The 55,037-nt window shown below is 57.0% G+C and carries 61 protein-coding genes (2 of these 61 only partly in view); 30 read left to right on the forward strand and 31 right to left on the reverse strand.

The features are described 5' to 3' along the window. From Q0816_RS11595 to Q0816_RS11610, 4 genes are all read right to left on the reverse strand, one after another. On the reverse strand, nucleotides 1–623 hold the 5' portion of the coding sequence (locus Q0816_RS11595; RefSeq protein ID WP_298850557.1) for an acyl-homoserine-lactone synthase. Its footprint begins 16 nt before the window's first position; the window shows 623 of its 639 coding nt (coding positions 1–623); the start codon lies at nucleotides 621–623; the stop codon falls past the left edge of the window. Between the two features lie 83 nt (nucleotides 624–706). After that, entirely contained in the window at nucleotides 707–1,426 is a 720-nt protein-coding gene (locus Q0816_RS11600; RefSeq protein ID WP_298850559.1) for an autoinducer binding domain-containing protein, read from the reverse strand. A gap of 368 nt (nucleotides 1,427–1,794) precedes the next feature. Then, nucleotides 1,795–3,078, reverse strand: coding sequence for a crotonyl-CoA carboxylase/reductase (ccrA, locus tag Q0816_RS11605; RefSeq protein WP_298850561.1), 1,284 nt, complete (start codon nucleotides 3,076–3,078; stop codon nucleotides 1,795–1,797). A gap of 135 nt (nucleotides 3,079–3,213) precedes the next feature. Continuing rightward, nucleotides 3,214–4,578, reverse strand: coding sequence for a 1-acyl-sn-glycerol-3-phosphate acyltransferase (locus Q0816_RS11610; protein WP_298850563.1), 1,365 nt, complete (start codon nucleotides 4,576–4,578; stop codon nucleotides 3,214–3,216). Nucleotides 4,579–4,629: 51 nt separating this feature from the next. Here Q0816_RS11610 and Q0816_RS11615 point away from each other — a divergent pair, with 51 nt between their 5' ends. The 3 genes from Q0816_RS11615 to deoD all read left to right on the forward strand — a co-directional run bounded on the left by Q0816_RS11615 (nucleotide 4,630) and on the right by deoD (nucleotide 7,861). Next, nucleotides 4,630–6,690 (forward strand): protein meaA, encoded by a 2,061-nt coding sequence (locus Q0816_RS11615; RefSeq protein WP_298850566.1) that lies wholly within the window; start codon nucleotides 4,630–4,632, stop codon nucleotides 6,688–6,690. A 124-nt stretch (nucleotides 6,691–6,814) separates the two neighbouring features. Then, complete coding sequence (locus tag Q0816_RS11620; protein WP_298850568.1) at nucleotides 6,815–7,132, forward strand: H-NS histone family protein; 318 nt, start codon at nucleotides 6,815–6,817, stop codon at nucleotides 7,130–7,132. A gap of 18 nt (nucleotides 7,133–7,150) precedes the next feature. Then, on the forward strand, nucleotides 7,151–7,861 hold the full coding sequence (deoD, locus tag Q0816_RS11625) for a purine-nucleoside phosphorylase (protein ID WP_298850570.1): 711 nt from the start codon (nucleotides 7,151–7,153) through the stop codon (nucleotides 7,859–7,861). A gap of 33 nt (nucleotides 7,862–7,894) precedes the next feature. On the opposite strand, the gene Q0816_RS11630 is transcribed toward deoD, so the two are convergent. The 12 genes from Q0816_RS11630 to Q0816_RS11685 all read right to left on the reverse strand — a co-directional run bounded on the left by Q0816_RS11630 (nucleotide 7,895) and on the right by Q0816_RS11685 (nucleotide 17,038). Then, a complete protein-coding gene (locus Q0816_RS11630) occupies nucleotides 7,895–8,758 on the reverse strand; it encodes a DUF1989 domain-containing protein (protein ID WP_298850572.1) in 864 nt (287 codons plus the stop codon). 290 nt (nucleotides 8,759–9,048) lie between these two features. Then, nucleotides 9,049–9,189: a hypothetical protein gene (locus Q0816_RS11635; protein ID WP_172677882.1), complete on the reverse strand. Its 141-nt coding sequence runs from the start codon at nucleotides 9,187–9,189 to the stop codon at nucleotides 9,049–9,051. A 121-nt stretch (nucleotides 9,190–9,310) separates the two neighbouring features. Next, nucleotides 9,311–10,090, reverse strand: a complete 780-nt coding sequence (locus Q0816_RS11640) for a succinate dehydrogenase iron-sulfur subunit (protein ID WP_152456842.1) — start codon at nucleotides 10,088–10,090, stop codon at nucleotides 9,311–9,313. Nucleotides 10,091–10,121: 31 nt separating this feature from the next. Next, nucleotides 10,122–10,748, reverse strand: coding sequence for a sulfotransferase (locus Q0816_RS11645; RefSeq protein WP_298850583.1), 627 nt, complete (start codon nucleotides 10,746–10,748; stop codon nucleotides 10,122–10,124). Nucleotides 10,749–10,844: 96 nt separating this feature from the next. Next, on the reverse strand, nucleotides 10,845–12,650 hold the full coding sequence (gene sdhA / locus Q0816_RS11650) for a succinate dehydrogenase flavoprotein subunit (RefSeq protein ID WP_298850584.1): 1,806 nt from the start codon (nucleotides 12,648–12,650) through the stop codon (nucleotides 10,845–10,847). Nucleotides 12,651–12,668: 18 nt separating this feature from the next. Continuing rightward, the gene (sdhD, locus tag Q0816_RS11655; RefSeq protein ID WP_298850588.1) at nucleotides 12,669–13,040 is read right to left on the reverse strand and encodes a succinate dehydrogenase, hydrophobic membrane anchor protein; all 372 of its coding nucleotides are present in this window, start codon (nucleotides 13,038–13,040) and stop codon (nucleotides 12,669–12,671) included. 13 nt (nucleotides 13,041–13,053) lie between these two features. Beyond that, nucleotides 13,054–13,440: a succinate dehydrogenase, cytochrome b556 subunit gene (gene sdhC / locus Q0816_RS11660; RefSeq protein WP_298850590.1), complete on the reverse strand. Its 387-nt coding sequence runs from the start codon at nucleotides 13,438–13,440 to the stop codon at nucleotides 13,054–13,056. Nucleotides 13,441–13,655: 215 nt separating this feature from the next. Next, nucleotides 13,656–14,318 (reverse strand): DUF1194 domain-containing protein, encoded by a 663-nt coding sequence (locus Q0816_RS11665; RefSeq protein WP_298850592.1) that lies wholly within the window; start codon nucleotides 14,316–14,318, stop codon nucleotides 13,656–13,658. Between the two features lie 54 nt (nucleotides 14,319–14,372). Beyond that, a complete protein-coding gene (locus Q0816_RS11670; protein WP_298850594.1) occupies nucleotides 14,373–15,401 on the reverse strand; it encodes a hypothetical protein in 1,029 nt (342 codons plus the stop codon). Further along, entirely contained in the window at nucleotides 15,401–15,607 is a 207-nt protein-coding gene (locus Q0816_RS11675) for a DUF1737 domain-containing protein (RefSeq protein ID WP_298850596.1), read from the reverse strand. The genes Q0816_RS11670 and Q0816_RS11675 overlap by 1 nt, the downstream gene beginning before the upstream one ends. A gap of 12 nt (nucleotides 15,608–15,619) precedes the next feature. Further along, nucleotides 15,620–16,174, reverse strand: coding sequence for an NnrU family protein (locus Q0816_RS11680; protein WP_298850597.1), 555 nt, complete (start codon nucleotides 16,172–16,174; stop codon nucleotides 15,620–15,622). 6 nt (nucleotides 16,175–16,180) lie between these two features. Then, on the reverse strand, nucleotides 16,181–17,038 hold the full coding sequence (locus Q0816_RS11685) for a CoA ester lyase (protein WP_298850599.1): 858 nt from the start codon (nucleotides 17,036–17,038) through the stop codon (nucleotides 16,181–16,183). A 170-nt stretch (nucleotides 17,039–17,208) separates the two neighbouring features. Here Q0816_RS11685 and Q0816_RS11690 point away from each other — a divergent pair, with 170 nt between their 5' ends. Further along, nucleotides 17,209–17,514: a hypothetical protein gene (locus Q0816_RS11690; RefSeq protein ID WP_298850601.1), complete on the forward strand. Its 306-nt coding sequence runs from the start codon at nucleotides 17,209–17,211 to the stop codon at nucleotides 17,512–17,514. On the opposite strand, the gene Q0816_RS11695 is transcribed toward Q0816_RS11690, so the two are convergent. Then, a complete protein-coding gene (locus Q0816_RS11695; RefSeq protein ID WP_298850603.1) occupies nucleotides 17,515–18,270 on the reverse strand; it encodes a sulfite exporter TauE/SafE family protein in 756 nt (251 codons plus the stop codon). A gap of 161 nt (nucleotides 18,271–18,431) precedes the next feature. Between Q0816_RS11695 and mdh the strand changes: the two genes are divergently transcribed. The 12 genes from mdh to lpdA all read left to right on the forward strand — a co-directional run bounded on the left by mdh (nucleotide 18,432) and on the right by lpdA (nucleotide 31,144). Further along, entirely contained in the window at nucleotides 18,432–19,394 is a 963-nt protein-coding gene (gene mdh / locus Q0816_RS11700) for a malate dehydrogenase (protein ID WP_298850605.1), read from the forward strand. 310 nt (nucleotides 19,395–19,704) lie between these two features. Next, complete coding sequence (sucC, locus tag Q0816_RS11705) at nucleotides 19,705–20,898, forward strand: ADP-forming succinate--CoA ligase subunit beta (RefSeq protein WP_298850607.1); 1,194 nt, start codon at nucleotides 19,705–19,707, stop codon at nucleotides 20,896–20,898. A gap of 42 nt (nucleotides 20,899–20,940) precedes the next feature. After that, nucleotides 20,941–21,225, forward strand: a complete 285-nt coding sequence (locus tag Q0816_RS11710; protein ID WP_298850610.1) for a hypothetical protein — start codon at nucleotides 20,941–20,943, stop codon at nucleotides 21,223–21,225. A 123-nt stretch (nucleotides 21,226–21,348) separates the two neighbouring features. After that, nucleotides 21,349–22,176 (forward strand): glycosyltransferase family 25 protein, encoded by an 828-nt coding sequence (locus Q0816_RS11715; protein ID WP_298850612.1) that lies wholly within the window; start codon nucleotides 21,349–21,351, stop codon nucleotides 22,174–22,176. Nucleotides 22,177–22,189: 13 nt separating this feature from the next. After that, nucleotides 22,190–23,071: a succinate--CoA ligase subunit alpha gene (sucD, locus tag Q0816_RS11720; RefSeq protein ID WP_298850614.1), complete on the forward strand. Its 882-nt coding sequence runs from the start codon at nucleotides 22,190–22,192 to the stop codon at nucleotides 23,069–23,071. A 105-nt stretch (nucleotides 23,072–23,176) separates the two neighbouring features. Beyond that, on the forward strand, nucleotides 23,177–23,764 hold the full coding sequence (locus Q0816_RS11725; RefSeq protein WP_298850616.1) for a hypothetical protein: 588 nt from the start codon (nucleotides 23,177–23,179) through the stop codon (nucleotides 23,762–23,764). Beyond that, the gene (locus Q0816_RS11730; protein ID WP_298850618.1) at nucleotides 23,761–24,300 is read left to right on the forward strand and encodes a DUF805 domain-containing protein; all 540 of its coding nucleotides are present in this window, start codon (nucleotides 23,761–23,763) and stop codon (nucleotides 24,298–24,300) included. Before Q0816_RS11725 ends, Q0816_RS11730 begins: the two co-directional genes overlap by 4 nt. Further along, entirely contained in the window at nucleotides 24,297–27,254 is a 2,958-nt protein-coding gene (locus Q0816_RS11735) for a 2-oxoglutarate dehydrogenase E1 component (protein ID WP_298850620.1), read from the forward strand. The genes Q0816_RS11730 and Q0816_RS11735 overlap by 4 nt, the downstream gene beginning before the upstream one ends. A 3-nt stretch (nucleotides 27,255–27,257) precedes the next feature. Beyond that, nucleotides 27,258–28,763 carry a 2-oxoglutarate dehydrogenase complex dihydrolipoyllysine-residue succinyltransferase gene (gene odhB, locus Q0816_RS11740; RefSeq protein WP_298850622.1) on the forward strand — a complete coding sequence of 502 codons (1,506 nt, stop codon included), beginning with the start codon at nucleotides 27,258–27,260 and terminating at the stop codon, nucleotides 28,761–28,763. A gap of 2 nt (nucleotides 28,764–28,765) precedes the next feature. Then, complete coding sequence (locus tag Q0816_RS11745; RefSeq protein ID WP_298850624.1) at nucleotides 28,766–29,035, forward strand: hypothetical protein; 270 nt, start codon at nucleotides 28,766–28,768, stop codon at nucleotides 29,033–29,035. 132 nt (nucleotides 29,036–29,167) lie between these two features. Further along, on the forward strand, nucleotides 29,168–29,725 hold the full coding sequence (locus tag Q0816_RS11750; RefSeq protein WP_298850626.1) for a hypothetical protein: 558 nt from the start codon (nucleotides 29,168–29,170) through the stop codon (nucleotides 29,723–29,725). 30 nt (nucleotides 29,726–29,755) lie between these two features. Continuing rightward, the gene (lpdA, locus tag Q0816_RS11755; RefSeq protein WP_298850628.1) at nucleotides 29,756–31,144 is read left to right on the forward strand and encodes a dihydrolipoyl dehydrogenase; all 1,389 of its coding nucleotides are present in this window, start codon (nucleotides 29,756–29,758) and stop codon (nucleotides 31,142–31,144) included. Between the two features lie 21 nt (nucleotides 31,145–31,165). Here the strand turns inward: lpdA and Q0816_RS11760 are convergent, their stop codons facing one another. Continuing rightward, nucleotides 31,166–31,744, reverse strand: coding sequence for a TetR/AcrR family transcriptional regulator (locus Q0816_RS11760; RefSeq protein WP_298850630.1), 579 nt, complete (start codon nucleotides 31,742–31,744; stop codon nucleotides 31,166–31,168). A gap of 101 nt (nucleotides 31,745–31,845) precedes the next feature. Here Q0816_RS11760 and Q0816_RS11765 point away from each other — a divergent pair, with 101 nt between their 5' ends. Continuing rightward, the gene (locus Q0816_RS11765) at nucleotides 31,846–32,439 is read left to right on the forward strand and encodes an NAD(P)H-dependent oxidoreductase (RefSeq protein WP_298850632.1); all 594 of its coding nucleotides are present in this window, start codon (nucleotides 31,846–31,848) and stop codon (nucleotides 32,437–32,439) included. A 21-nt stretch (nucleotides 32,440–32,460) separates the two neighbouring features. On the opposite strand, the gene Q0816_RS11770 is transcribed toward Q0816_RS11765, so the two are convergent. From Q0816_RS11770 to Q0816_RS11785, 4 genes are read right to left on the reverse strand one after another with little or no spacing between them, the layout of a single operon-like run. Continuing rightward, entirely contained in the window at nucleotides 32,461–33,066 is a 606-nt protein-coding gene (locus Q0816_RS11770) for a pyridoxamine 5'-phosphate oxidase family protein (RefSeq protein ID WP_298850633.1), read from the reverse strand. Then, nucleotides 33,053–33,793 carry a 1-acyl-sn-glycerol-3-phosphate acyltransferase gene (locus Q0816_RS11775; protein ID WP_298850635.1) on the reverse strand — a complete coding sequence of 247 codons (741 nt, stop codon included), beginning with the start codon at nucleotides 33,791–33,793 and terminating at the stop codon, nucleotides 33,053–33,055. The genes Q0816_RS11770 and Q0816_RS11775 overlap by 14 nt, the downstream gene beginning before the upstream one ends. Next, a complete protein-coding gene (locus Q0816_RS11780) occupies nucleotides 33,793–34,692 on the reverse strand; it encodes an FtsX-like permease family protein (protein ID WP_298850637.1) in 900 nt (299 codons plus the stop codon). The genes Q0816_RS11775 and Q0816_RS11780 overlap by 1 nt, the downstream gene beginning before the upstream one ends. Continuing rightward, nucleotides 34,689–35,366: a cell division ATP-binding protein FtsE gene (locus Q0816_RS11785; RefSeq protein ID WP_298850908.1), complete on the reverse strand. Its 678-nt coding sequence runs from the start codon at nucleotides 35,364–35,366 to the stop codon at nucleotides 34,689–34,691. Before Q0816_RS11785 ends, Q0816_RS11780 begins: the two co-directional genes overlap by 4 nt. 182 nt (nucleotides 35,367–35,548) lie before the next feature. Between Q0816_RS11785 and Q0816_RS11790 the strand changes: the two genes are divergently transcribed. After that, nucleotides 35,549–36,289 carry a zinc-ribbon domain-containing protein gene (locus tag Q0816_RS11790; protein WP_298850639.1) on the forward strand — a complete coding sequence of 247 codons (741 nt, stop codon included), beginning with the start codon at nucleotides 35,549–35,551 and terminating at the stop codon, nucleotides 36,287–36,289. Nucleotides 36,290–36,292: 3 nt separating this feature from the next. Here the strand turns inward: Q0816_RS11790 and Q0816_RS11795 are convergent, their stop codons facing one another. From Q0816_RS11795 to argH, 4 genes are all read right to left on the reverse strand, one after another. Further along, complete coding sequence (locus Q0816_RS11795; protein WP_367180489.1) at nucleotides 36,293–38,836, reverse strand: TIGR02302 family protein; 2,544 nt, start codon at nucleotides 38,834–38,836, stop codon at nucleotides 36,293–36,295. 36 nt (nucleotides 38,837–38,872) lie between these two features. Further along, a complete protein-coding gene (lysA, locus tag Q0816_RS11800) occupies nucleotides 38,873–40,138 on the reverse strand; it encodes a diaminopimelate decarboxylase (protein ID WP_298850641.1) in 1,266 nt (421 codons plus the stop codon). A 305-nt stretch (nucleotides 40,139–40,443) separates the two neighbouring features. Further along, on the reverse strand, nucleotides 40,444–40,641 hold the full coding sequence (locus Q0816_RS11805) for an argininosuccinate lyase (protein WP_298850642.1): 198 nt from the start codon (nucleotides 40,639–40,641) through the stop codon (nucleotides 40,444–40,446). Beyond that, nucleotides 40,641–42,029, reverse strand: coding sequence for an argininosuccinate lyase (gene argH, locus Q0816_RS11810; RefSeq protein WP_298850643.1), 1,389 nt, complete (start codon nucleotides 42,027–42,029; stop codon nucleotides 40,641–40,643). The genes Q0816_RS11805 and argH overlap by 1 nt, the downstream gene beginning before the upstream one ends. 21 nt (nucleotides 42,030–42,050) lie before the next feature. On the opposite strand from argH, the gene Q0816_RS11815 reads away from it, so the two are divergent. The 11 genes from Q0816_RS11815 to Q0816_RS11865 all read left to right on the forward strand — a co-directional run bounded on the left by Q0816_RS11815 (nucleotide 42,051) and on the right by Q0816_RS11865 (nucleotide 50,479). After that, a complete protein-coding gene (locus Q0816_RS11815) occupies nucleotides 42,051–42,617 on the forward strand; it encodes a TlpA disulfide reductase family protein (RefSeq protein WP_298850644.1) in 567 nt (188 codons plus the stop codon). A gap of 64 nt (nucleotides 42,618–42,681) precedes the next feature. Beyond that, the gene (locus tag Q0816_RS11820; protein WP_298850646.1) at nucleotides 42,682–43,044 is read left to right on the forward strand and encodes a hypothetical protein; all 363 of its coding nucleotides are present in this window, start codon (nucleotides 42,682–42,684) and stop codon (nucleotides 43,042–43,044) included. A gap of 87 nt (nucleotides 43,045–43,131) precedes the next feature. After that, the gene (locus Q0816_RS11825) at nucleotides 43,132–43,461 is read left to right on the forward strand and encodes a hypothetical protein (RefSeq protein ID WP_298850648.1); all 330 of its coding nucleotides are present in this window, start codon (nucleotides 43,132–43,134) and stop codon (nucleotides 43,459–43,461) included. A 59-nt stretch (nucleotides 43,462–43,520) separates the two neighbouring features. Beyond that, nucleotides 43,521–43,907: a hypothetical protein gene (locus Q0816_RS11830; protein ID WP_298850650.1), complete on the forward strand. Its 387-nt coding sequence runs from the start codon at nucleotides 43,521–43,523 to the stop codon at nucleotides 43,905–43,907. Then, entirely contained in the window at nucleotides 43,904–44,875 is a 972-nt protein-coding gene (locus tag Q0816_RS11835; protein WP_298850651.1) for a sterol desaturase family protein, read from the forward strand. The genes Q0816_RS11830 and Q0816_RS11835 overlap by 4 nt, the downstream gene beginning before the upstream one ends. Before the next feature lie 93 nt (nucleotides 44,876–44,968). After that, the gene (locus tag Q0816_RS11840; protein ID WP_298850652.1) at nucleotides 44,969–45,157 is read left to right on the forward strand and encodes a hypothetical protein; all 189 of its coding nucleotides are present in this window, start codon (nucleotides 44,969–44,971) and stop codon (nucleotides 45,155–45,157) included. Nucleotides 45,158–45,260: 103 nt separating this feature from the next. Beyond that, entirely contained in the window at nucleotides 45,261–46,094 is an 834-nt protein-coding gene (locus tag Q0816_RS11845) for an EAL domain-containing protein (protein ID WP_298850654.1), read from the forward strand. Nucleotides 46,095–46,284: 190 nt separating this feature from the next. After that, nucleotides 46,285–47,460 carry an acetyl-CoA C-acetyltransferase gene (locus Q0816_RS11850; protein WP_298850656.1) on the forward strand — a complete coding sequence of 392 codons (1,176 nt, stop codon included), beginning with the start codon at nucleotides 46,285–46,287 and terminating at the stop codon, nucleotides 47,458–47,460. Nucleotides 47,461–47,647: 187 nt separating this feature from the next. Then, nucleotides 47,648–48,370, forward strand: coding sequence for an acetoacetyl-CoA reductase (gene phbB / locus Q0816_RS11855; RefSeq protein WP_298850658.1), 723 nt, complete (start codon nucleotides 47,648–47,650; stop codon nucleotides 48,368–48,370). Between the two features lie 298 nt (nucleotides 48,371–48,668). After that, nucleotides 48,669–49,616, forward strand: a complete 948-nt coding sequence (locus tag Q0816_RS11860; RefSeq protein WP_298850660.1) for a transcriptional regulator GcvA — start codon at nucleotides 48,669–48,671, stop codon at nucleotides 49,614–49,616. Further along, nucleotides 49,613–50,479: an EamA family transporter gene (locus tag Q0816_RS11865; RefSeq protein ID WP_298850662.1), complete on the forward strand. Its 867-nt coding sequence runs from the start codon at nucleotides 49,613–49,615 to the stop codon at nucleotides 50,477–50,479. Before Q0816_RS11860 ends, Q0816_RS11865 begins: the two co-directional genes overlap by 4 nt. Here the strand turns inward: Q0816_RS11865 and Q0816_RS11870 are convergent. From Q0816_RS11870 to Q0816_RS11880, 3 genes are all read right to left on the reverse strand, one after another. Further along, nucleotides 50,476–50,640 (reverse strand): DUF465 domain-containing protein, encoded by a 165-nt coding sequence (locus tag Q0816_RS11870; RefSeq protein WP_170346328.1) that lies wholly within the window; start codon nucleotides 50,638–50,640, stop codon nucleotides 50,476–50,478. The genes Q0816_RS11865 and Q0816_RS11870 overlap by 4 nt on opposite strands. Before the next feature lie 131 nt (nucleotides 50,641–50,771). Beyond that, nucleotides 50,772–51,536, reverse strand: a complete 765-nt coding sequence (locus Q0816_RS11875; protein WP_298850670.1) for a methyltransferase — start codon at nucleotides 51,534–51,536, stop codon at nucleotides 50,772–50,774. After that, nucleotides 51,533–51,748, reverse strand: a complete 216-nt coding sequence (locus Q0816_RS11880; RefSeq protein WP_120632374.1) for a DUF2007 domain-containing protein — start codon at nucleotides 51,746–51,748, stop codon at nucleotides 51,533–51,535. Before Q0816_RS11880 ends, Q0816_RS11875 begins: the two co-directional genes overlap by 4 nt. 56 nt (nucleotides 51,749–51,804) lie before the next feature. Here Q0816_RS11880 and Q0816_RS11885 point away from each other — a divergent pair, with 56 nt between their 5' ends. After that, nucleotides 51,805–52,803 carry a polyprenyl synthetase family protein gene (locus tag Q0816_RS11885; RefSeq protein ID WP_298850677.1) on the forward strand — a complete coding sequence of 333 codons (999 nt, stop codon included), beginning with the start codon at nucleotides 51,805–51,807 and terminating at the stop codon, nucleotides 52,801–52,803. On the opposite strand, the gene Q0816_RS11890 is transcribed toward Q0816_RS11885, so the two are convergent. Beyond that, nucleotides 52,796–53,617, reverse strand: coding sequence for a 4-(cytidine 5'-diphospho)-2-C-methyl-D-erythritol kinase (locus Q0816_RS11890; RefSeq protein WP_298850679.1), 822 nt, complete (start codon nucleotides 53,615–53,617; stop codon nucleotides 52,796–52,798). The genes Q0816_RS11885 and Q0816_RS11890 overlap by 8 nt on opposite strands. After that, a protein-coding gene (locus Q0816_RS11895) for a tetratricopeptide repeat protein (protein WP_298850912.1) crosses the window boundary here: on the reverse strand, nucleotides 53,607–55,037 show its 3' portion. It continues 240 nt past the right edge of the window; only the last 1,431 of its 1,671 coding nucleotides appear in the window; its start codon lies off the right edge, out of view — the gene reads right to left on this strand; the stop codon is at nucleotides 53,607–53,609. The genes Q0816_RS11890 and Q0816_RS11895 overlap by 11 nt, the downstream gene beginning before the upstream one ends.

Consider the following 55,037-nt stretch of genomic DNA (forward strand, 5'->3'; position numbering starts at 1 on the left):
AACCGGTGCTGCGTCTTAGGCCCAAATGCGGTTTTGAACCACATCCGCGATAGCTCGCGCGGGATGCCCGCGCGCTTGGCCACACGGTTGCAATCGTCTGCGGAATAGGGCCACAACCCGATTGATATCTGATCACGCCCGCTGCCTTGGGTCCCCAGAACTTTGGGGGACGATCCAATCAGGCGATAAATCCTGATCATGCGCGCATCGAACACGCCTGCAATATGGGTCAAGCCAAAACCCTCCATCATTTCGCCACCGCTCAGCATGATAGCGCCAGCGGTATGCGGGCTGGCTGTGCGGGACAGGCAGAACCGGGTCACCTCCCAGATCAGCGGGCTGCAAATCTGCTTGCCGCCATTCAGGTGGCCAAATACTTCATTGATCATCACCCGGCCGGTTGTAGGCAAAACCCGCATCGACCCGCCATGACTGCCATCCGGCTCTTCCCATATGACATAAAGTGGGTTGAGATCATCGTATTCGTCCCGTTCTTCCCCCTTTTCGTCGACGTGGACATCCCACCCCAATCGGGATTTGAACTGATCCGCACGATCCTTGAACATCCCCTCTGCCAGAGTCGGAAATCTATGTAACTCATCGGCATATAAATAACGCAACATGACTTGTTCCCCTTGTCGTCCTGTGCAGGAACGAAGGGGGTACAGAGTTGTGGTTAATATTGCGTGTGGAGGCCGCTCGACCTTTAAACGACTATTAATCCTCGGCTAAGCGCCGTTGCGATTGCGTGGGTCGTATTATGGGCACCCAGTTTGGACCGGGCGCTTTCAATGTACACGCGTAGCGTATGTTCGGAAATTGACAGCGAATGCGCCACTTGGGCACGACTGTAACCCAGCGCCAAAAGTGTGATCGCGTCTATTTCCCTTGGAGAAAGGTTGCGCGTGGAGTCCGGTTGACGGTCTTTTTCAAATTCCAGTGCCTTACGATTGATGTAGTGCGCAACGAGAATCAATTCGCGCCCATAGGTCGCGATAAAGCCCTGCCAGGTTTGATCGTCACAATTGTGATTAACCGTAAACAGGGCGAACTGGCCGTTCGGGCCCCGGATTGGGATAGAATACCCCTGATTGCCGACACCATGGCTCTGCGCATCCAGAAGAAAGGACTTGGCCACTTTGCTCGACCAATCCAGCGACTTCCAGTCAACAGGATGAAATCGTTGGAAACATCCCAGAATGACAGGATCTATACGGTGATAGTTTTTTTCCCTGTATCGCTCATCCCAAGTGTCTGAGTAGGTTGTATAGCCGTATTGATCTCCGGCGCCATCAACCCAGTGATACGTCAGGTGCTCGACCCTCAGAATGTTCCGCAAACGCTCGGCGACGCTGCTGAGTTCTTCAAGCGTGTTGGTGTTTTCCAAATCCTGCAGGATTTGACCCAAGTCGAGTTTTGTTCCCATCCGCGGGCGCCCGTGCCTCATTCTTCATGGACGCAATTTCGGCCGCAGCGATCAGTCTTGTGTCATCAAGCTGTTCCGCGAGCGCGCTCAACCCGTTCGCAACGGCGAAAGCATTGAGGTCCGACAATACGTCCAATATCCACTCATTTTGCGCCATCAGGGTCTCTCTGAAACAGTTAACGAAGGGTTAACACAACCATAACATGTATGATCTTTTTCGGCCTATTCACCGGTTTCTACTCCCCAAAAATAGCGATGGGCAAAAACGCAAACATTTGAAAGATCATCAGAGGCCCAAAAAACGCAAAACACCCGCGAGCCGGAAACGCGATTCGCGGGTGTTTTTTGTCTACAACCTTTACGGGCTATCAACCTGCGTCCAGGACTTCCTCAAGGGTACGCAGACCGGTGCGCGGTGCCTGTACGAGAACGGACATGTTGCCCGGTTTGTGCTCGTTGCGTAGCATTTTCATGTGCGCCTCAGGCAGGTCGTTCCAGGTGAACACCTCGGACATGCAAGGGTCCAGGCGACGCTCGACCATCAGCTTGTTCGCGGCGGCCGCCTGTTTCAGGTGGGCAAAATGCGAACCCTGCAGGCGCTTCTGGTGCATCCACATGTAGCGTACGTCAAACGTGCAGTTGAAACCCGAGGTTCCGGCGCAAATCACCACCATGCCGCCTTTTTTCACCACAAAGGTCGACACCGGGAAAGTGCTTTCGCCCGGATGCTCGAACACCATATCGACATTGTTGCCTTTGCCGGTGATGTCCCAGATCGCCTTGCCGAACTTGCGAGCTTCTTTGAACCATTCGGCATATTCTGGTGTATTGACGGTGGGCAGTTGACCCCAGCAGTTGAAGTCCCGACGATTCAGCACTCCCTTGGCGCCCAGGCCCATAACGAAGTCACGCTTGCTTTCATCCGAGATCACGCCGATCGCATTCGCGCCTGCGGTATTGATCAACTGGATTGCGTAAGAGCCCAATCCACCCGACGCACCCCAAACCAAGACATTCTGGCCAGGCTTCAGATCATGTGGCTCATGACCAAACAGCATCCGGTATGCGGTCGCCAGCGTCAGTGTATAGCACGCCGCCTCTTCCCAGGTCAGGTGCTTGGGGCGCGGCATCAGCTGTTGCGCCTGCACGCGGGTGAACTGACTGAATGAGCCGTCCGGGGTTTCATAACCCCAGATTCTTTGGCTGGTCGAATACATCGGATCACCGCCGTTGCATTCCTCGTCGTCGCCATCGTCCTGGTTGCAGTGGATGACAACCTCATCACCGACTTTCCAGCGCTTTACCTTGTCACCAACGGCCCAAACGATACCTGACGCATCCGAACCAGCAATATGATAGGGTGCCTTATGGCCGTCAAACGGGCTGATCGGCTGACCCAAAGCGGCCCAGACGCCGTTGTAGTTGACGCCGGCAGCCATAACCAGAACCAGCACTTCGTTGCTGTCCAAAGCCGGGATATCAACGACTTCCTGCTTCATGGCTGTGTTCGGTTCACCATGGCGTTCCTTACGGATAGCCCAGGCGTACATTTGCTTTGGGACATATCCCATGGGCGGGATTTCACCCATTTCATAGAGATCTTTTTCGGGTGCCTCGTACGACGCGATACCGCTGTCGGTGTCCAGAGCCATGCTGGCCTCCTTTTTTCAATACCTTTGCCGCGACGCAGAATCGCGCGCTTCACAAATGAAATATTGGGCGTCGCGAAATATTGCAACCGTTTTTGGCATCAGTTTGTAATTTTATGACCCAGCAGATGCAGAAAACTATTGTGCAGATGCAGAATTGTCTCTGCCCGAGCCAACTCGGGCGGACGCTGCATAATACTCCAGAAGATCGCCGCGCTGACCTGAAACAGCAAGCATATCCCCCTGACGGCTCAGAATTCGGCGTTCGACCAGTTGATCCAAAGCATTTGATATTGCCCGCGAATTGTCCTTGGTTTGCGGGTCATCGCGCTCCATCATCTGTTGAACATGTGACAGTACATCTTTTTCAGACATCGGCCCGTTGTCGCGCACCAGCAAGCAAGCTGCAGGTGCCGGCACCAGCGGAATAGCGTGCTGGATGCGCTGCATCAGGGCCCGCGCCAAATCGGTCATCATGTCTTCTCGGCCCTCGGCCCGAAAGTCCTTCAGCGAAATCGGCTTCCCATACCGCACCGAAGCTAAACCAAATCGCTTGTATCGGCCGATCAAACGGCGCCAAAGCTGCTTGAGTATCCAGCGTGTGATCACACCGATCCGAGCCCGGAATCGTCGTTCCGTGCCAAGTGCTGCGCGGGTCAGGATGGTGTCTTCCAGCACGCGATCATAGTTCAATGCGACCGGGACAAACACCACGTCGCGCCCCTGAAGCGACGTTCCGTCCATAATGTACTTGAGCAAACCAAGCTTCGGGCGGGCAAGTGCTCCAGTCAGGCTCAACCCGCCCTCGGGGAACATGGCTTGCGTCACACCAGCTTCGGTTGCGTGGCGCACGTAGCTGGACAGGACCTGTCGATAAAGCTCGCTGCCGGATCTGCGTCGGATAAAATATGCCCCCATGGCGCGGATCAGACGGCTTAACGGCCAGACACGCGCCCACTCTCCAACCGCATATGACAGAGCCGACTGCTGCGCGGCCAGATAGGTGACCAGCACATAATCCATGTTGCTCCGATGGTTCATGACAAAAACAACCGTTGCATCAGGATCGATATTCTTGACGGCCTCTTCGTCTTCGTAACTAAGCCGCACCTCGTAGAATGTATTGCTCAGAAGTCGAGCCAGTCGGATTGCAAAGCTGAAATAGGCAAATGCTGAAAAGGAAGGCACGATCTCACGGGCGTAGCGGCGCGCCTTCTCAGAGGCGACGGCCTCGGGCATTCCGGATTCGCGGGCGTGCTGCTGCACCGCCTGCCCCACCTGCGGATCATAAATCAGCCGCTGTATCATATCGTGTCGACGCGCCAGCTTGAAGGGCTGGATCGGGCGTTGAAGTCGCTTGTTCAGACGAGAAACCGCGCGCTCCAACCGTCGACGGAAAAACCAGCGGACAGACGGGAACAGGAAATGCGATGCAAAAGTGACCATGGCAAAGACCACGATCAGCACGAAAAGCCAAATCGGAAGTTCCACGGTTTGCGTCATGGCCGCACATTGCCATCAATCGCAACCGCTCACAATCTGAACAATTGAAGGATGCCGCAACGCAGCGAATTGACATGTCCCGAAAATTGCGCTTTAGAACCTCAGGACGAAATTTTATTGCCCATCGGAACACGAGGCCCCCACATGACGCAGACGCAGAAAGATCGCCCCTGGCTCATCCGAACCTATGCTGGTCATTCAACCGCCAAGGCCTCGAACGCACTCTACCGTGGCAACCTCGCCAAGGGCCAAACCGGCCTGTCGGTTGCCTTCGATCTGCCTACGCAAACCGGATATGACAGCGACCACACGCTGGCGCGCGGCGAAGTCGGCAAGGTGGGTGTACCGGTCTGCCATCTGGGTGACATGCGAGTTTTGTTCGAGCAGATTCCACTGGAACAGATGAATACGTCGATGACGATCAATGCGACAGCGCCTTGGTTGCTTGCGCTTTATATCGCAGTGGCCGAGGAACAGGGCGCGGATGTTTCGAAACTGCAGGGCACGGTTCAGAACGACCTGATCAAAGAGTATCTGAGCCGCGGTACATATGTTTGCCCACCGAAACCGTCACTGAAGATGATCGCGGACGTGGCCGAGTATTGCTATACCAACGTTCCCAAATGGAACCCGATGAATGTCTGTTCCTATCACCTGCAAGAAGCCGGCGCGACGCCTGAACAGGAACTGGCTTATGCTCTGGCCACGGCCATCGCTGTTCTGGACGAGTTGCGCCCGCGTGTTCCGGCCGAGGATTTCCCCGCGCTATGTGGCCGAATTTCGTTCTTTGTGAATGCGGGCATCCGTTTTGTCACCGAAATGTGCAAAATGCGAGCCTTTGTCGATCTTTGGGATGAGATCCTGCAACAACGTTATGGCGTCGAGAACCCGAAGTTCCGTCGATTCCGTTATGGCGTACAGGTGAACTCGTTGGGTCTGACTGAGCAGCAGCCAGAAAACAACGTCTACCGCATCCTGATCGAGATGTTGGCCGTAACCCTGTCGAAAAACGCACGTGCGCGCGCCGTTCAATTGCCTGCCTGGAACGAGGCGCTTGGCCTGCCGCGTCCCTGGGATCAGCAATGGTCGATGCGGATGCAGCAAATTCTGGCCTATGAAACCGATCTGCTGGAATTCGATGACTTGTTCGATGGCAACCCGGCCGTCGATGCCAAGGTCGAAGAGCTGAAAGAAGGTGCGCGAGCTGAGTTGGCAAATCTGGATTCTATGGGCGGCGCTGTCGCATCAATTGAATATATGAAATCCCGGCTTGTGGATTCCAACGCCGAGCGCCTGAACAGGATCGAACGCAACGAAACTGTTGTTGTTGGTGTAAACAAATGGATGGACGGAGAGGCCTCGCCGCTGCAAACCGAAGATGGCGGTATCATGGTCGTTGATCCGGCCGTAGAACAGGACCAGATTGACCGCCTGAACGCGTGGCGTGCCGAACGGGACGAGGCGACAGTTGCGGCAACCTTGGCGTCGTTGCGCGAAGCGGCACAAACCGGGGCGAATATTATGGAGCCGTCCATCGCCGCCGCGAAGGCAGGTGTGACAACGGGCGAGTGGGCGGAAGAGATGCGCAAGGTCTACGGCACCTATCGCGGCCCGACGGGCGTCTCTGGATCTGTTTCCAACAAAACCGAAGGGTTGGACGACCTGCGTGCCGCCGTTGATGCCGTCAGCGATAAGTTGGGCCGCCGTCTGAAGTTTCTGGTGGGCAAACCCGGCCTGGACGGCCATTCTAACGGCGCCGAACAGATTGCATTCCGTGCCCGCGATTGCGGTATGGACATCAGCTATGAGGGCATTCGCCTGACGCCAGAGGAAATCGTCGCAGCCGCCCGCGAAGATGACGCGCATGTCATTGGATTGTCGATCCTGTCCGGAAGCCACCTGCCCTTGGTCGAAGACGTATTAGAGCGTCTGCGGAAGGCCGGGCTGGCTCATGTTCCTGTGGTGGTTGGCGGCATTATTCCGGATGAAGATGCCGAAAAAATGAAAACCATGGGCGTTGCCAAGGTTTATACTCCAAAAAACTTCGAACTTAATGCGATCATGGGCGATATTGTAACGCTGGTAGACCCCAAAAACCTCGCGGCCGAGTAACTGAGGCTTTAGGACCTTTTTTCCCCGTTTCTTTCCCTTAGATATTTGGGATGGAATAAACAGTTTTTTGGAATTACGGTGCGCGCTCATGTGCGCCGCAATCTAAAACTAATGGAGAAGAATGATGGGGATCAATGTTGGACAAATGTCCCGTAAAGACCTATTGGCTTTGCGAAGTGATGTTGAAAAAGCTCTGGTAAGCGCCGAAAAGCGCGAACGTAAGGAAGCCTTGCAGGCAGCCGAAAAGGCGGCAGCGGAATTCGGTTTTTCACTGTCTGAACTGTCTGGCGAAGCACCACGCGGTGCAAAACCTACGAAAACAAAAGCAAAATACCGCAACCCTGCAAATCCCGAGCAAACCTGGACAGGCCGTGGCCGCAAGCCCCAATGGGTGCATGACGCGCTGAAGGCAGGTGCAGATATTTCTGATTTGGAAATCTGATCAGAGCGTTTTGGTAAAATGACAATTCATATTGGCGCTGAAAGAGGCGAAATTGCAGAAACCGTTCTTTTGCCTGGTGATCCTTATCGGGCAAAATGGGCGGCTGAGACGTTTCTGGACGACGTAAAACAGGTCAATAACGTTCGGGGAATGCTTGGCTTTACCGGAAATTGGAAGGGAAATCCTGTAACGGTACAGGGAAGTGGCATGGGAATGCCTTCTCTTTCCATTTACGTAAACGAATTGATACGGGACTATGATGCAAGAACCCTAATCCGCATTGGATCATGCGGGGGGATGCAGGACAGCGTCAATATTCGTGATGTAATTCTGGCTATGACATCAACCACGCTGAGCACACCGTCGCGCGGTATCATGAAAGAGCTCAACTTTGCCCCCTGCGCCGACTGGGACTTGTTGCAGGGTGCAGCAGCAGCGGCGGCGGCAAAGGGAACGCCGACCCATGTTGGCGGAATCTACTCTTCAGATGTTTTCTATGATGAGCGCCCGGATCTGAATGAACAGATGGTACGTCACGGCATACTGGGCGTCGAGATGGAAGCGGCCGAGCTGTATATACTGGCGGCGCGTCACAAATGCCGCGCTCTGGCCGTACTCACTGTTTCCGATCACCTGTTGACCGGAGAAGCTCTGCCTTCATCTGAACGAGAGAGCAGCTTTGGCGATATGGTGGAAATCGCACTTACAGCGGCCTTCCCGAACGGCTGACTTAGTGAAGGTGCCCCACGGCACTTGCCAGACTCAACGCCCGTGCGTGCGATCGTAACCATTGCGCGCCGGGCTTTCCCAACCTTCCAGATCTCTGTCCGCCGGGGCGAACACTTCGACCAGCAAGGGATGGCAAGAGGCGGTGTCCGAGGAATGCTCGGACGAACAATCACCTCCTGGGCAGGCACTGAGATTGCCCAGCAGATCAATCTCTGCAAAAAACTCCAGATAGTCACCGGGACGCACGGGCGAGGCCTTCATGAAATACTCGCCTGTATCGCGCGTGAAACCTGTGCACATAAAGACATTCAAAACGTCGTGCACGGCAGGCTCAGCTTCGCCCAACGGAATACTCAAGTGATCCGCCAACGCACGGGTAAGGTTGGAGTGGCAGCAATGGTGGTATTGCGTGCCTGACAACAGGTTGCCCGTATACGGATCGCACCGCGTGCCGATCACGTCATGAACCGATCCGCCATAGGCATCGATCCCATACCAGTCCAGAGTATCCGAAATGATCGTGGCCATCGGACGTAGGTGAGGGAAACTGGACCACATCCGCTCTCCGGTGGTCAGGTGTGTGCCATGCAACGCCCGGGTTTTCCCCGAATAGAACCGCTCGGACAAGTCGTTGCGGTTCCAGAGGTTCAGATCACCAACCTGCGGCCCGTCGACCGACGTGATGCGAAAGAAATGCCCGGCAGGAACTTCAAAACAGCGCGCATCGCGCGGAGGAACCAGCACTTCGCTGGTTTTAACTGCGTGTTCGCGCTGTGATCTGATCCACATCAAATCGGGTTGCGGCAATGCATCGTTCGGGTAGCAAATGACCGGGGCAACCGCACGTCGGGCATCGGCGTCCTCAGGTGGGCAGGTGGTGTTTTCAGAACCGGTCATACGGGGCAGAGTGGCGTATTATTCAACCCGCGAAAAGTCATAATTTTACGGATCTTTTGCCTTCAAACATCGCAATGGTTGGTCTTGGGCAGTAATCTCGGCTCCGCAGAAGCTACACCGCCATACGCCATGGCTTTTGTCTTGCCGCCACCGACAATCTCGTGTCAGCGCTGAATGGCGCGCGCGCCAGAAAAAATAGGCGAACACTCCGGTCGCCAGAAGAAGCAGAAGAACAGGCATTCCTCTGCTTTGCTGATTAACGGACGCTTTTCAAGTGCCGCAGCCCGTTATCAGGCCGCGTTTGCGTATTCGAACAGCTCGGGTTCCTTGTCGGCCTGAACCGGCTCTGGCGTGTAATAAGCCCATGCCTGTTCAAGCAGTTTCAGTGCCTCTTGGGCGTCGACTTTCTGTTTGGATGTCGCTGTGCTCATTGGAGTGATCCTGACTTAATCTCATCACTCCTCCCTGATCAAAAAATAAGGCAACACAGCCGGGGCTGCATCGCCTAATTTTGCAAGTTGGACATGCGCTTATCGCAAACCGACTTCGCGCTTAAACTGCGCGTTCGACCATCATCTTCTTGATTTCAGCAATCGCCTTGGCAGGGTTCAGACCTTTCGGGCAGGTCTTGGCGCAGTTCATGATGGTGTGGCAGCGATAGAGCTTGAACGGATCTTCCAGCTCGTCCAGACGCTCACCCGTGGCTTCATCCCGGCTGTCGATGATCCAGCGATAAGCGTGCAGCAACGCGGCGGGGCCAAGATACCGATCGCCGTTCCACCAGTAGCTGGGGCAAGATGTCGAGCAACTGGCGCACATCACGCATTCATACAGACCATCCAGCTTTTTTCGGTCCTCGATCGACTGCTTCCATTCCTTCGCAGGGCGGTTGGTCTTGGTTTCCAGCCATGGCATGATCGAGGCATGCTGGGCATAGAAATGGGTCAGGTCAGGGATCAGGTCCTTGACCACCGGCATGTGCGGCAGCGGATAGATCTTCACGTCGCCTTTGATTTCGTCCATGCCATAGATACAGGCCAGCGTGTTGATCCCGTCGATATTCATCGCGCAGGAGCCACAGATGCCCTCGCGACAGGATCGGCGGAAGGTCAACGTGGGATCGATCTCGTTCTTGATCTTGATCAGCGCGTCCAGAACCATCGGACCGCACGTGTCCATGTCGACGAAATAGGTGTCGACACGCGGGTTTTGACCGTCATCAGGGTTCCAGCGATAGATCTGGAACTTGCGCACATTGGTGGCGCCGTCTGGCTTGGGCCAGGTCTTACCGGTTGTTATCCGGGAATTCTTGGGCAGGGTCAGTTGAACCATGTCAATTCTCCATTCAGCACAAGGCCGCCTTTCAGCCTGTCCGGGCGCGCTGGGACGCCCCTCGGTTATAATGCCCCCAATGGGCAATGTTCACGTCAAAATCCGGCGAGAGCCAGTCTACAACTCTTTGCGGATCGTCCTGATCGATATCAAAGCGCAAGAAGCGCGGGTTGCCGTCGAAATAAGCTTCGACCTCGATATGGTGCACGTCGTACATGTGCACCCAACCCTGTTTCACCTCATCAACTGTCTGACCATTTGCCTTGCAGCATCGTGCAAGATAACCGCCTTTGGAATGGCTGGCACGGGACGCGATCCAGTCATCCCGGTTTCGCGTGTTCAGCAAAAAGTAAGCGTCCGGGTACGCCGCGTGCAGGTCCCGGAACAATCGCGCACCGTCCAGCATGACGCGTGAATTGACAAAGGCGATGTCGGTGAAGGCGCGTACTGCTCCAAAGCCGCTCAGTGGTTTTCGCCCCATGGCAATGTTGGTCATCATGAGATGAGCAAGGTTCTGACCCTGATCATCTTCCCAATGCACCGAGGGAATTCCACTGTTTTGAAACAACTTGTGGAAGGACGTCGTCGCACATCGGTTCAAACCGATCAGGATTATCTTGGGATCGATTTTCCCAGTGTTCAGAACCTCAACCGTCATAGCAGGCACCGGACGCACGCCATCCGCTGGCCAAGAGCCTCAGCGATGTTCGTCGGTATTTGGCGCCTACACACCATTGCCTGATTTCCCAGCCCCTTAGAAGGTCCGCGCCTTGGGCGCGATTTTCTGCAGGCTGATGCCGCCTTCCGCTTCCGACGTCAGCGGATCGACAACGACCGGGCGATAGCTGAGGTCAACTTTGTTGCCCTCAACACGCGAAACAGTGTGGACCCGCCAGTTTTCGTCATCGCGTGCCGTGAAATCTTCGTGCGCGTGGGCGCCGCGGGATTCCTTGCGTGCTTCGGCGCCTACGATGGTCGCCAGCGCACTGGGCATCAGATTGGTCAACTCCAGCGTCTCCATCAGGTCGCTGTTCCAGACCAGCGAGCGGTCGGTGACTTTCAGGTCATCCATCTTGGCAGCGATCGCCGTCATCTTCTCGACGCCTTCGGCCATGGTCTTGGCGGTGCGGAATACCGCCGCGTCCGCCTGCATGGTCTTTTGCATCTCAAGCCGCAGATCGGCGGTCGGGATCGAACCGCTGGCGTTGCGCGCCACATCGAAACGGTCGAACGCCTTATCGACCGACGCCTGGTTCAGAACCGGGTTGGCAGCTTCAGCGTCCACGACTTTCCCAGCCCGAATCGCCGCCGCACGACCAAAGACCACAAGGTCAATCAGCGAGTTTGACCCCAGCCGGTTCGCACCGTGGACCGAAGCACAGCCCGCTTCGCCAACGGCCATCAGGCCCGGCACAACAGCGGTTGGGTTCTCGGTTGTGGGGTTCAGAACCTCGCCCCAATAGTTCGTCGGGATACCGCCCATATTGTAATGCACGGTCGGCAAGACCGGGATCGGTTCCTTGGTCACATCCACACCGGCAAAAACGCGCGCCGATTCCGAAATTCCCGGCAGACGTTCGGCCAAAGCCTCGGCTGGCAGGTGGCTCAGGTTCAAATGGATATGGTCCCCATCATCCCCGTGACCGCGCCCTTCGCGAATTTCCATGGTCATTGATCGCGAGACATAGTCGCGTGGCGCGAGGTCCTTGTACTGGGGCGCGTAACGCTCCATGAACCGTTCGCCTTCCGAGTTGGTCAGGTAACCGCCTTCACCACGGGCGCCTTCGGTAATCAGGCAGCCAGAACCGTAGATGCCGGTCGGGTGAAACTGCACAAACTCCATATCCTGCAACGCCAGACCTGCACGGGCCACCATGCCGCCGCCATCACCTGTACATGTATGGGCCGAGGTCGCGCTGAAATATGCCCGGCCGTAACCACCGGTCGCCAGCACCACCATCTTGGCGTTGAACACGTGCATGGTGCCATCGTCCAGCTTCCAGCAGACGACGCCCTGACATTGACCATCCTCGGACATGATCAGGTCAATAGCGAAATACTCGATATAGAATTCAGCGTTGTTCTTCAGCGACTGGCCATACAACGTATGCAGGATCGCATGACCCGTTCGGTCGGCGGCGGCACAGGTGCGCTGTACTGCGGGGCCTTCACCGAATTCGGTGGTGTGACCACCAAAGGGGCGCTGATAGATCTTGCCTTCCTCGGTGCGGCTGAAAGGCACACCATAATGTTCCAGCTCGTACACCGCCTTGGGTGCCTCACGTGCCAGGTATTCCATCGCGTCAGTGTCGCCCAGCCAGTCCGAGCCCTTGACCGTGTCATACATGTGCCACTGCCAGTTGTCCGGGCCCATATTCGACAGCGACGCGGCGATGCCACCCTGTGCTGCCACTGTATGAGAACGGGTCGGGAACACCTTGGTCACGCAGGCCGTACGTAGCCCTTGCTCTGCCATACCCAGCGTTGCCCGCAGACCGGCCCCACCGGCACCAACAACGACCACGTCATATTCATGCGTTTCGTATTCGTATGCAGCCATTTCTTTCAGCTCCGGGAATTAAAGGGCAATGCGCGCGATAGCGAAGATGCCAGCAGCAGCCGCGCCATAAGACAGGCAGGTCACCAGAATGATCAGGACCTTTTCAAGCGTACCGTGAACGTAGTCCTCCAGCATCACTTGCGCGCCGTCCGCGAAATGTTTGAAGCCAACCGCCAGCGTCAGTGCGGCCACGATGGCAGGGAAGGGCCGCGAGTAGTATTCGAGTACCACGTCAAACGGCTGACCCAGAACCGGGCCAAAGGTAAATACAAACATCGGCACAAGGATCAGCAAAGCAACTGAGCTGACTTTCATCGCCCAGAAATGGGCTGTACCGGATTTTGCCGAGCCAAGACCAGCGGCGCGTTTACGGTCGGTCAGATAACGCATGTCAGGCCTCCAATCACGCGACGACGACAAGGGTCAGAAGGGTCAGGACGACTGATCCGATGACAACTGCCCAGCCCAGCTTTGTCGCTGTGGGAATGTCCAGACCAACCGCATTGTCCCAGATCAGGTGCCGCACACCGGCAAGCGTGTGATACCAGAGACCCCAAACAGACAGAGCCATTACCAGATCCCCCAGCATCGAGGTGATCACGCCATTTGCCCTGGCGAAGGCCTCGGGCGAGGTCGCTGCGGCCAGAAACCACCAGACGATCAACAACGCCGCCAAGAGAAGGGCATTGCCGGTGATACGTGTCAGGATGGACGTGACCGACGTCAGCTGCGGACGATAGATCGACAGATGCGGCGAAAGTGGGCGGTTGCCCCGATTTACATCGGCCATGGCGGCTCCTTTTCGGTTGGCTACCGAACGTTTTACTGGTTTTTGCGACACTGTCACGTGCTGCGGGTGCAAAAAACACTAAATTCGGCGCAAAGTGACGGATAATTCAACTATGTGATCACACAAAATATTCTTGTGATCACATATTATATTCTCCCTCATCAATGTTAGCGATTTCAAGGCGAAAGGTATGTGATCACGAATCTCATAACCCGTTATCTAAGGCCTGCTGTTTGCTGCGTCACTTCGCGCAGCAGTTTTCTGCGAATTCTTTCCGGGTAATCGGCAAACCCGGCGGCGGAGACGACAAAGGCGCCTTCGCCCACGATGACGTTCTCAAAGAAATATGCCGTCAAGTCTGGCTCACTTTCTTCGATGGCCAGTGCATTGACGACAACGCCGCGGTCGCGCAAGGCCGCATGAATCTGCGTCGGCTCGACCCCTTCATTGGAGACACCGTCCCCTGACAGATCAATCAGACGACGCTTGCAATCGGAAACAGAATCGAAAGCGTCGAGGGTCGTATGGAGCGCCTCACCAATTGCTGTCGAAAAGTTCCGCCAGATGCGCGGGTCGGCAGCGACCTGATCGGCAAACTGGTCCAAAGCCGCAAAACTTTCGATACGGGTCCAGGGAATCGTAACCTGCTGGCGTGACGACCCGGTCCATTGCACAAGCATCAACTGAGCTTGCCCACGCACCAGCGCCTCGGACACGATTGGATCGCGCAGACCAGCGGCCAGACCGTCCATCTGGATGCGGAACTCGCCGCTATCGACAGAGCCAGACACATCCACCGCAAGGGCCAGCGCAAGATCGCAGGCCTGGGCTGCCGGTGCCAGACAAACGCTGGCCAGTATCGCGCGCAGAAGATGCATGGTGCAAACCTAACACGGCTTGCACGCGAATGGTTCACATAACCGTCAGTTCGCCTATTGCGGCATGAGTGCCCAATAATCGAGGTCCAGAAGCACGTCCGGCAAATACCGGCCCTCGTCATTCTTCAGCTCAAACGGCGCGACACCTTTGGTCGCGACCAGACGCAAACGGATCGCCCCCACACCGGGAACGCCAGTTTCCGCTTTATCCAGAACTTCGGACCAAGCCTTGATCGTGTCGCCCGCAAAACAGGGGTTAGCGTGCGCGCCACCATTCAGGCCAACGATCATCTGAACGTTTGCCAGTCCATTGAACGACAAAGTCCGCGCCATCGAGATCACGTGCCCACCATAGATCAACCTGCCTTCCGGGCGGAACGTCAGGTCGAAATGCACCTTGGCGGTGTTCTGCCACAATCGCGTGGCCAGCATATGTTCGGCCTCTTCCACGGTGACACCATCGACATGGTCGATTTTCTCGCCGATTTCATAGTCCCCCCAGCGGTGCGGTTCTCCGGCCAAGGCAAAATCGTAGTTCGAGAAATCGAGGCCTTCGGGAACGATGAGGTCCTTCGGATCGAGCGTCTTTTTCAAGCCCGGAACAACCGTCTCGGGCGCTGGCGCGTCCACATTTGCTTTGCGCACCATAACCCAGCGGACGTATTCGATGACCACTTCATCCAATTGGTTCAAACCACGGGTACGGACCCAGACGACACCGGTTTTTCCGTTTGAGTTCTGCTTGAGACCAATCACCTCGGACACGGATCGCAGAGTATCACCTGCGAAAACAGGCTTCAGCCATCGGCCCTCGCCGTAACCAAGATTGGCAACCGCGTTCAGTGACACATCCGGTACCGTCTTGCCGAACACCAAATGAAACGCGGCCAGATCATCAATCGGGCTTTCTGGCAAACCACAATCCCGGGCAAATTCGTCCGAGGAATACAACGCGTGACGCGCGGGATAGAGCGCGTGGTACAAACCGCGCTCTCCTTCAGTCACCGTACGCGGCACGGCGTGTTGCAACACCTGCCCTACGGAATAATCCTCGAAAAAACGGCCCGGGTTTGTTTTTGCCATTACTGCTGTCCCAGTTTCATGTTGGGGGAATAATCGGCCTCGACCTCTTTGGTCACGGCCTGCGCACAGCGCATCACGTTGCTTGCAGAGTCGAAGGCATAGGACGGGTCTCCATACAGCTCCCATCCCTTTGCCAGCGCGTCTGACACCTTGTGGCAGAAGGCCGATGTGTCTTCCTCGGTCAACAAACGATAGAGTTTCGCCATTCTGTCAGGTCCTTATGATCCGAACGGAGACGGGCCGACCAGCCCATGGATATAACCGATAACCCCTAACAGAACGATCGAAGCAACAAAGAACATCGCATCCTTGCCATAAGTGCCGGGCTCAGTTGGGGTCCAGTCGGGTTCAGACTTGTTGATCACGATCACTTCGACCGCAGCCCATGCCAGAAGCCCGCCGAACAGAATGATCGAGGAGAGATCGCCGTTCACCAGCAAATGCGCAAAGGCCCACAGCTTGAAACCGCCCAGCATCGGATGGCGCAACTTGTTCAGCATCCGGCCTTTGGTGCCCGCGGGGCTCATCATGTAGATCGCGATCAGAACCAACAGATTATTGACGTGGATCAGGAAGGTCGGTGGCGCCCAGACATAGATAAAGTCGGTCATGCGATAGCCGAAGATCATCAGCAGGATCGACGCGACCAACGCCAAAGCAACGGCGCCCTTGCCCCCGTTGCCCATCGCAGCGCGGCGTTCGGGCGCCACACGTTTGAACAGATGCGCCGACCACCACAGCGCCACACCCAAGATCAGAAGAACGAAGCCCATGCTGGCTTACCCCGCTTGCAAAGCTAAAATCACTTCTGCTTTTGCCAGTATTTCGCGGGCCGTTGCAACGTGCAGATTTTCAACAATCTTACCATCCACGACAGCGACACCCTGCCCTAGCGCTTCAACTTCTTCAAACGCAGTGATCTGGCGGCGCGCCAGATCGATCTCGGCCTCGGATGGCGCGTAGGCTGCATTTGTGATCTCAACCTGTGCGGGATGGATCAGAGTCTTGCCATCAAAACCCATGTCGCGGCCTTGCGCACATTCAGCAGCCAGACCTTCGCCATCCTTGAACGCGTTATACACGCCGTCAACGATGATCAGCCCTTCGGCCTTGGCGGCCAGCAGGCACAGACCCAGCGAGGTCATCAACGGCAGGCGGTCGGCGCGGAAGCGGGTTTGCAGCTCTTTTGCCAGATCGTTGGTGCCCATCACAAACCCGGCCATCAAAGGATGGGCAGCGATTTCAGGCGCGTTGAGCATCCCGCGCGGCGTTTCCATCATGGCCCAGATCGGCAAATCTCCGGTGATCGCAGCCAGTGCATCTACGTCAGCCGCTGAATTCACTTTGGGCAGCAGGACAACATCGGCATCCATGTCGCGCACCGCCTCGGCATCGGCGCGACCCCATTTTGTATCCAGCCCGTTGATCCTGACGATCTTGACCCGCGCGCCATAGCCACCAGCGGCCAAGGCTGCCCTGAGCGTTTCCCGCGCATTGTCCTTTTCGTCCGCTGCAACTGCATCCTCCAGATCGAAAATGATTGCATCCACAGGCAATGTGCGAGCTTTGTCCAAGGCCCGGTCCTTCGAACCTGGGATATAGAGGACTGAACGATAGGGGCGCTGACGAGGATCCATGGACCACTCCCATTGAAATAAAGTTGCGCGGAATGGGGCATTTTTTGCCGGAAAGTTCAAGCGTAAAATCGCCGCACTGCAGCGAACTCGACGCAACGTGCTTTGCCTTAACTGAATTTCGGCACCCAGGCCCCACCCTGATCGGCAGAAGGTATCGAAAGGGGTACGGGATGAAAAAGACAGTGTTCAAAATGACGATGAGCCTTGGAATCATGGTTCTGGCCGCCCAACATGTACAGGCCCAGGGTCAGAACTGTGCCCCGCGAAAAGATGTACTGGAGCGGTTGACCGATACTTATGGTGAAACGCGCCGGGGGTTAGGCCTGGCTCGGCAAGGCGCAGTCATGGAGCTTTTCGCGTCAAATCAAAGCGGCAGTTGGACTATCACAGTGACCCTGCCCAACGGCGTCACTTGCCTTGTGGCCTCGGGTCAGGCTTTTGAAGATGTGGCCGACGCGCTGCCGCCCAATGCCTGATCAGGTAAGCGCGTCCCAGATCAGCTTGCTGCCGGTGAGCGTCAGCAGCACATAGGCAATTCCGAAAAACAGGCGTTCGGACAGCATGAAATGTGCCCGTACGCCCAGCCACGCACCAAGAATAGCGAATGGCGTCAGCAGCAAATCGGCCCACGCCGTATGCCATGTGAACATGCCCAGATAAGCGTAGGGTACAAATTTCGCGATATTGATGACCCAGAACACCAGTACCGTGCTGGCCTGAAACTCGGTCTTAGTCAGCCGTTGTGACAGCAGGTAAACGGCGGCCGGAGGACCTCCGGCATGGCTGACGAAGCTGGTGAAGCCCGCGACCAGCCCGGCAAACAGCCCGGCTGAGGGCGGCAATCGTTTGGCAAAACCACGAACCCAGCCCTTCGTTTGTACGATATGCCAGATCACGAATCCGACAGAGATGCCGCCGATCAGCAGCCGCAAAAGATCGTCATCCGTTGCCCGGTAAAGCCACGCGCCCATCGCCACGCCCGGCACAGCGCCTAGGATCAACAGGCGTGAATCCGGCCAGCTCCACCGTTTCCAATAGGGCCCTAGCGTGGCCACATCGATCACCATGAGGATCGGCAGCATCAGCGCCAAGGCCTGCCCGGGCTCTAGTATCAATGCCAGAATCGACGAGGACGCAAAAGCCACTCCCGAGCCGAAACCGCCCTTCGAGATACCAGCAAAGATCACCGCAGGGATCGCCACAGTAAAAAACATCAAGTTCAATTCGAACATGTGACGGTCCCGGTTTTAGCCTGTCTAGAAGGCCCTTTAGCGCAACCACACCCGTGCTTGCAAACGGTATGCGGTTGTATGCCACGCAGCAGAACTCTTGCTTATTACTGTTTTAGCGACTAGCACAACCGCGATTTCAATACCGACCGGAGATATTCCAAATGGCCAGACCCAAGATAGCGCTGATCGGCGCGGGGAACATCGGCGGCACGCTTGCACATCTCGCAGCTGTCAAAGAACTGGGTGACGTTGTCCTGTTTGACATCGCTGACGGGCTGCCGCAAGGCAAGGCGCTCGACATCGCCGAGTCCGGCCCGTCCGAGGGCTTTGACGCCGCAATGTCCGGCACCAGCGACTATGCTGATATCGCTGGCGCGGATGTGTGCATCGTGACCGCAGGCGTGGCCCGCAAGCCGGGGATGAGCCGCGACGACCTGCTGGGCATCAACCTGAAAGTCATGAAGTCGGTTGGTGAAGGCATCGCCGCACACGCACCCGATGCCTTCGTGATCTGTATCACCAATCCGCTGGACGCGATGGTCTGGGCGCTGCGCGAATTCTCAGGCCTGCCGCACAACAAGGTTTGTGGCATGGCGGGCGTACTCGACTCGGCCCGCTTTGCGCATTTCCTGTCGGAAGAGTTCAACGTCTCGATGCGCGACGTGACCGCATTCGTATTGGGCGGTCATGGCGACACCATGGTGCCGTCGGTGCGGTACTCGACCGTTGCCGGTATCCCGCTACCCGATCTGGTCGAGATGGGCTGGACCACGCAAGAGAATCTGGACGCCATCGTTCAGCGCACCCGTGATGGCGGTGCCGAGATCGTTGGCCTGCTGAAAACCGGTTCGGCATACTACGCGCCTGCCACCTCGGCGATTGAAATGGCCGAAGCCTTTCTGAAAGACCAGAAACGCGTCCTGCCCTGCGCCGCCTACTGCAATGGGGAACTGGGTGTGGATGGCCTGTACGTCGGTGTGCCGACAGTCATCGGTGCCGGTGGTGTCGAGCGTATCGTTGACATCAAACTGAATGAGGACGAACAAGCCGGTTTCGACAACTCGGTCAACGCCGTTAAAGGCCTGATCGACGCCTGCAAGGGCATCGACAGCTCGCTGGCGTAAGTCAAACCATAAACTCAAAGACAAGGCCGGCCCATTTTTTGGGCCGGTTTTCTTTTGATCCAGGCTAATCCGGGTCGCCAATGTTGGCGCAAACGTCGCAAATCCTTTTTTTTGAATGTGATTTCCAGTGCCTGCACAAGTTTTTCGAATCAACGAGTAAAGCGGTAAATTTTGTGATCACACCCCAAAAACCTGTGATCACAAATGCCGAAAATCTTCGTGAAATTCCTCTCTTACGTCAAAAAACCCTTTATATTTGCCCGTTAGACCCCCCTATAACGGTTAAACGCAGTCAGACGGGACAATTTCGATGAACATTCACGAATATCAGGCCAAGGCTCTTCTTCGCAGCTATGGCGCCCCGGTCTCCGATGGTCGCGCGGTTCTGCGCGCCGAGGAAGCCAAAACCGCCGCCGGTGAACTGGACGGTCCTCTGTGGGTTGTCAAAGCTCAGATCCACGCAGGCGGACGCGGCAAGGGTTCTTTCAAAGAGGCCGACGCTGGTGAAAAGGGCGGTGTCCGTCTGACCAAGTCGGTTGAGGAAGCGGCCGAGGAAGCCAAAAAGATGCTGGGCCGTACGCTGGTCACGCATCAGACCGGCCCCGCGGGCAAGCAAGTCAACCGCATCTACATCGAAGCCGGTTCCGGCATCGAACGTGAACTGTACCTTGCCCTGCTGGTGGATCGCCAGACCAGCCGCATCTCATTCGTCTGCTCGACCGAAGGCGGAATGGACATCGAAGAGGTTGCCGCGGCAACGCCCGAGAAAATCCTGTCCTTCTCGGTCGATCCGGCAACAGGCTATCAGCCCTATCATGGCCGCCGCATCGCCTTCTCGCTGGGCCTGGAGGGCGCGCAGGTCAAACAGTGCGTCAAACTGATGAGCCAGCTGTACGCTGCCTTCGTCGAGAAGGACATGGAGATGCTGGAAATCAACCCGCTGATCGTGTCCGACAAGGGCGACCTCAAAGTGCTGGACGCCAAAGTCGGCTTTGACGGTAACGCGGTCTACCGCCATCCGGATATTGCCGAGCTGCGCGACACGACCGAGGAAGACCCCAAGGAACTTGAAGCCTCCAAATACGACCTGAACTACATCGCGCTGGATGGTGAGATTGGTTGCATGGTCAACGGCGCCGGCCTGGCAATGGCGACCATGGACATCATCAAGCTGTATGGTGCCGAGCCTGCCAACTTTCTCGACGTGGGCGGTGGCGCCACCAAAGAGAAAGTGACCGAGGCGTTCAAAATCATCACCTCTGACCCGCAGGTCAAAGGCATTCTGGTCAACATCTTCGGCGGCATCATGCGCTGTGACGTCATCGCCGAGGGCGTTGTCGCCGCGGTGAAAGAGGTCGGCCTCAAGGTTCCGCTGGTCGTGCGTCTGGAAGGCACAAATGTCGAGAAAGGCAAAGAGATCATAAACACCTCGGGCCTGGACGTGATCGCTGCGGACAACCTGAAAGACGGTGCCGAGAAGATCGTGAAGGCGGTTAAGGGTTAACTACGCCAAATGTCGAGTTCGGAAGGCATAATTGGTTGGGCGATGGAAGGGGAAATAACCCCCTTCCTTTGGACTACTATCATTGGACTTTGGGTCTGGTTGATGTTTGTTCTCGGCCATTATGCTGCCGATATCGGCGCAGATAAGAAAGATGATGTTGAATTAACAGCAGTCTTTCCTGCCACCGGCGAAGCAAAGAGCTGCAAAGTCAACAAACATGAATTGCAATCAAGCTATAGACCGCTTCGCTACGCTGCATTTTGCGTTTTCATTGGTGGCTGCATCGGCATGGCTGTAGCTGCAGTTAATGCAGGGTATTTGAACTAGGAGCCGCGAAGATGTCCATCCTCATCAAAAAAGAAACCGAACTAGTCCATCAAGGCTCTGTCAGTCTCAAGACCGGATTGCCTTTGGTACTGGCCACCTGATTTGTCTGGAACATCTAACTCCATGACCATCCCCATCTTCCTCATAGGTCTTGAACGCGCCACAGGGCGGGCGCGTTTGATGGAGCAGGAGCTGCAGAAGGCAGGCCTGTCGGCGACTCGCGTCAACGCTGTTGATTGCGACGCCGCCACGCGTGAGGATTTCCTGCGCGATTGCCGGGCTGAGGGGCCATGGGGCTATTTCCACACCAAGGATATGGCCTGCACGCTCAGCCATGCCAAAGCGTGGGAGGCTGTGATTGCCTCGGGGGCAAAGCAGGCGTTGATCCTTGAGGATGACGTGTTCCTGACCCCGGAACTGGCAGACTGGTTAAACGATCCGTCCTGGTGGCCAGAAGATGCCGATATCGTCCGGTTCGAACGCTGGCGCAGCACGAAACTCTACGTCGCGCTTGGGCGCAAACGGTTAGTCCATCTGGGTCGGGAACTGCGCCTGATGCGCTCGCGCCATCCCGGTGGTGCGGCTTACGCGCTGACGCGGCAGGCGGCGCAGCATTTTCTGACTCAGAAACCCTATGACATCACGCTGGATGGCCTGTTGTTCAACCCGTCAGCTTCGGCTGCGGCGCGGCAGGTCAATATCTATCAGGTGATCCCGGCAATGGTTGAACAGGGAAACGAAGCACCGGACGAATACCAGATGGGTGCCCCCCGCGCGCGCCCCAAGGGCTGGCCACTGGTCCGGCAAAAAGTAAGGCGTGGCATCGCCGAAGTCAGCAGCGGCCTCCGCACGATGGCCAATCTGGCCCTGGGCCGCGCCACGCTCGAGAAGATTACCTATGCGCCGCAGGTTCTGCCTGCGACTGAACCCAATCAATCCAACACCGCCTAGAGAAAGGGACAAAATGGCAGTCCTCATCGACGAAAACACCAAAGTGATCTGTCAGGGCTTTACCGGCTCGCAGGGTACATTCCACAGCGAACAGGCCATTGCCTATGGCACCAAGATGGTCGGTGGCGTGACCCCCGGCAAAGGCGGGATGGAGCATCTGGGCCTGCCCGTGTTCAACTCGGTCCACGAGGCCAAACACGTGACCGAAGCCAATGCCTCGGTGATCTATGTTCCGCCGCCGTTTGCTGCGGATTCGATCCTCGAGGCGATTGATGCCGAGATGGAAGTGATCGTCTGCATCACCGAAGGCATCCCGGTTCTGGACATGATGAAGGTACAGCGCGCGTTGGAAGGCAGCAAATCGCGCCTGATTGGCCCGAACTGTCCCGGTGTCATCACGCCCGACGCCTGCAAAATCGGCATCATGCCCGGCCACATCCACAAGCGCGGCTCGGTCGGCGTTGTGTCGCGCTCGGGCACTCTGACCTATGAGGCGGTCAAGCAGACCACCGATGTGGGTCTGGGCCAGTCCACCTGCGTCGGCATCGGCGGCGACCCGATCAAAGGCACCGAGCATATCGACGTGCTGGAATGGTTCCTGGCCGATGACGAAACCCACTCGATCATCATGATCGGCGAAATCGGCGGTTCGGCCGAGGAAGAAGCCGCGCAATTCCTGGCAGATGAGGCCAAGAAGGGCCGCAAAAAGCCGACCGCCGGTTTCATCGCGGGCCGCACAGCCCCTCCGGGCCGCCGCATGGGCCACGCGGGCGCGATTGTCGCTGGCGGCAAGGGCGGTGCCGAGGACAAGATCGAAGCCATGCGCAGTGCCGGTATCGTCGTGGCCGAAAGCCCGGCGCAGCTGGGTGAGGCTGTGCTGGAAGCGATTGGGTAAGGCAAGACTGTGCGCTGTGCTCAACCAAAAATTGCGTTCGCAACAGCACTTATGGTGTTGTGTTGTTTTGGTTGGCACAGCGCCTCCGCTAAATCGAAGGGTTCATTGCTGACGCAAACCCTCCAGACCTGCACTTCTCCCCCACTTAACATAGAGGAAGTTTCAGGCATTTTGACTGGGCAGGGTTGGGTAGAATTACGTTCTGAGACAGACTTTTCCACCTTGTTCGAAGATGCGTTTTCTCCCTTATGGGTGGCCCGTCGCTCGGGTCTTCCGAAAAGTTCTGCATCGTGGGACGGATTGATCAAGGCGACCGCCAACTTTCATCTCAAAGACCTAGTTCCAAACGACTACAATTCGACAAAAGTCTTTGAAAATCTGCAAGATGACCCGACTTATCTGCTGGTTAGAATTACCAAACAAGGAGCGTCACAGTTTGAGTTGCGCTGCGATCTTGTGACGACACCTGCAGCCTCTGGCGAAGGCGAGCGGATTGAACGATTGCTAGATGCATCGGCGGATAGATTGGCAAAAACTGGAATCTCGCTGCATGGGGCTGAAGTTCCAGATAGCATTGTCGTTCGCCGCTCAGACCTTGTTGCGGTCGACCCGCAATTAATAGCAGCATTAGGTGGGTCAGTGACTCATCACAGCGTATTGTTGCTAACTTCGGTCGAAGGAACAACTAAATGACCTTCTCTGACGCCATCCGCACCTGTTTCTCCAAGTTCTTCACCTTCTCGGGCCGTGCCTCGCGCCCCGAATACTGGTTCTTTTTTCTTTTCATCGTGATCTGGAGCTTCATCGCAGGGATCATCGACTGGCAGTTCTTCACTCAGGTCGCGATCACAGAAAGCGACGAGGTCCAATCCATCACCGCTACGTCCCGCCAACCGGTGCAGAGCATCGTCGGTCTGATCGTGTTCTTCCCGCATCTGACCGTCGCATTCCGGCGGATGCACGATACCGGGCGCAGCGGGCTGTATGCTCTGCTGCCAATCCTGCTGATCCTCGGGGCCTTTGCGGTCCTGATCTTTGGTATCGGTATAGCCAGCCAGTTCCATGGTGGCACGCTGGATATTCTGTTCACCCGCGCAACATTGCTGATCGTCATTCCGACACTTATCGTTCTGTTTGTGTCGCCCCTTCTGGTTCTGTGGTGGCTGACCCGCCCCAGCCAGCCAGGTGCCAATCAATACGGTCCCAACCCACATGAGGTAGCCCAATGACCGAACACTCGCCCAACTCTGCCTTTCATGCCTCAAGCTTCATGCAGGGGCATAATGCCGAATACCTTGAGCAGCTCTATGCCCAATACACCAAGAACCCCGGTGCGGTGGATGCTGCCTGGGTCGAGTTCTTCAGGGCCATGGGCGACGCCGCACCGGATGTGCAGCGCGAAGCCGAAGGGCCATCATGGGCGCGCACCGATTGGCCTCCGGTGCCTGCCGACGATCTGACTGGCGCCCTGACCGGGGAATGGGCCGAGATTGACGCCAAGGCGGCGGGCAAGAAGATCAAGGACAAGGCTGAGGCAAAGGGTGTCGAGGTCAGCGATGACCAGATCAAGCGCGCCGTTCTGGACAGCTTGCGCGCGCTGATGCTGATCCGGGCCTACCGGATCCGGGGTCATCTGGCCGCTGATCTGGACCCGCTTGGCATGCGCGCGGCCAGCAATCATCCCGAGCTGGATCCCAAGACATACGGGTTCACCGATGCCGACATGGATCGCCCGATCTTCATCGACAATGTGCTGGGTCTGCAGGTCGCCTCAATGCGGCAGATCGTCGAGATCGTGAAGCGAACGTATTGTGGCACCTTCGCGCTGCAATACATGCATATCTCGAACCCTGAAGAAGCGGCTTGGCTGAAGGAACGGATCGAGGGTTATGGCAAGGAAATCGCGTTCACCAAGGAAGGCCGCAAAGCCATCCTGAACAAGATGGTCGAGGCTGAAGGCTTTGAGAAATTCCTGCATGTCAAATACATGGGCACCAAGCGCTTTGGTCTGGACGGCGGTGAAGCGCTGATCCCCGCGATGGAACAGATCATCAAGCGCGGTGGCGCGCTTGGCCTTAGCGATATCGTTATCGGGATGCCCCACCGGGGCCGTCTGAACATTCTGGCCAACGTGATGCGAAAGCCCTATCGCGCCATTTTCAATGAATTTCAGGGCGGTAGCTTCAAGCCGGACGAAGTGGATGGGTCGGGTGATGTGAAATATCACCTCGGGGCCTCCAGCGACCGCGAGTTTGACGGCAACAGCGTGCACCTGTCGCTGACTGCCAACCCCTCGCATCTCGAAGCTGTGAACCCGGTGGTTCTGGGCAAGGTCCGCGCCAAGCAGGACCAGTTGGGCGATACAGATCGCACAAGGGTTATGGCCATCCTGCTGCACGGGGATGCGGCCTTTGCCGGTCAGGGCGTTGTCGCTGAAGGCTTTGGCCTGAGTGGTCTGCGCGGGCATCGCACCGGCGGCACCATGCATATCGTTGTGAACAACCAAATCGGGTTTACCACTGCACCGCATTTCTCACGCTCCAGCCCCTATCCGACGGATATCGCGCTGATGGTCGAGGCACCGATTTTCCACGTGAACGGTGATGACCCCGAAGCTGTCGTTCACGCGGCCAAGGTGGCGACCGAGTTCCGCCAGAAATTCCACAAGGACGTGGTTCTGGATATCTTCTGCTACCGCCGGTTCGGGCATAACGAGGGCGATGAGCCCATGTTCACCAACCCGATCATGTACAAGAAGATCAAGACTCATAAGACCACGCTGTCCCTGTACACAGAGCGCCTGGTTCGGGACGGCCTGATCCCCGAAGGCGAGATCGAGGATATGAAAGCGGCCTTTCAGGCCCATCTGAACGATGAATTCGAAGCCGGCAAAGACTATAAGCCCAACAAAGCCGACTGGCTGGATGGACGATGGTCACATCTGGACAAGAACAAGGACGAATACGTGCGCGGCGACACCGCAATCTCGCCCGAGACGATGGCCCAGATCGGCAACACCCTGACCCATGCGCCAACTGATATTGCTGTGCACAAGACGGTTACGCGCCTGTTGGATCATAAGAAACAGATGTTCGACAGCGGCAAAGGCTTCGACTGGGCCACGGGCGAGGCACTGGCCTACGGCTCGCTGCTGACCGAGGGGTATCCGGTGCGCCTGTCCGGGCAGGACGCAACGCGCGGGACATTCAGTCAGCGCCACTCGGGTTTTGTGCATCAGGAAACCGAAGAGCGGTACTACCCCCTGAACAACATCCGCGCAGGCCAGTCGAAATACGAAGTGATCGACTCGATGTTGTCCGAATATGCGGTGCTGGGCTTTGAATACGGGTTCTCGCTGGCCGAACCCAACGCCCTGGTTCTATGGGAAGCGCAGTTCGGTGACTTTGCCAACGGCGCTCAGATCATGTTCGACCAATTCATTAGCTCGGGCGAATCAAAATGGCTGCGGATGTCCGGTTTGGTCTGCCTGCTGCCGCACGGGTTCGAAGGGCAAGGCCCCGAACACTCGTCAGCCCGCCTGGAGAGGTTTCTGCAGATGTGCGGTCAGGACAACTGGATCGTGGCGAACTGTACGACGCCCGCAAACTACTTCCACGTTCTGCGCCGTCAGTTGCACCGGACCTTCCGCAAGCCGCTGATTCTGGTAACGCCCAAGTCGCTGCTGCGCCACAAATTGGCCGTCAGTACTGCGGACGATTTCACCACAGGCTCCAGCTTCCACCGGGTGCTGTGGGATGACGCGCAGAAGGGCAATTCGGACACCAAATTGGTGGCAGATGACAAGATCAAACGGGTCGTCATGTGTTCGGGCAAGGTCTATTTCGATCTGCTGGAGGAACGCGACGCGCGTGGCATTGACGACATCTATCTGATGCGGATTGAACAGTTCTACCCCTTCCCGGCACATTCACTGATCAACGAGCTCGAACGGTTCAAGAACGCCGAAATGGTCTGGTGTCAGGAAGAACCCAAGAACCAAGGCGCATGGACATTTATTGAACCCAATATCGAATGGGTTCTATCCCGTATCGGCGCAAAACACACTCGTCCGGCTTATGCCGGTCGCGCAACCTCGGCCTCGCCCGCGACGGGTCTGGCCAGCCAACACAAAGCCCAACAAGAAGCGCTGGTTAACGAAGCGCTGAGCATTGAAGGAAAGTAAGCGATGACGATTGAAGTTCGTGTTCCCACGCTTGGCGAGTCGGTCACCGAAGCCACAGTCGCAACCTGGTTCAAGAAACCCGGCGATGCCGTGGCTGTTGATGAGATGCTTTGTGAGCTTGAGACTGACAAAGTCACCGTCGAAGTACCTTCTCCCTCTGCTGGCGTGATGGGTGAGATTGTGGCCACCGAAGGCGAAACTGTAGGTGTTGATGCCCTGCTGGCAACGATTGCGGCTGGCGAAGGTGCGTCTCCTGCTCCGACAACTGCGCCAACTCCGGCTGCCGCACCAGCGGCGTCGGGCGGGTCGGTTGACGTAATGGTGCCGACACTTGGCGAATCCGTGACGGAAGCGACTGTTTCGACCTGGTTCAAGCAGGTCGGCGACAGCGTCGCGCAGGACGAGATGTTGTGTGAGTTGGAAACCGACAAGGTCTCGGTTGAAGTACCGGCCCCGGCTTCGGGCGTTCTGGCCGAAATCGTCGCGCCTGAAGGTGCAACTGTGGATGCAACCGCAAAGCTGGCCGTAATCTCTGGCGCTGCCGCAGGTGCTGCGCCCGCACCTGCTCCGGCGGCGGCAGCGGCAGCGGCTGCTGCAAGCACCGGCAAGGACGTTGCAAACGCTCCATCCGCCGAAAAAGCGATGGCAGAGGCCGGGTTGTCCGCCGATCAGGTCACCGGCACAGGTCGCGATGGCCGCATCATGAAGGAAGACGTTGCAAAAGCCGTGGCGACGGCTGCGGCGCCGGCACCTGCAGCGGCTGCGCCCGTTGCCCAAGCGCCACGCGCGCCGGTTGCCGCCGAAGATGCCGGACGCGAAGAGCGTGTCCGTATGACCCGCCTGCGCCAGACCATCGCCAGACGTCTCAAGGATGCACAAAACACCGCCGCGATCCTGACCACCTACAATGAGGTGGACATGACCGAGGTGATGGCCCTGCGCAACCAGTACAAGGACCAGTTCGAGAAGAAGCACGGCGCACGTCTGGGCTTTATGTCTTTCTTCACCAAAGCCTGCTGCCATGCCCTGAAAGAAGTTCCCGAAGTCAACGCCGAGATTGATGGCAATGACATCGTCTACAAGAACTTCGTGCATATGGGCGTTGCCGCCGGTACGCCGCAGGGCCTGGTGGTTCCGGTCATCCGCGACGCGGACAGCATGTCATTTGCAGCGATCGAAAAGGCTATTGCTGAAAAAGGCAAGCGCGCCCGTGACGGCAAGCTTTCGATGGCAGAAATGCAGGGCGGCACCTTCACCATCTCGAACGGCGGTGTCTATGGCTCGCTGATGTCGTCGCCAATCCTGAACCCTCCGCAGTCGGGTATTCTGGGCATGCACAAGATCCAGGACCGTCCGATGGTCATCAATGGTGAGATCAAGATCCGCCCGATGATGTATCTGGCGCTGTCCTATGATCACCGCATCGTTGACGGCAAAGGCGCGGTGACGTTCCTTGTTCGTGTGAAAGAGGCGCTGGAAGATCCGCGCCGCCTGCTGATGGATCTGTAATCATGGCGACACATGTACTCTGGCAGGCCGATGTGGCCGATTTCGACGTCTGGCTGAAAGTGTTCCGCGAAGACAAGCCGATGCGCAAGGCTGCGGGCATCCGCGACCTGCATGTCTGGCGCGATCCTGATCAGCGCGACCATGCGGTTGCCATGTTCGAAGTTACCAGCCTCGACAAGGCCCGGGCCTTTTTCGGGTCCGAAGAACTGGCGATGCATCACGAGCGTGGCGGTATTGCACATATCAGCATCAAGCTGCTGGAACCGGTATAAGCAATTGCAGGGGCGGGTTCTCATCGTCCCTGCGACCCCCTATCACGAAGGGAATGCCAAAGAGATGGAGTATCAATTGGTCGCCGGAGAATCCGGGTGCTAAAAGACGGGAAACGCGACGGAGATCCACTGATGCCTCCGCCGCTGCAGACCGATTTGACCGATCCCGCGCAGGGTTTGGGTTTGCTGGCACAGCAGATCAGCGATCACTCAGAGCTGGAAACGGACACAAGGATTGTTGTCCTGACGTTCATCCGACGGGTCGCGATGGTTTCCGCGCTGGTATTCCTTAGCGGTTGGGCACTTGGCCTGCTAAATTTCCGGACCGTATCGCGGCTGGCTGTTCAGTTGATATTCATCGCAGCAATGCTTGTCGGGCATGGCCGTTTTCGCGAACTGTATGCGCTGAGCAGACCTGTGTGGGCAAACTGGTTCTTCTACGGTCTGGTTGGCCTTGCTGCTGTTGTTCTCTTTTTTGCACCTGCGGGACAGTTGAGCATCCTGTCCGTCACCATGGCCGCTTATCTCATGCTTATCCCCCCGATCATTGGCGCAATTCTGGCCCTGAATGACCCGGCCAGGGCTGCGGCGCTCAGGAATATCGCCAGATACAGAAATGCGCTTCCTCGAAACCAAAGAAAACGCTTTGATGCAGAAACAAAAGTGCATCTGGCAGCTCACCGCGAATAGCGGGTACCATACAAACAAGGGAAATGACCCATGGCAAACTATGACGTTATTGTAATCGGCGCCGGCCCCGGCGGTTATGTTTGTGCCATCCGTTGTGCGCAGCTGGGTCTGAAAACCGCTGTGGTCGAAGGGCGCGAAGCGCTGGGCGGAACCTGCCTGAACGTGGGTTGCATCCCGTCCAAGGCGCTGCTGCATGCCAGCCATCAGTTGCATGAGGCCGAGCATAACTTTGCCAAGATGGGCCTGAAGGGCAAATCTCCCTCCGTCGACTGGAAACAGATGCAAGCGTACAAAGATGAGGTCATCGACGGCAACACAAAAGGCATCGAGTTCCTGTTCAAGAAGAACAAGATCGACTGGCTGAAAGGTTGGGGATCGATCCCTGCCGCGGGTCAGGTCAAGGTGGGCGATGAGGTGCACGAGACCAAGAGCATTATCATCGCATCAGGGTCAGAGCCTTCCTCTCTGCCCGGTGTTGAAGTAGACGAGAAGGTTGTCGTGACCTCGACCGGAGCCTTGGCATTGGGCAAGATCCCCAAGAAGATGGTGGTGATCGGCGCCGGTGTAATCGGGCTGGAGCTGGGCTCGGTCTACAGCCGCTTGGGTGCCGAAGTAACCGTGATCGAATTCCTCAAAGAAATCACCCCAGGCATGGACCCCGAGGTGCAAAAGACTTTCCAGCGTATCCTCAAGAAGCAGGGCCTGAAATTCATCATGGGCGCAGCGGTGCAGAAGACCGAAGCAACCAAGACCAAGGCCAAGGTGACCTACAAGCTGCTCAAGGACGACAGCGAGCATGTGATCGACGCCGACACCGTGCTGGTCGCCACCGGCCGCAAGCCGTATTCTGATGGTCTGGGACTGGAAGCTCTGGGCGTCGAGATGACACCGCGCGGCCAAATCAAGGTTGGTGCCGACTGGCAGACCAACGTACCGGGTGTCTATGCCATTGGCGACGTGACCGAAGGCCCGATGCTGGCGCACAAAGCCGAAGACGAGGGCATGGCCGCGGCCGAGCAGGTTGCAGGCAAGCATGGTCATGTGAATTACGGCGTGATTCCAGGTGTGATCTATACGTGGCCCGAGGTCGCCAATGTTGGTGAAACCGAGACGACGCTCAAGGAACAGGGCCGCGCCTACAAGGTTGGCAAGTTCATGTTCATGGGCAACGGCCGCGCCAAGGCAAACTTCGCAGCTGATGGGTTCGTGAAGATTCTGGCCGACAAGGAAACTGATCGTATTCTGGGTGCTCATATCATCGGCCCAGCAGCGGGCGATCTGATCCATGAGGTCTGTGTCGCAATGGAATTCGGCGCGTCCGCCGAGGATCTGGCTCTGACCTGTCACGCGCATCCGACCTATTCCGAAGCGGTGCGCGAGGCGGCGCTGGCCTGCGGCGACGGCCCAATCCACAGCTAACAACCTTGACCCCGGCGGTGATCAGCCCGTCGGGGTCAGCCATGCATCCAGATAGGTCTCCAACCTGTCGGTGAATGTCGTTGCTGAATGCAGCGCACAATACCTCAAGGACATGGCTTGAATAGCAAAAGCCTGTACACCTTCCGCCAAAAGTTCGGATGGCACGTCCTTGCGCATTTGAGCTGCTTCTAGCCATAGCATAACGACCCGGAAGTATCTCTCAAAGCAATAGGCGATCGGGCCTATGTCTGCGATGGCCGCCGCCCCGGAATACCTGATCAGCAGATCAAACACATATCGCTCAGACGTCATGCAACCGTGGACGGGTTCGAGAGCAGCGATGATCTGAGGAACAGTTTTTGGCGGTGTTCCGGCCTCTGCCTGGTTCAGACACGCATTCAACTTGTTAGCGATCAGGATTTCCATGAGCGCGTCCTTGTCATGGAAATGCGCAAAGAAGGTGCCCTTCGCGACACCCGCAGCCTTTACAACCTCTTCCACCCGCAAAGCTTCATATCCACCATTTTGGATAACCTTTTCAGCCGCCGAGAGAAGCTTGGCGCGGGTCTTGATCGTACGTTTTTGGATAGTCTTTTGCATGTTGCTCAATCGCATATTTTTTGACCACGGTCAAATTTTATATTGACCACGGTCATTTTTTGATCCTATTAAATGACCATGGTCACTTTAGGAGAATCCCAATGCAGTCGAAGAAAATCCTCATCCTTGATGGACACCCCGCAGAAAGCAGCCTGTCACGTACATTCGCCGAAACCTACGCAGACGCTGCCCGCAAAAAAGGACATGATGTCCGGCTGGTTCATCTGAGCGATCTGCAGTTCGATTTTGATTTTGGTCAAGGCAATTACCATGACTTCAAACCTCTTGAGCCGGTCCTGGAACAAGTGTTGCAAGATTTTGAATGGAGTGATCATCTGGTCCTGACTACACCAATGTGGTGGGGCGGCCTTCCTGCAAAACTCAAAGGGCTGATCGACCGGATGTTCATTCCAGGGCGCACATTTGACACGCGGAACACCACAATGGTCGGCCTTCCGGCCCCAATGCTGGCCGGACGCACAGCACGAGTCATTCTAACGTCGGATACGCCGGGATGGTTCATGCGCCTAATCTATCGGCAAGCGCTTATCCGTCAGGTTCGGGGCCAGATTCTCGGCTTTGTCGGGTTCAAACCAATCCGCTTCACCTATTTCGCGGGCGCGAGCTATCCCAAACCGGGCAGTGTAGACCGATGGATCGAAAAGGTTTCCAGGATCGGAGCTGCAGCAGTTTGAATCCACCGTTGCAGACCTTACCTACCACATCGTTTTGGCGGCGCGCGCAGCCCATTCGCCATCATACTGCGCACCGCCTTCTTCGCCCTGAGATACCTCAGACAGAAGCTGTCCAATCGATGGCAGGCTTCTGCTTTCGTCCCCGCTAGTCCAAAAATGCGCGCGCATCAGGGCACGGGCGCATTGACTGTAAATCTCGGCAATATTAATAACGATGACGGTCGCGGGGAACTTACCGCCCTTCTCGAATTGATGACGCAGACGCTCATTTGCCGTGATACGGGCCGACCCATTTACTCGGACGACGTTATTGGACCCCGGAACAAAGAACATCAGCGAGACGCGTGGGTCGCGCACGATATTACGCAGGCTATCCAGACGGTTGTTGCCGCGCCAATCCGGCATGGCCAACGTGCTTGCATCCAGTTCCGCCACAACCGGGCCATCATCACCCCGAGGGCTGCCATCCACGCCATCAGGACCGACAGTGCTGAGCACACAAAGGCGCGAGGCGAGAATCCACTGACGATAAAGCGGCGTCAGTTGGTGAACGACCTTTCGCAAGGATGGCGCTCCTGGTCTGCCATATAGTGCTTCCAGTGATTCTAGGTCGTCAATGTACTCCATCCGGTTGGAACCCCACTTCGCGCATCAACTCATTCGAGCGTGTTTCGATCACATTTTCCAGTCTGCCCAGAAAGTCATCGCGACCAACGCCTGGCTCAATAGGCTCAAGAAAATCCACGATCGCGAGGCCGGGTTTGCGCAGTACACCAGTTCGGGGCCAGAAGACCCCGGCATTTGTTGCAACCGGAACGCAGGGAAACCCAAGACCTTCGTACAAAATGGCGGTCCCAACCTTGTAGGGCTTCGCTGCACCCGGTGCCACACGTGTCCCCTGCGGGTAGATCACAAGTTGCCCGGGTTCCGAGAACTCTTTCGAAACATCCTTGACCATCTTGGCCACAGCCGCGCCGCGCTTGCCGCGATTGACCGGAATACAGCCAAGACGCCGGGCATACAACCCGATGACCGGGGTCCACAGAAGCTCTCGCTTCATGATGAATTTGCCATGCGGAATTGCGCTGAAGATCATGATGATATCGAGAAACGATTGGTGTTTCGCCGCGATGACCACCTCATTGATCGGTGGTTTTCCGCGAACTTCACAGCGGATGCCAACCATCCAATCCGCCAGCCACATGGTGCTGCGTGCATAGGTCCGGCAGGCCAGTGCGGCGCCACGTTTGGAAAACAGTGCATAAGGCAGGAAGACGATGCCAAGGATCAGCATCCAGACGTAGATCACGATCATGAAGATCAACGACCGGACCCATTGAAAAGCCATCAACATCAGGAAAGCTCCTTCAACTTGCGCCGGGCCGCAGCCCAGGTGGCAAAAAAGGCGACAGTTGCTCCGAGAATTGGGATGAGAACCGGTAACACCCAGTCTTTGCCCTGAAAGCCCACGCCAGTCAGAAAACCGCCCGCATCCGAGGCTTCGGGCAACAACAAAACACCGGTCATCCCCAGCAATGTACCCACTGAGGCCCCGAAAAGCGCACGATACGTGAACCGCCTTACGAATGCCCCTGCAATGAACCCGTCGCGGGCGCCAACCAAGCGCAGCACTCCGATGATCTGCGCGTTAGCGGCAAGCGAGGCATTGGCCGCAAGGGTAATCATGGCAGCAGTTGCGCCGCCGATCAAAAGGATCGAAATCCACCCCAATCGTCGTAAAGACATCGCGGCGTCAACCAGAGGTTCCCGCCACCGCGTGTGATCATCCAGCACCGCGCCGGGCACCTCGGCCCCTAACCGTAAACGCAACCCGGCCACATCGATACCGGGTTCGGTTTCTATGATCTCGACAAGCTGCGGCACGGGCAGCGTATCCAGTGGCAGATCCGGCCCGAACCACGGAGAGAGCAACGCCGCCTGTTCTTCCTGCGTCAAAGCACGGGCGGAGGCCACACCAGGTGTCTGGCTGAGAACAGTCAGTGCGGCCTCGGTTTGGGCCGCACGCTGTTCTGAGGGCGCGTTGATACGCAGGGTTGCGGCTCCGGCCAGTTCCGAGGCCCAGCGATCCGCAATGCGGCCCGAGGCCAGGGAAAGCGCCAAGGCAAACACCACCAGAAATGCCATGGCACCAGCGACAAACAGGGTCAGGTGAGCCGTGTATCCGGTTGGAGGAACAACCCGGTCAGCCCGTGTATCGCCTCGCAACAGATTTCGCAGGTCAGGGCGGGTCATAAATCCGCCCCCGCCAATTGCAGTTTGCGTTGCGAGATACGCAATACACGCGCCTGCACCTGGCTTTTGGCCGCACGGATCAAGCTCAGGTCATGGGTGGCGATCAGAACGGTCTTACCCATCCGGTTAAGCTCGATCAGCAGGCGCAGCAGCCGCTGCGACATCTCCCAATCGACATTGCCCGTGGGTTCATCCGCCAAAACCACATCAGGCGAAAGGATAACGGCGCGCGCCAGAGCAGCCCTTTGGCGTTCACCCCCAGACAGCTCCGGCGGCAGTGCTTCGAGCCTGGAGCCTAGCCCTACCCAGCCGAGCAGCTCGGTAAGATTGTCCTGTTCAGAAGATTCTGCCCGCCCGGACACCATCAGCGGCAACGCGACGTTTTCGGCCAGTGTCATGTGGTCAAGAAACTGGCAATCCTGATGCACAACACCAACGCGGCGCCGCAGCAAAGCCAGCTGATCCCGATCAAGGGCCGAAACATCCTGATCAAATACGCTCAAACGCCCGGAAGTCGGCGCCAATGCGCCATAGCATAGCTTGAGCAGCGTTGTTTTACCTGCCCCCGAAGGGCCGGTCAGAAAGTGAAACGAACCCGGCTGCAAGTGCACCGAGACGTCACTCAGCAACTCACCGCCGCCATAAGTGTAGCTGACATTTTCCAGCTCGATCACACGTGCCCCCATTATTTTGCCGCTCTTCTTGCCCGAGCATGGTGATGGTTTCAATGGCTCTACCGAGTCCAATTGGTGACACTTGACCCGTGAAACCGAAAACGCCCTTTGCTGTTGGGTCTTAACGGAATATCATTCCTGAAAAAACTATTATCGGTCCTTCGCCCGACCGAGGAGGCAGTATGCGTCTTACATGTCCGAATTGCAGTGCACAGTACGAGGTTCCTGACGAGGTCATCCCCGAGGACGGCCGCGACGTGCAGTGTTCCAATTGCGATAAGACCTGGTTTCAGGCCAAGCACCCCGCTGAGCCTCCCACTGCACCGGACAAAGAAGCTGAAACTCCTGAACAGGAGGGCGCACCAACCGCCGTCGCCAAAGATCAGCCAGATGCTGAACCGGAACCCGTAGAAGAAGCGGTTTCAGAGGTAGAGCCAGAGGTCGAAGAACCCGCTGCGTCCTCAGGAAATGTCGATCCTACCGTCGCCAACATTTTGAAAGAAGAAGCTGCCCGAGAAGCGGAACTGCGCGTTCAGGAAGGTAGCAGCCTGGAAAGCCAGCCCGATCTGGGGCTTGATATGCCATCAGAGCCCAAGGTGCAGCCCAAACGGCCTTCGGCCTCTGAAACTGCAGTTGATGCCGGGCAGAAGGACGCGTTACCGGATGTCGAGGCGATCAATTCCTCCATGCGATCCGATGAAACGGACGAGGCCGCGCCAGCGCCCCGCAAATCGGGCGGGTTTGTGCGCGGTTTTGCGCTGATGCTGATCATCGGTGTGGTTCTGTACCTAATCTACGGAAACGCCCAGCAGATCAGCGAGGCTGTCCCACAGGTCGACCCATTGCTCAGCTCATATGTGTCGCTGGTGGATCAGGCACGTATCTGGCTTGAGGCGCAGGCTGGATCTGGCGCTCAGAACTGAGGTTTAGAACCGCTCCAACAATCGCTTGAGGTATTCCAGTTCGATCTGGGGGCGGTCCGAATCTCCGGTTCTGCGACGGATTTCGTCCAGCAATTCTCGCGCACGGCGATAAACGTCTTCGCCCTGCAACAGGTTCTCATCCGTCGAAATCGAACCGGCAGCACCTGGGTTCCGGCCCAGAGGATCGCGGTTGTTGGCTTGCATGTCGCCATCCTGCGTTCCTTGCCCCGGTTGGTTCTGCTGGTTCTGCGCCATGGCCTCGCCCAGCGATCGCATGCCTTCGCGCAACGCCTCCATGGCCTCAGATTGCCGATCGATAGCTTCGGCCAGATCATCTCCGCGCAGGGCCTGTTCCGCATCGTCCATGGCACGCCCGGCTCTATCCAGCGCATCGCGTGCGGCGTCGCCTTCAGGCGTACCGGCACCGGGCAGCCCCTGTTGCTGGCGGCCCAGCTCATCTCTTAGCGCCTGTTGACGATCCGCAAGTGAGCCTTGACCCTGCTGGCCTTCTCCAGCCTGATCCGAGCCTTCACCCTGACCGCCCTGACCTTCATGGCTTTGCCCCTGGCCCAGCCCACCGTTGCGACCCTCATTACCCTGGCTTTCACCAGATTGTGCACCGGGGTTAAACTGTTCCTGTAGGTCGCGGAACGCCTGATCGCTCAGACCTTGCTGCTCGCGCAGAGTTTCCGCCAGACCCTCCATAGCCTGCTGACCCTCGGACTGCTGGCCCTGACCCTGGCCCTGAGTTACACGCATATTTTCCATCATCTGCTGAAACTCTTCCAGCGCCTGTTGGGCCTCAGCCATACGGCCTTGTTCCATCAATTCCTGAATGCGGTCCATCATGCGTTGCAGGTCATCCTGCGTCATTTGCAGGGATTCGCCGTTCTGGCCCTGCTGACGCTCGCCATCTTCACCATTTTGCTGAGCAAGCCGTTGCAATTGCTGAAGGTAGTCCTGTGTCGCTTCACGCAACTCTTGCATCAGCTCCGCAATTTCCTCGTCGCTGGCCCCGTTCTGCATCGCTTCGGTCAGACGCTCTTGCGCGCGCCGCATCCTCTCCAACGCATCCGCCAATGTCCCGTCCTCGATCAAAACGGCAAGGTCCCAAAGGGCCTGGGCGATCTCTTCCTGTTGTTCAGATTTCAGCCCGTATTGATCAAAGGTCTCAAGCCGCCGCAGCACGACCCTCAGACGTAGGTAGGCCGTCTCCGAACGAAACAGGTCCTCGGGCAGATGTGATACAGCCCGCAACAATTGCGCAACACGCGGCCCGTTGGAACGCGACCAGAGCAGATCCCGCCGCTGTTCAATTACAGCCGCCGCCAATGGATCGAAAAATCGGCGGGCCGGCAAGTCTGTCACATAGGGCTCAGAAGCCGATTGTTGGTCCGCCGCATCCACTGCCATCAAAGTGATCCGAACCGGTAGATGCGCCCAGGGATGTTGCGAGAAGTCCTCGATCAAATCTTCAGTAAAATCCGCCCGGTCGCCGGTAATCGGCATCGGCAGTTCAATCTCGATCACTGCGCGCGGCTCTGGCTCGGTCGTCAGGCCATGCCGACGATCAACCGCTGTCAAATCAAGTTCGATCCGGGCAGAGCCGGAAACCACACCATAATCATCACCTGCGACAAAGGGCAGTTTCATCTGCCCGCCCGCCTCGGCCTCAGCTGTTCCGGCAACCGCTATCTGTGGGGCCGTGTCGTCAATGATCTGCAGCGCCCAATCGCGGCCCGCAGGCCCGTCGATACGTAGCTGGCCGGAGCGTTCGGCGACAAACTCCTGTTCCGGGTCGGTCGCAGCCTCGTTTCCCAAGACTGAGCTGTTCTCGGTCAGACTATGAGCACCGACTTCACCGTAGAGTCTTAAGGTAACGCGACTACCCTTCGGAACTGAAAGTTCCGCATCCGTCTGATCTGCGAGGTACAGCGTCGGGAGGCCCGTGTAGCGGGGTGGTTCTACCCATCCTTCCCAAGTCGGTCCTTGTCCGGCGGCAACAGTACCCGGTGCCATATCCGCCACCGACCCGACGCGCCAGAGGGAACCGAAAATCACAGCCACAACAAAAGCAAGCAATGCTGCATAACGCAGCGCATAAGGGTCTCGGGATGCCAACCGAAGGTCAGGTTTCACGGCCTCAGCTGTCGCCGCGCGTTGCGCCATCCGCGCTTTATGCGCCTGCCACAAGGCAATCGAGTCCTGATCTGTGGCGCCGATAGCCTGGTCATCCATCAAGGCCTGAATTGGGCGGCCCGGCAGGGTCTCATCCAATCGTATCAGAGCGTCCGCGCGCGAAGGTAACTTGAATTTCTTTAGGCCAAGAACAACAGCCACCACAAGTGACAACAGCGACAGCGCACCAATACCCCAGACTATTTCCACAGAAACGTGGTCTTGCAGCCCCAGCATCAACGCCGCAAGCAAAACCAGTACAATCGAGAACACCGGCCAGAACGCACGTAGCCCCTGTTCGGCCACCATACCAGCATGAGTCAGCCACAGGGACAGGCGCGGAATGGGCAGGTTTGAACGGTCGGTCAAGACGGGCCTCCGGGTTGGGCCCGCGCGGTCATCGCGTCAAAGCCACGAAGGTATGGTATCGCGGTTTATGATTTCGTCAAAGCTTGGCCGTTCACGAATGACTGCAAATTGATCGCCATTGACCAAAACTTCAGGGATCAGCGGACGGGTATTGTACTCACTGGCCATTACCGCGCCATAAGCACCTGCACTGCGGAAAGCGATCAGATCGCCCGATTTCAGCGGCGGCATGTTGCGCTGTTTGGCAAAGGTATCGCCGGATTCGCAAACCGGGCCCACGATGTCATAGGCTTGCTGTTCTACACCTGCCGCAGGTTCCTGCACTGCAACGATATCGTGATGGGCTTCGTACATCGCCGGGCGGATCAGGTCATTCATGGCCCCGTCAACGATCAGGAAATCCCGTCCCTCGCCCGATTTCACATAAATCACCTTGCTGACCATCAGCCCCGCATTGCCTGCGATCAGACGACCCGGTTCGATTTCGATTTCGCAGCCCAGATGACCCAGTGTTTTCTTGATCAAAGCGCCATATTCCATTGGCAATGGCGGCGCGTCATTCGAACGGGTGTAAGGGATGCCCAGACCGCCCCCGAGATCGAGGCGGCGAATATTGTGGCCTTCAGCCCGCAACTGTTCAGTCAGTTCGGCCACCTTGGTGTAGGCCAGCTCGAACGGCTCAAGCTCGGTCAGTTGCGAGCCGATATGGACGTCTATTCCGATCACCTCCAACCCCGGCAGGCTGGCAGCGTGGGCATAGACCTCTGACGCGCGCGCAATCGGGATGCCGAACTTGTTCTCGGACTTGCCTGTCGCGATCTTGGCGTGGGTTTTGGCGTCCACATCCGGGTTCACCCGAACGGTGATCGGCGCGACAGTGCCCAGTTCCAGTGCAACGGCGTTGATCACTTCCATCTCGGGCTCGGATTCTACGTTGAACTGGCGGATACCACCGGTCAGGGCAGCCCGAATCTCATCCGCTGTTTTGCCGACGCCTGAAAAGACGATTTTGTCGCCCGAAACGCCCGCCGCTTTAGCCCGCAAATATTCTCCGCCCGAGACAACGTCCATCCCCGCGCCCGCCTGTGCCAGAGTTTTCAGGATCGCCTGATTGCTGGCCGCTTTCATCGCATAACAGACAAGGTGATCCGTGCCGTCGAGCGCATCGTCGAATAGCTGAAAATGCCGCAGCAGAGTCGCCGTGGAATAAACATAGAACGGCGTTCCGACTGCAGCAGCGATTTCGGAGACAGGGACATCCTCGGCGAAAAGCGCGCCGTCGCGGTAAAGAAAATGATCCATACCTGCGCGCTTAGACCAAAAGATGGCTTCAAATCAATGGATTCCGAACCCATCGACCCGGTTTAATTTTTGGTTGAAACTCCAACCCGACCATAGCCCGAGATTGAAACGCCGCTGCCCGATTGCTTGGGTTCTGCCGCAGGTTCAGGGCGCCGTGCAGAAGAAGGTTCGCACGCCGTCAGAGCCGCAAATGCCAGTATCAGTCCTAGTGTTCTCATTTCAGTATCTTTTCTTTGGATGACAGGCGCACCGATATGCCACCTCAACGTGGGGCATCAGAAATCGATGCGCAATATGCAGATGGGTCAGAACCCCAGATAAATGCCCAAGGGTCCGCGGCTCAGGCCGACACCCCCGCCGACATAGGCACCGCTTGACCCAACACCAACAGTCGCACTGACCGTAGGCTGAGCAGGAGTAGGTTGAACAGGTTCGCCATCAGCCCCGCATCCAGCCAGCATCAGGCCGGAAAACGCAATCAGAATCGCACGCAGCGCTGTCATCACACCATTACCTTCCATCGCTCAACCTGAGCACGCACCTGATCAGGCGCCGTGCCGCCATAAGACTGGCGTGAGTTTACCGAATTATCGACACCAAGGACAGTGTAGACGTCATTTGTGATCTCGGCATGGACCGATTGCATGTCGTCCAGCGTCAGATCGGGCAGGTCACAGGCTTTGCCTTCGGCCATGGCCACCAGCGATCCAGTCACGTGGTGCGCATCACGGAACGGCAGACCCAATACGCGCACCAACCAATCGGCCAGGTCGGTTGCTGTCGAGAAACCGGAACCCGCTGCAACCGCAAGGCTTTCACGGTTGGCGGTCATGTCCTTGACCATGCCTTCCATTGCGGCCAGCGCCAGCATCCAGTTGTCGGCTGCATCAAAGACCTGTTCTTTATCTTCCTGCATATCCTTGGAATAGGCCAGCGGCAGACCCTTCATCACCATCATCAGAGCGGTATTGGCGCCATAGATGCGGCCCACCTTGGCGCGGATCAGCTCCGCAGCATCCGGGTTTTTCTTCTGCGGCATGATCGACGAGCCCGTCGAGAAACGATCCGACAAGGTGACAAACCGAAACTGGGCCGATGACCAGATCACCAGCTCTTCGGCAAAGCGCGACAGGTGAACGGCGCAGATCGAGGCAGTGGACAGGAATTCCAACGCAAAGTCACGGTCGCTGACGGCATCCAGAGAGTTGGCGGCGGGGCGGTCAAAGCCCAGCGCCTGCGCCGTCATATGGCGGTCAATGGGGAAAGACGTCCCTGCCAGCGCAGCAGCGCCCAATGGAGATTCGTTCATCCGTGCACGCGCATCGCGGACACGGGACAGGTCGCGGCCAAACATCTCGACATAGGCCATCATATGATGGCCCCATGTAACAGGTTGTGCGGTTTGCAGGTGGGTAAAGCCGGGCATGACCCAATCGGCACCGGCCTCGGCCTGCGCCAAAAGCGCGCGGATCAGGGCCAGCAGACCGGTTTCGGCTGCGTCCAACTGGTCGCGCACCCAAAGTTTGAAATCGGTCGCCACCTGATCATTGCGCGACCGCCCCGTATGTAAACGGCCTGCAGGTTCACCAATGACCTCTTTCAGCCGTGCCTCGACATTCATGTGAATGTCTTCCAGCGCAGTCGAAAACTGAAATTCACCGTTCTGGATTTCTGACAAAACGGTGAGCAGCCCTTCCCGAATGGCCTGCGCGTCACTATCACTTATAACGCCTGTGGCAGCCAGCATGGCGGCATGGGCGCGCGAGCCTGCGATGTCCTGGGCTGCCATCCGCTGATCGAACCCGATCGAGGCATTGATTGCCTCCATGATCGCGTCTGGACCGGCGGCAAAGCGGCCGCCCCACATCTGGTTCGAGGATTGATCGGTCATGTAAGAAAACCCGGAGTTGATATGCGCCTATTTCGTCTGATCCCCCTTTATATGGCCCTTGCGCTGGGTGCAAACGCCGCTTTGGCGACAGATGCCGAGACGCTCGCCCCCTTGCGGGAAGACAGCCTGAAACGCCTGATCCTGCACAAGGAACCCAAACCCGCCAAATCGATCGAATTCCAGCTGGAAGACGACGGAGGCGTCGGCACGCTTGCGGATTACGAGGGCAAGTATGTGTTGCTGAATTTCTGGGCCACGTGGTGTGCGCCCTGCCGCAAAGAGATGCCTCAGATTGCCGAGCTGCAGGAAGAATTCGGCGGTGACAAGTTTCAGGTTCTGACGCTGGCCACAGGGCGTAACTCGCCTGCTGGCATTAAAAAATTCTTTGAAGAGAACGGTATCGCCAATCTGCCCCGGCACCAGGACCCAAGCTCGGCTGCTGCTCGGGAATTTGGTGTGATCGCGTTGCCGATCACGGTCATCCTGAACCCTGAGGGGCAGGAAATCGCCCGCCTGATCGGGGATGCAGAGTGGAACTCGGACAGCGCCAAGGCGATTATTTCGACGCTCGTTGGCTCAGAAAGTTAACGCGTTTAGAAAAACTGGCGGAATCATGTTACCCTCCTGCGCATTACGAGTCGGAGGGTAGTTTATGAAACTCATTTTCAATCTGGCAGCCGCGGCATTGCTTGTCACTGGACTGACGTCTGTCGCCGATGCCAAAGAACTGAAGAAGCAAAGTCAATTTGTCGAAGCTGTAACAGGTAAAAAGCTTGTCAGTGGCGATACTTGGCTGGTTATTTCCCAGGACGGAAAAATTGAAGGCGTGGGGCGAAACAATGTAAAGATCACCGGTGCCTGGGTCTGGAACAAACGCTTCTGGTGTCGGAATGTCGTGGCAGGCCAGAAAAAATTTCCTGAAGATTGTCAGAAAGTCAAAATTGACGGCTCTCAGGTGGAGTTCATTCGAAACAAAGGCAAAGGCGACTCCATCGTCTACACGATTGCCAATTAGGAACGCGGCTTCTTCTGATTTGTGTTACACTTGAATCGGCCCGAATGGGCCGGTTTCCATTTGTAACCTTATAGAAGGGAGGCTGCGATGAAACCGGTGGTTCTGTTGATTGGGAAGCTACCAAATGTGATCGGCGACGTGGCACGGCAATTGGATCATCTGCCGATTCAATGGCTGGGCGCGCATGATCCGGTTGAAGTCCGCAGGCAGCTGGAGGCCGAACCGCGTATTGTCTGCGCGATAATGGGGGCAGGTCTGGATGATTCTGTGCGTGGTCAAATGGTTGGTCTGATAGCTGCCCGCAGACCCGATATATGTATCCACCTCAAAGACCGGGCATCTGGCCCCGAGGGGCTGGTCCCCTTCGTCGAACGTGTAGTGCAACACGAGATATTGGAACCGCTGGAGCACAGCTGACGTCACGCCACCTTTGACAGAGTTTCAACTCCTTTGCACTCTGCGCGCAGGAGGATGGAATGCCACTCGAAATTCTATTGGTGCTGGTGGTCGGCGGCATAGCCGGCATCACCCTGTTGCTGCATCTGTCTGGCCGATCGCGGCAGGTGATGCTGACACCGGACATTGCATGTGCGCAATGGGCGCGCCACTTTCCCGACGACGACGTATTCGACGTGACGGTTGCCCGTGATGGCCACGCTGCGGTGGTGCGCACCGGCATCGGCAATGGCTTGCTCTGGTCTTTTGGGGCTGACACCGTTGCCCGGCATCTGCTGGATTATGACCTTCTGGATCACCCGGAAGGTTTTGAGATTCTGTTTCACGAATTCTCAGTGCCTAAAACACTCATCCGCCTGGACGAATTCGAACGCCGCCACTGGCGTGATCTGATGGAGCCTGCATGACAGACCAAGTTAGTTTCCCCGATGCGGTGCAATGGGCCGTACCTTTCTTCATTGCCGCGATACTGGCCGAGTTTCTGTGGATCGCCGTCAAAGGCAAAGGGGGCCGGTATGAAACACGCGATGCGGTGACTTCATTGATCATGGGCGCCGGAAATATCGCATCGGGCTTCTTGCTGGGCTTTATCGCCTATGCGTTTTTCATGTGGCTATGGCAGATCACGCCGCTGAACTTGGGTACGTCAATTCCTGTTATCGTCCTGTGCTTTGTGCTGGATGATCTGCGCTATTATTGGGTGCACCGGTTCGGTCACCGCATCCGCTGGGTCTGGGCCAGCCATGTGAACCACCACAGCTCACAACACTACAACCTGACCACGGCACTGCGACAAACTTGGACCTATACGTTCACCTTCATGATGGTCGTGCGCGCGCCCCTGATCTTGCTTGGGTTCCACCCGGCCATGGTTCTGTTCGTTGGCGGCCTCAATCTGATCTATCAGTTCTGGATCCACACCGAAGCCATCGGGAAAATGCCCCGCTGGTTCGAGGCGGTGATGAACACGCCCAGCCATCACCGTGCCCATCACGGGCGCAACGCCCGCTATCTGGATTGCAACTACGCGGGCGTCTTAATTGTCTGGGACAAGATGTTCGGGACTTTCGTGCCTGAACAGGAAAGCGATCGGGTCGATTACGGGTTGGTTCACAATATCGGCACGTTCAACCCGCTGCGCGTGGCGTTTCACGAATGGGTCGGCATCTGGCACGACGCAACTCAGCCCGGGCTGACCCTGCGCCAGCGGCTGGCCTATTGCTTTGCCCCACCGGGGTACAGCCACGATGGCAGCCGCGACAATTCGGAACAGATCAAAGCCAAGCATCTGGCGCGCCACCCGGAAGATCGCGGAACGCCCGGTTTTCAGCATTTGGACAATAACCTGCCCGGTGGACAGGCAGAACAGGCCTGAACTTGCCGACTAAAGCCTGACCACTCCTTGAAATTCCGGCGCTACACTCCATATCGGACGACAGGCGTAATGTAAGAGTGAGCGAGGGTCGGCATGAACCGTATGGCAACAGTTTCAACCGTTATCGGTTTGTCGGGCTTGTTGCTTGCTATGCTGGCAGCCCTCAGCGGCGCTATCACAGCACTGATTGCGCTGGGTTTTGCAATGATGGCACTGGGGGCTATGGGCGCGATACTGGGTGCCGCGGCATCACTGGCCCGAGCGTGGCAATCCGCCCACTGAACCATAGTGTTGTAAATTCTTCTGACACCTTAACCGCAGATTCACCTCTTTGCCCCGAGACTGTGTCCAAACACCAGTCCCGGACACATGGGAATTCGCGCTTATGGGGAAAAAGAAATTGGCAAATCTGCCTGAAGGATCGGACAGTCCGTTGAACGCGGCCGTTTCGACGCGCGATCGTTCGGTTGTACAAATGGCAACCGACGCAGTGAAACATAAGCAATGCAAGCTGGCTTTTCAGCCTGTGATACAAGCACACGCCCCCAAGGGTATCGCATTTTACGAAGGGTTCATTCGCGTGTTGGACGAAACCGGGCGCGTTATCCCGGCGCGCGAATTCATACCTCAGGTTGAAAACACCCCTATCGGCCGTGATCTGGATTGCGTTGCGTTGGAACTTGGTCTGCGCACATTGGCAAAGAACCCAGGTATTCGCCTGTCGATCAACATGTCTGCCCGCTCGATTGGCTATTCCAACTGGTCCAGAACACTGGACAGGTTCCTGAAACGAGACGCCCGCCTGGGCGAACGGCTGATTCTTGAAATTTCTGAAAACTCGGCCATGCAGGTGCCCGAATTGGTCGTCGATTTCATGGACCGGCTGCAGGATCGCGGCATCGCCTTTGCGCTGGATGATTTCGGCGCCAGCAATTTCAGCTTTCGCCATTTCCGCGAGTTTTTATTCGACGCTGCCAAGATTGATGGTCAGTTTGTGCGGGGGATCAGCACCAACCCCGACAACCAGACATTGGTTCGTGCCCTGATCGCGGTGGCGCGTGAATTTGAAATTCTGGTCACAGCCGAATCGGTCGAAACACAGGAGGATGCCGCCTTTCTGATCGCAAGCGGTGTAGATTGCCTGCAGGGCTTCTTATATGGCGCGCCTAGTGTCTCTGAACCTTGGAAGCAGGAAAACAAATCTAAAACAGGGAGTTGAAGACTTTTTAATCGACATTTTTCAGCCTTTTCCAGCACTGAGACAAGCTACCCGTTGCTGCAAGTGCAGCATTACGCTATTGCAAGAGTACTTGAGCGGGGGATCACGGGGCGCTCTTGTTTCGAGAGGACACCTCTTGATCTGCGCCGTCAGAAATTCCGCTGGCCCATGACGGTAAAGGACTGATCATATGACCAACGTAGTAATCGCATCCGCCGCACGAACAGGTGTCGGCAGCTTCAGTGGTTCGTTTGCGAACACCCCTGCACATGATCTGGGCGCTGCCGTCCTGGAAGCAGTTGTAGATCGCGCCGGGATTGAAAAAGGCGAAGTCAGCGAAACCATCTTGGGTCAGGTTCTGACTGCCGCTCAGGGTCAGAATCCCGCGCGCCAGGCGCATATCAACGCCGGTCTGCCGCAGGAAAGCGCCGCCTGGGGTATCAACCAGGTTTGCGGCTCGGGCCTGCGTGCCGTTGCTCTGGGCGCTCAGCACATCCAGCTGGGTGACGCAGAGATCGTCGCTGCCGGTGGCCAGGAAAACATGACCCTTTCGCCCCACGCCGCCGCCCTGCGCGCCGGTCACAAGATGGGCGACATGAAATACATCGACACCATGATCCGCGACGGTCTGTGGGACGCCTTCAACGGCTATCACATGGGTCAGACCGCTGAAAACGTAGCAGAGAAATGGCAGATCAGCCGCGATATGCAGGATGAATTCGCCGTTGCATCGCAGAACAAGGCCGAGGCGGCTCAGAACGCCGGCAAGTTCGCTGATGAAATCGTGCCCTTCACCATCAAGACCCGCAAGGGCGATATCGTGATGGACAAGGACGAGTACGTTCGCCACGGCGCAACGATGGAAGCCATGGCAAAGCTGCGCCCCGCCTTCGCCAAAGACGGATCGGTTACCGCTGCCAACGCGTCGGGGCTGAATGACGGCGCGGCTGCTACCCTGCTGATGTCGGCTGAAAACGCCGAAAAGCGCGGCATCGAGCCTCTGGCTCGCATCGCATCCTACGCGACCGCGGGTCTGGACCCGTCGATCATGGGCGTTGGCCCGATCTACGCGTCGCGCAAAGCACTGGAAAAAGCGGGCTGGTCTGTTGACGATCTGGATCTGGTAGAAGCCAACGAAGCCTTTGCCGCGCAAGCCTGCGCCGTGAACAAGGACATGGGCTGGGATCCGTCGATCGTGAACGTCAACGGCGGCGCCATTGCAATCGGCCACCCAATCGGCGCGTCGGGCTGTCGGGTTCTGAACACATTGCTGTTCGAAATGAAGCGACGCGACGCGAAGAAGGGTCTGGCGACCCTCTGCATCGGCGGCGGCATGGGTGTCGCCCTGTGTGTGGAGCGCGACTAAGTGCTCTGACAAACACATAGAAAAGGGCGTCCGCTGGGCGCCCTTTTTTGTTACATTGGGGTTCTGCCCCTTAGATGCGACGATATTGCCATCCGGAAACGCGAGATTCATGACGAAACAATATTGCGCACGATCACCTCTCAAAGTAACAGCATTACCAAGATGACTAAAATTGGAGGATTCATAAATGGCACGTACAGCACTCGTTACCGGCGGTTCCCGCGGCATCGGCGCAGCAATTTCCAGGGCGCTCAAGGCCGAAGGGTACAATGTTGCGGCCACCTATGCAGGGAATGACGAAGCCGCCGCGAAGTTCACCGAAGAGACCGGTATCAAGACCTACAAGTGGAACGTCGCCGACTATGACGAATCCAAAGCAGGCATCGAAAGGGTCGAGGCCGAAGTTGGCCCTGTCGATATCGTTGTGGCCAACGCAGGCATCACCCGCGACGCACCGTTCCACAAGATGACACCCGATCAGTGGAGAGACGTGATCGATACCAACCTGACCGGTGTGTTCAACACAGTGCACCCCGTCTGGCCCGGCATGCGCGAGCGCAAGTTCGGCCGCGTGATCGTCATCAGCTCGATCAATGGGCAGAAAGGACAGTTTGCTCAGGTGAACTATGCGGCGACCAAAGCAGGCGACCTGGGCATTGTGAAGTCTCTGGCGCAGGAAGGTGCCCGCGCAGGCATCACTGCCAACGCAATCTGCCCTGGCTATATCGCAACCGAAATGGTTATGGCGGTACCTGAGAAGGTGCGCGAATCCATCATCGGCCAGATCCCGGCAGGTCGCCTGGGCGAGCCCGAGGAAATCGCGCGTTGTGTCGCCTTCCTCGCTTCAGACGATTCGCAGTTCATCAACGGCTCGACCATTTCGGCCAATGGTGCGCAGTTCTTCGTCTGATCCAGAATTCAGAATATAGAGCGGGCCGGTCCTTTTGGACCGGCCCTTTCTTATCCCGTAAGATCGCGCGCGCTGCGATCAGCGGGAACCGAATATCCATCCCCAGAACTGCCAGACCACCTGGCTGCGTTCCTGATGGGCGCGCAGGATCGCCATCTGAGCAGCGGGATTTGTTGTCACCTCGATCATGGCAGTCTCCTTCTCAATTCAGTTTTATTTGACCTGACGTTAATATAAAGGTTACAAACAAAGGTAACAAACGAGCTTTGTTCGATCTTCAGTTAAGATTTATTTCATTATGAGTGATTATCTTCCTCCGCTTACCGCCCTGCGGGCTTTTGATGCCGCAGCCCGGCACATGTCATTCGCAAAAGCAGCGGAAGAACTGCATGTTACCCCGGCGGCGCTATCCTTTCAGATCAAGTCGCTGGAGGAACATCTTGGACAGCCGTTGTTTCGCCGTCTGAACCGGGCAGTTGAACTGACCGAGGCTGGGCGTACGCTTGCACCCGGTGCTGCCGAAGGTTTTGCGCGGCTTCAGGCGGCTTGGGTCGCGACGCGCAGGTTGCAGGACAATAGAACGCTGATCCTCACAGCAGGGCCAGCGCTGACCGCCAAGTGGCTGGCCCCGCGCCTTTTCGAATTTGCCCGATTGCATCCCGATATCGAATTGCGGCTGTCCGCGTCGCTAAAAGTCGTCGATCTGCGGCGGGATGACGTGGACGCAGCGATCCGTTTCGGAACTTCAGACGATACAGGCTTGGCTTCATACGCTGCCCGTCCGGATTGGGTGACGCCGATAATGACACCGGAGCTACATGAAAAATTTCAAACACCTGCCGCACTTCGTGAAGCGCCGCTGATATTTGACGATTCGCTATCCAAAGTAGCGCCTGGCTGCGACTGGCCGTCTTGGTTCAAAGCCGTTGGTATTTCCTATTCTCCGTCAATGGGTACACATTTTTCTCAACCGGATCACGCTATCGATGCGGCTTGTGCCGGATTGGGCGTCGCGCTGGGTCGAAGACCGTTGATTATCAAGGATGTAAGCGAGGGTCGGCTGGTCGCACCCTTCAAAGTGGCTGTTCAGACCGAGGCTCGGTTTCGTTTCATTTGTCTGCCTGAAGCCAAAGACCGCCCGGAAGTTGCGGCTTTCCGAGATTGGTTCTTTTCAGAAATCGAAAAAACCGCACATATGTGGGATGATTTTGAAATCATCCCTGAAAAGGAGCTCAGGCGCTCATGACCCGATCCCGCGCCACTGCAATCGGCTTTGTCGCCGTATTGCTGTGGTCCCTGTTGGCCCTGTTCACTGTTGGCTCGACCCCAACACCACCACTGCTGCTGAACACCATTTGCTTTACGATTGGAGGCACGCTTGGACTGATCTGGGCAGCGGCAACTGGCGGGCTGAACAGTTTGAAAAAGGTGCCCTGGACAACCTACCTTTTTGGCGCACTGGGTCTGTTCGGCTATCACGCGCTGTATTTTTCGGCCCTGCGCATGGCACCCGCAGCCGAGGCCGGTCTGATCGCTTATCTCTGGCCTTTGCTTATTGTTCTGCTGTCGGGTTTGCTACCTGGCGAACAACTGCGCCTTGGTCACCTGATCGGGGCTTTCCTGGGCTTTGCAGGGGCTGCCGTGATCATCGCCGGGGGCGGCAACGCAGGCTTTCAGACGCAACATCTGCCGGGATATGCTTTGGCCCTGCTCTGCGCGCTGACCTGGTCGGGCTATTCCGTCTTGTCACGCAAGCTGGGCGACACGCCAACCAGTTCTGTCGCAGTATTCTGCCTTGCGGCTGCACTAGCTTCGGGCCTGCTGCATCTGGCTTTGGAAGACACAGTACTGCCCGAAACGGCACTGGGCTGGGCTTCGGTATTGGCACTTGGTCTCGGGCCTGTCGGGCTGGCGTTTTATGTTTGGGATATCGGGGTCAAGCAAGGCGACATTCAAATACTCGGAACCGCATCTTACGCGGCCCCGTTGTTGTCGACCCTTGTTTTGGTGGTGGCCGGGATCGCAGCCCCATCCTGGGGTCTTGCGATCGCGGCCTTTCTGGTCACCGGCGGAGCCTTGATCGCGGCCCGCGCCAGTTTGAAATCTTAGGCAGACAGGCGTTCGATCTCTTCTTTCAGCTTAAGTTTCTGCTTTTTCAGCTGGGCAATATGGAGATCATCGATGCCTGGCGAGCGTTGGGCTTCTTCCACTTCTAGACCGAGAGATTCGTGCTTTTTCTTCAGTTCCGTCAGATGTGCGCTCACGCTCATTGCGATCCTCCTTGTTTACGTGTCTGTATGTCACGTAAGAAGTTGACCACATCGTTTCACCCCTGTCACGCTGCGGACGCACAGAATCTGTAATAAATCCGACAAATTCGGCTGGTCATTGCCGATGAACGTCAAGACCGGGGTAGTGGGGCGGCGTGCCGAAGCACTGCAGAGACAGTCTCTGTATAGCTTTCGCCATCTTTTTCGTGCCGCTCGCCTGCGTGTAGAATCAAAGGTGCGTGGAGGCGAAAAGCCGCACGCCCGCTTTTGCGGGCGCTTAAGATAATCAGCTCCGCCTCGCGACCCGTCCGTGCGCTTAATGGCAGAACTTCGATTGAACCCAGCTTTCCCTGGCAGGCTGACAGCATGTCAGGCAGGCGATCGGCTTTCTGGATTATGTGCAGGTACCCTTGCGGGGCAAGACGTTTGGCCGCCACGGTGATCCAGTTACCCAGCGGAGTTTTTTCACCCAGAGCAATGCTTCGCCCGATGTCATTGGCTGGGCTGTGCGCCCCCGCGCGATAATAGGGCGGGTTCGCAATAACGTGATCGAACTGACGTTGCCGGATCTCATCAGGCAAATCGTTCAGATCTGCCTCAATGACGGCCAGATCGGAACCGTTGATCTCTGCATTCCGACGGGCCAAATCTGCATAGGCAGGCTGCAATTCAACACCAACCAGCCGCAACCTCGGCACCCGAGCGGACAGGCAGAGAATGGCAGCCCCTGCGCCACATCCCAGCTCCAGCACGGATTGTCCGGCCTTGGCAGGCACGTTTGCGGCCAGCAAAACCGGGTCTATCCCGGCGCGATAACCTGTCGCAGGTTGCAGCAATCGAACCTGGCCGCCCAGGAATTCGTTGCACGTCAATTCACTGTCATCAAAGCGGGTCATCGGCCCAGCGGGATCTCGTTATCGCGCATCACACGCTCGGCGCGGGTCAGGTCATCGGTTCGAACCATCAGCCGACGGGGAAAGATTCCTATACCACCTTCTAGGATGCTCATATTTACGTCCATCTGAAAGCAGTCTATATCCTCGCCCTCAAGGAGAGCGGATGCAAAGGCCAGGATTGTCGGATCGGTACTGCGCAATAGTTCTTTCATGGGGATGGATGTAAGGGCAAGGCGAGGCAGAAGTCGAGCCTTGTATCAGGAGTGTGATGACCGTCGACATGATCTCAAAACCGCATGAGCGCCTCGCTGAAATCTTGGCGGGTGAGATGGAGGCCGTGAACACGTTGATCCGCACGCGGATGGCGTCGGAACATGCGCCACGTATCCCGGAAGTGACTCAGCATCTGGTCGAAGCGGGCGGAAAGCGATTGCGCCCAATGCTGACATTGGCGGCTGCTCGCCTGTTTGGCTATTCCGGCGACCACCACGTGCGCCTTGCCGCAACAGTCGAGTTTATTCACACCGCCACTTTGCTGCATGACGACGTCGTGGATGAAAGTGCACAGCGACGTGGCCGCCCGACTGCGAATCTGCTGTGGGACAACAAATCCAGCGTGCTGGTCGGCGATTACCTGTTTTCCCGCAGCTTCCAGCTGATGGTCGAGACAGGCTCGCTTCGGGTGCTGGATATTTTGGCCAACGCTTCGGCGACCATCGCCGAAGGCGAGGTGCTGCAAATGACCGCCGCAACCGATTTGCGCACGGACAAAAGTGTTTATTTGCAGGTCGTGCGCGGAAAGACCGCAGCCTTGTTCTCAGCCGCGACAGAAGTGGGTGGCGTGATCGCCGGTGCGTCAGAAGAGCAGGTCAAAGCGCTGTTCGATTATGGCGATGCCTTGGGGATCGCCTTCCAGATTGCCGACGACCTGCTGGATTATCAGGGCGACAGCAAGGCGACTGGCAAAAACGTGGGCGATGATTTCCGCGAACGAAAGCTGACCCTGCCTGTCATCAAAGCCGTGGCGCAATCAACGCCCGAAGAGCGCGCCTTTTGGGTACGCACGATAGAAAAGGGCCGCCAGCAGGACGGTGATCTGGATCATGCGCTGGGATTGATGGACAGATACGCTACGCTGGAAGAAACCCGGCAAGACGCATTGGGTTGGGCCAACAAGGCCAAGACCGCACTGGAAGTTCTACCGGATCATGAGATTCGCAGCCTGCTGCGCGAACTCGCCGATTACGTAGTTTCGCGTCTCAATTAAGCTGCGTGGCGCGGCACCACCAATCAGGATGCGCTGCGCCAATCTCATAAGCCGCGAAATGCGCGTCTTTCATTGTTGGATAGAGCGCGAAACAGGTCGACCCCGAACCCGACATGCGCGCCATGAGGGCGCGATTGGTCATGTTCAGCTCGTCTAGTACCTGTTCGATCTCACGCGCAACGCCTATGGCAGGCACCTGCAGGTCATTGCGCTGTTCGCATAGCCATTGGGCACAGTCCTCAGCGCTTTCAAACCCAGGAATACTCTCAGGCATCGGCGGATTGTCTCTGGACGCCAACGTGTTGAAAACCGCTCCTGTCGGCACCGGCACATTCGGGTTGACCAGAAGGGCTGGCAGGTACGGCAGGTCAACAGCAGATAGCTTGTCGCCGATGCCCCGCATTCTGACCGCCCGACACTCCAGACAGACGGGTACATCTGCCCCCAGTGACAACGGCAGGTCCGGCGGGACGTCGCGACCCTGACCGGCCAAAGCCCAAAGCGTGGCGGCCGCATCCGACGAGCCCCCCCCGATGCCCGCCCCGTGAGGCAGAGATTTAGTCAGATCTATTTGCCCGGTCCAACCGACACCTTCTGCTGCCTTCCACACCAGATTGCGGCAGTCGGTAGGCACCCCTTTCGCAAATTCTCCGTGTACGTCTAACGACAACGCAGGACCCGGCGTAAAGGTCAACCGGTCGCCCAAATCTGCAAAAACAACCAACGAATCCAATAGGTGATAGCCATCAGGACGACGGCCAGTCACATGCAGGGTCAGGTTGATCTTGGCGGGCGCAAACGCCTCAGTTTCCATTGGCCACTTTCAATGGCTCCGCACCTTCTTCGGCCAGAACAGTATCCAAGCCGACCTCAATCTTGCGCCGAATACGATCCGGATCCGCTTCGCCATCGATGTCTTCCGGGTCGATAAAGGACAAAGCGCGGCTCCACTGGAACTCAGCCTCGCGTGCGCGCCCAACGGCCCAATAGACATCGCCCAGATGATCATTGACCACCGGATCGACCGGCATCAGTTCAACGGCATGCTCCATGTGTTCAACCGCCTCATCGTAACGCCCCAGACGGAACAGAACCCAGCCCAGGCTGTCTACGATGTAGCCGCTGTCTGGACGGGCAGCAACGGCACGCTGAATCATGTCCAAAGCTTCATCCAGCTTTTCTTGGCGTTCAACCAGCGAGTAACCCAGATAATTCAGGACCTGAGGCTGATCCGGGTTCAGCTCCAGCGCCCGGCGGAAATCGGTTTCAGCCTGATCCCATTGTTTCAGCCGCTCATGACTGATGCCACGGGCATAGTGCAGGAACCAGTTCCCGCCGGCAGCGCTGTCTGTCAAAGCAATCGCGGTGTCATACGAGGCAACCGCCGCCGCATAGTTTTCCTGACGGCGCTGCAGATCGGCCAAAGCAACATGCACACTGGGCAGGTCAGCGTCCTGTGCGGCAAGGTTCTGCAAAACCTCAACTGCCGCGTCGGTCTTGCCCGACCGGTCCAGAACTTCGGCCCGTCCCAATTCGGCCACGTGATGATCATTGCTGCCCGCCGGGACCAGGCGATAGGCCTCAACGGCCAGATCATATTGTTCCAACTTGTCCAGAAGCTCGGCGCTCAGCAGAATGGCATCGACGTGATCAGGGCGCAGAAAGCTGGCCAGTCGCGTATAGAGCAGAACATAATCCGCCGAGGCTTCGCTGTTCAATGCGGCACCAACCGTAAAGAATATCTCGGCCATGCCATCCTGAGCGGATCGTGCATGAGTGAACGGCAAAGTCTCTCCCGCCGCCAATTGGCTCATAAACGTCTCTATGGTCGGATCACTGCCTGCCACAAACACATTGTCCAGAAACTGAATGGCTTCTTCGTTGCGATCCAGTTGCGACAAAATCTCGGTGCGGGCCAAAGCAGCCCGACGCGAGAACCGGGCAACCGTGCCATCGTTAACCGCGAGTATTGCCTCGGCACCTTCAAAATCGCCGATGGACGCCAATGCCATCGACTTGTGGTAAAGCGCGAATTCCTTAAGACCTTCCTGAGTGGCAACAGAATCGAACTGTTCCATCGCCTTTGTCATCTCACCCTGTCCAAGATAGGCCCAGGCGATCATCAGACCGTCCACCAGCGGGCCGATACCCTGTGATTCAGGGTCGCGGGCCAAAAGCTCGTCAAGCTTACCCTCGGCGATCAAATTGGCCGAAATCGCCATGCGCGCGGCTTG

This window comes from uncultured Ruegeria sp. (assembly GCF_947497005.1).
In the GTDB taxonomy this organism is placed as follows: Bacteria; Pseudomonadota; Alphaproteobacteria; order Rhodobacterales; family Rhodobacteraceae; genus Ruegeria.

Excerpts from the sequence above, each read along its gene's own strand:
- Q0816_RS11600 (WP_298850559.1), bottom strand. The coding sequence starts at position 1,426 with ATGGGAACAAAACTCGACTTGGGTCAAATCCTGCAGGATTTGGAAAAC.
- ccrA (WP_298850561.1), bottom strand. The coding sequence starts at position 3,078 with ATGGCTCTGGACACCGACAGCGGTATCGCGTCGTACGAGGCACCCGAA.
- Q0816_RS11610 (WP_298850563.1), bottom strand. The coding sequence starts at position 4,578 with ATGACGCAAACCGTGGAACTTCCGATTTGGCTTTTCGTGCTGATCGTG.
- Q0816_RS11615 (WP_298850566.1), top strand. The coding sequence starts at position 4,630 with ATGCCGCAACGCAGCGAATTGACATGTCCCGAAAATTGCGCTTTAGAA.
- Q0816_RS11620 (WP_298850568.1), top strand. The coding sequence starts at position 6,815 with ATGGGGATCAATGTTGGACAAATGTCCCGTAAAGACCTATTGGCTTTG.
- deoD (WP_298850570.1), top strand. The coding sequence starts at position 7,151 with ATGACAATTCATATTGGCGCTGAAAGAGGCGAAATTGCAGAAACCGTT.
- Q0816_RS11630 (WP_298850572.1), bottom strand. The coding sequence starts at position 8,758 with ATGACCGGTTCTGAAAACACCACCTGCCCACCTGAGGACGCCGATGCC.
- Q0816_RS11635 (WP_172677882.1), bottom strand. The coding sequence starts at position 9,189 with ATGAGCACAGCGACATCCAAACAGAAAGTCGACGCCCAAGAGGCACTG.
- Q0816_RS11640 (WP_152456842.1), bottom strand. The coding sequence starts at position 10,090 with ATGGTTCAACTGACCCTGCCCAAGAATTCCCGGATAACAACCGGTAAG.
- Q0816_RS11645 (WP_298850583.1), bottom strand. The coding sequence starts at position 10,748 with ATGACGGTTGAGGTTCTGAACACTGGGAAAATCGATCCCAAGATAATC.
- sdhA (WP_298850584.1), bottom strand. The coding sequence starts at position 12,650 with ATGGCTGCATACGAATACGAAACGCATGAATATGACGTGGTCGTTGTT.
- sdhD (WP_298850588.1), bottom strand. The coding sequence starts at position 13,040 with ATGCGTTATCTGACCGACCGTAAACGCGCCGCTGGTCTTGGCTCGGCA.
- sdhC (WP_298850590.1), bottom strand. The coding sequence starts at position 13,440 with ATGGCCGATGTAAATCGGGGCAACCGCCCACTTTCGCCGCATCTGTCG.
- Q0816_RS11665 (WP_298850592.1), bottom strand. The coding sequence starts at position 14,318 with ATGCATCTTCTGCGCGCGATACTGGCCAGCGTTTGTCTGGCACCGGCA.
- Q0816_RS11670 (WP_298850594.1), bottom strand. The coding sequence starts at position 15,401 with ATGGCAAAAACAAACCCGGGCCGTTTTTTCGAGGATTATTCCGTAGGG.
- Q0816_RS11675 (WP_298850596.1), bottom strand. The coding sequence starts at position 15,607 with ATGGCGAAACTCTATCGTTTGTTGACCGAGGAAGACACATCGGCCTTC.
- Q0816_RS11680 (WP_298850597.1), bottom strand. The coding sequence starts at position 16,174 with ATGGGCTTCGTTCTTCTGATCTTGGGTGTGGCGCTGTGGTGGTCGGCG.
- Q0816_RS11685 (WP_298850599.1), bottom strand. The coding sequence starts at position 17,038 with ATGGATCCTCGTCAGCGCCCCTATCGTTCAGTCCTCTATATCCCAGGT.
- Q0816_RS11690 (WP_298850601.1), top strand. The coding sequence starts at position 17,209 with ATGAAAAAGACAGTGTTCAAAATGACGATGAGCCTTGGAATCATGGTT.
- Q0816_RS11695 (WP_298850603.1), bottom strand. The coding sequence starts at position 18,270 with ATGTTCGAATTGAACTTGATGTTTTTTACTGTGGCGATCCCTGCGGTG.
- mdh (WP_298850605.1), top strand. The coding sequence starts at position 18,432 with ATGGCCAGACCCAAGATAGCGCTGATCGGCGCGGGGAACATCGGCGGC.
- sucC (WP_298850607.1), top strand. The coding sequence starts at position 19,705 with ATGAACATTCACGAATATCAGGCCAAGGCTCTTCTTCGCAGCTATGGC.
- Q0816_RS11710 (WP_298850610.1), top strand. The coding sequence starts at position 20,941 with ATGGAAGGGGAAATAACCCCCTTCCTTTGGACTACTATCATTGGACTT.
- Q0816_RS11715 (WP_298850612.1), top strand. The coding sequence starts at position 21,349 with ATGACCATCCCCATCTTCCTCATAGGTCTTGAACGCGCCACAGGGCGG.
- sucD (WP_298850614.1), top strand. The coding sequence starts at position 22,190 with ATGGCAGTCCTCATCGACGAAAACACCAAAGTGATCTGTCAGGGCTTT.
- Q0816_RS11730 (WP_298850618.1), top strand. The coding sequence starts at position 23,761 with ATGACCTTCTCTGACGCCATCCGCACCTGTTTCTCCAAGTTCTTCACC.
- Q0816_RS11735 (WP_298850620.1), top strand. The coding sequence starts at position 24,297 with ATGACCGAACACTCGCCCAACTCTGCCTTTCATGCCTCAAGCTTCATG.
- odhB (WP_298850622.1), top strand. The coding sequence starts at position 27,258 with ATGACGATTGAAGTTCGTGTTCCCACGCTTGGCGAGTCGGTCACCGAA.
- Q0816_RS11745 (WP_298850624.1), top strand. The coding sequence starts at position 28,766 with ATGGCGACACATGTACTCTGGCAGGCCGATGTGGCCGATTTCGACGTC.
- Q0816_RS11750 (WP_298850626.1), top strand. The coding sequence starts at position 29,168 with ATGCCTCCGCCGCTGCAGACCGATTTGACCGATCCCGCGCAGGGTTTG.
- lpdA (WP_298850628.1), top strand. The coding sequence starts at position 29,756 with ATGGCAAACTATGACGTTATTGTAATCGGCGCCGGCCCCGGCGGTTAT.
- Q0816_RS11760 (WP_298850630.1), bottom strand. The coding sequence starts at position 31,744 with ATGCAAAAGACTATCCAAAAACGTACGATCAAGACCCGCGCCAAGCTT.
- Q0816_RS11765 (WP_298850632.1), top strand. The coding sequence starts at position 31,846 with ATGCAGTCGAAGAAAATCCTCATCCTTGATGGACACCCCGCAGAAAGC.
- Q0816_RS11770 (WP_298850633.1), bottom strand. The coding sequence starts at position 33,066 with ATGGAGTACATTGACGACCTAGAATCACTGGAAGCACTATATGGCAGA.
- Q0816_RS11775 (WP_298850635.1), bottom strand. The coding sequence starts at position 33,793 with ATGTTGATGGCTTTTCAATGGGTCCGGTCGTTGATCTTCATGATCGTG.
- Q0816_RS11780 (WP_298850637.1), bottom strand. The coding sequence starts at position 34,692 with ATGACCCGCCCTGACCTGCGAAATCTGTTGCGAGGCGATACACGGGCT.
- Q0816_RS11790 (WP_298850639.1), top strand. The coding sequence starts at position 35,549 with ATGCGTCTTACATGTCCGAATTGCAGTGCACAGTACGAGGTTCCTGAC.
- lysA (WP_298850641.1), bottom strand. The coding sequence starts at position 40,138 with ATGGATCATTTTCTTTACCGCGACGGCGCGCTTTTCGCCGAGGATGTC.
- Q0816_RS11805 (WP_298850642.1), bottom strand. The coding sequence starts at position 40,641 with ATGACAGCGCTGCGTGCGATTCTGATTGCGTTTTCCGGCCTGATGCTG.
- argH (WP_298850643.1), bottom strand. The coding sequence starts at position 42,029 with ATGACCGATCAATCCTCGAACCAGATGTGGGGCGGCCGCTTTGCCGCC.
- Q0816_RS11815 (WP_298850644.1), top strand. The coding sequence starts at position 42,051 with ATGCGCCTATTTCGTCTGATCCCCCTTTATATGGCCCTTGCGCTGGGT.
- Q0816_RS11820 (WP_298850646.1), top strand. The coding sequence starts at position 42,682 with ATGAAACTCATTTTCAATCTGGCAGCCGCGGCATTGCTTGTCACTGGA.
- Q0816_RS11825 (WP_298850648.1), top strand. The coding sequence starts at position 43,132 with ATGAAACCGGTGGTTCTGTTGATTGGGAAGCTACCAAATGTGATCGGC.
- Q0816_RS11830 (WP_298850650.1), top strand. The coding sequence starts at position 43,521 with ATGCCACTCGAAATTCTATTGGTGCTGGTGGTCGGCGGCATAGCCGGC.
- Q0816_RS11835 (WP_298850651.1), top strand. The coding sequence starts at position 43,904 with ATGACAGACCAAGTTAGTTTCCCCGATGCGGTGCAATGGGCCGTACCT.
- Q0816_RS11840 (WP_298850652.1), top strand. The coding sequence starts at position 44,969 with ATGAACCGTATGGCAACAGTTTCAACCGTTATCGGTTTGTCGGGCTTG.
- Q0816_RS11845 (WP_298850654.1), top strand. The coding sequence starts at position 45,261 with ATGGGGAAAAAGAAATTGGCAAATCTGCCTGAAGGATCGGACAGTCCG.
- Q0816_RS11850 (WP_298850656.1), top strand. The coding sequence starts at position 46,285 with ATGACCAACGTAGTAATCGCATCCGCCGCACGAACAGGTGTCGGCAGC.
- phbB (WP_298850658.1), top strand. The coding sequence starts at position 47,648 with ATGGCACGTACAGCACTCGTTACCGGCGGTTCCCGCGGCATCGGCGCA.
- Q0816_RS11860 (WP_298850660.1), top strand. The coding sequence starts at position 48,669 with ATGAGTGATTATCTTCCTCCGCTTACCGCCCTGCGGGCTTTTGATGCC.
- Q0816_RS11865 (WP_298850662.1), top strand. The coding sequence starts at position 49,613 with ATGACCCGATCCCGCGCCACTGCAATCGGCTTTGTCGCCGTATTGCTG.
- Q0816_RS11870 (WP_170346328.1), bottom strand. The coding sequence starts at position 50,640 with ATGAGCGTGAGCGCACATCTGACGGAACTGAAGAAAAAGCACGAATCT.
- Q0816_RS11875 (WP_298850670.1), bottom strand. The coding sequence starts at position 51,536 with ATGACCCGCTTTGATGACAGTGAATTGACGTGCAACGAATTCCTGGGC.
- Q0816_RS11880 (WP_120632374.1), bottom strand. The coding sequence starts at position 51,748 with ATGAAAGAACTATTGCGCAGTACCGATCCGACAATCCTGGCCTTTGCA.
- Q0816_RS11885 (WP_298850677.1), top strand. The coding sequence starts at position 51,805 with ATGACCGTCGACATGATCTCAAAACCGCATGAGCGCCTCGCTGAAATC.
- Q0816_RS11890 (WP_298850679.1), bottom strand. The coding sequence starts at position 53,617 with ATGGAAACTGAGGCGTTTGCGCCCGCCAAGATCAACCTGACCCTGCAT.